The sequence below is a fragment of the Roseateles sp. genome, from assembly GCF_019237615.1.
Taxonomy (GTDB): Bacteria; Pseudomonadota; Gammaproteobacteria; order Burkholderiales; family Burkholderiaceae_C; genus Pelomonas.
This window is the reverse complement of the sequence record NZ_JAFAGT010000001.1, coordinates 1-54,997: the sequence shown is the minus strand read 5'-3', so window position 1 is coordinate 54,997 and position 54,997 is coordinate 1. Positions and strand designations below refer to the sequence as shown.

Annotated in this window: 54 protein-coding genes (1 of these 54 cut by a window edge); 20 read left to right on the top strand and 34 right to left on the bottom strand. The window is 69.6% G+C overall.

Annotated features, from left to right (window positions below; all coding sequences use genetic code 11):
• A protein-coding gene (locus JOY88_RS00275) for an MBL fold metallo-hydrolase (protein WP_293499288.1) crosses the window boundary here: on the top strand, positions 1–665 show its 3' portion. The gene continues 298 nt to the left of window position 1, outside the view; only the last 665 of its 963 coding nucleotides appear in the window; its start codon lies beyond the left edge, outside the window; the stop codon is at positions 663–665.
• Here the strand turns inward: JOY88_RS00275 and JOY88_RS00270 are convergent.
• Positions 653–1,789 (bottom strand): MFS transporter, encoded by a 1,137-nt coding sequence (locus JOY88_RS00270; protein ID WP_293499286.1) that lies wholly within the window; start codon positions 1,787–1,789, stop codon positions 653–655. The two genes, JOY88_RS00275 and JOY88_RS00270, sit on opposite strands and share 13 nt — an antisense overlap.
• Positions 1,790–1,795: 6 nt before the next feature.
• Positions 1,796–2,269 (bottom strand): nucleoside deaminase, encoded by a 474-nt coding sequence (locus JOY88_RS00265; protein WP_293499284.1) that lies wholly within the window; start codon positions 2,267–2,269, stop codon positions 1,796–1,798.
• Between the two features lie 125 nt (positions 2,270–2,394).
• Here JOY88_RS00265 and JOY88_RS00260 point away from each other — a divergent pair, with 125 nt between their 5' ends.
• Positions 2,395–3,252 (top strand): LysR family transcriptional regulator, encoded by an 858-nt coding sequence (locus JOY88_RS00260; protein ID WP_293499282.1) that lies wholly within the window; start codon positions 2,395–2,397, stop codon positions 3,250–3,252.
• Positions 3,253–3,256: 4 nt separating this feature from the next.
• Here JOY88_RS00260 and ntrC read toward each other — a convergent pair whose 3' ends face one another.
• From ntrC to maiA, 14 genes are all read right to left on the bottom strand, one after another.
• Entirely contained in the window at positions 3,257–4,717 is a 1,461-nt protein-coding gene (gene ntrC, locus JOY88_RS00255) for a nitrogen regulation protein NR(I) (RefSeq protein ID WP_293499280.1), read from the bottom strand.
• A gap of 34 nt (positions 4,718–4,751) precedes the next feature.
• Entirely contained in the window at positions 4,752–5,849 is a 1,098-nt protein-coding gene (gene glnL / locus JOY88_RS00250; protein ID WP_293499278.1) for a nitrogen regulation protein NR(II), read from the bottom strand.
• Positions 5,850–5,875: 26 nt separating this feature from the next.
• Entirely contained in the window at positions 5,876–6,367 is a 492-nt protein-coding gene (locus JOY88_RS00245) for a coiled-coil domain-containing protein (protein ID WP_293499275.1), read from the bottom strand.
• 132 nt (positions 6,368–6,499) lie between these two features.
• The gene (gene glnA, locus JOY88_RS00240; RefSeq protein WP_293499273.1) at positions 6,500–7,915 is read right to left on the bottom strand and encodes a type I glutamate--ammonia ligase; all 1,416 of its coding nucleotides are present in this window, start codon (positions 7,913–7,915) and stop codon (positions 6,500–6,502) included.
• 160 nt (positions 7,916–8,075) lie between these two features.
• Positions 8,076–8,867 (bottom strand): competence/damage-inducible protein A, encoded by a 792-nt coding sequence (locus JOY88_RS00235; protein WP_293499271.1) that lies wholly within the window; start codon positions 8,865–8,867, stop codon positions 8,076–8,078.
• 4 nt (positions 8,868–8,871) lie between these two features.
• Positions 8,872–9,702, bottom strand: coding sequence for an EI24 domain-containing protein (locus tag JOY88_RS00230; protein ID WP_293499269.1), 831 nt, complete (start codon positions 9,700–9,702; stop codon positions 8,872–8,874).
• Positions 9,702–10,676: a sterol desaturase family protein gene (locus JOY88_RS00225; protein ID WP_293499530.1), complete on the bottom strand. Its 975-nt coding sequence runs from the start codon at positions 10,674–10,676 to the stop codon at positions 9,702–9,704. Before JOY88_RS00225 ends, JOY88_RS00230 begins: the two co-directional genes overlap by 1 nt.
• Entirely contained in the window at positions 10,676–11,452 is a 777-nt protein-coding gene (locus tag JOY88_RS00220) for a polysaccharide deacetylase family protein (RefSeq protein ID WP_293499267.1), read from the bottom strand. The genes JOY88_RS00225 and JOY88_RS00220 overlap by 1 nt, the downstream gene beginning before the upstream one ends.
• A 96-nt stretch (positions 11,453–11,548) precedes the next feature.
• Positions 11,549–12,535: a YncE family protein gene (locus JOY88_RS00215; protein WP_293499265.1), complete on the bottom strand. Its 987-nt coding sequence runs from the start codon at positions 12,533–12,535 to the stop codon at positions 11,549–11,551.
• 101 nt (positions 12,536–12,636) lie between these two features.
• Positions 12,637–13,374 (bottom strand): acetoacetyl-CoA reductase, encoded by a 738-nt coding sequence (gene phbB / locus JOY88_RS00210; RefSeq protein WP_293499263.1) that lies wholly within the window; start codon positions 13,372–13,374, stop codon positions 12,637–12,639.
• Between the two features lie 34 nt (positions 13,375–13,408).
• Positions 13,409–14,593 carry an acetyl-CoA C-acetyltransferase gene (locus tag JOY88_RS00205; protein WP_293499261.1) on the bottom strand — a complete coding sequence of 395 codons (1,185 nt, stop codon included), beginning with the start codon at positions 14,591–14,593 and terminating at the stop codon, positions 13,409–13,411.
• 14 nt (positions 14,594–14,607) lie between these two features.
• Complete coding sequence (gene phaC, locus JOY88_RS00200) at positions 14,608–16,281, bottom strand: class I poly(R)-hydroxyalkanoic acid synthase (protein ID WP_524539168.1); 1,674 nt, start codon at positions 16,279–16,281, stop codon at positions 14,608–14,610.
• A 306-nt stretch (positions 16,282–16,587) separates the two neighbouring features.
• Complete coding sequence (pgeF, locus tag JOY88_RS00190) at positions 16,588–17,340, bottom strand: peptidoglycan editing factor PgeF (RefSeq protein WP_293499258.1); 753 nt, start codon at positions 17,338–17,340, stop codon at positions 16,588–16,590.
• A complete protein-coding gene (gene maiA / locus JOY88_RS00185) occupies positions 17,330–17,965 on the bottom strand; it encodes a maleylacetoacetate isomerase (protein WP_293499256.1) in 636 nt (211 codons plus the stop codon). Before maiA ends, pgeF begins: the two co-directional genes overlap by 11 nt.
• Before the next feature lie 32 nt (positions 17,966–17,997).
• On the opposite strand from maiA, the gene JOY88_RS00180 reads away from it, so the two are divergent.
• Together JOY88_RS00180 and JOY88_RS00175 are read left to right on the top strand one after the other, a co-directional pair.
• Positions 17,998–18,552 (top strand): NUDIX hydrolase, encoded by a 555-nt coding sequence (locus JOY88_RS00180; RefSeq protein WP_293499254.1) that lies wholly within the window; start codon positions 17,998–18,000, stop codon positions 18,550–18,552.
• A 58-nt stretch (positions 18,553–18,610) separates the two neighbouring features.
• Positions 18,611–19,381, top strand: coding sequence for a substrate-binding periplasmic protein (locus JOY88_RS00175; RefSeq protein WP_293499252.1), 771 nt, complete (start codon positions 18,611–18,613; stop codon positions 19,379–19,381).
• A gap of 4 nt (positions 19,382–19,385) precedes the next feature.
• Here JOY88_RS00175 and JOY88_RS00170 read toward each other — a convergent pair whose 3' ends face one another.
• Complete coding sequence (locus JOY88_RS00170; protein ID WP_293499250.1) at positions 19,386–19,880, bottom strand: Rossmann-fold NAD(P)-binding domain-containing protein; 495 nt, start codon at positions 19,878–19,880, stop codon at positions 19,386–19,388.
• Between the two features lie 199 nt (positions 19,881–20,079).
• On the opposite strand from JOY88_RS00170, the gene JOY88_RS00165 reads away from it, so the two are divergent.
• Positions 20,080–20,862, top strand: coding sequence for a Crp/Fnr family transcriptional regulator (locus JOY88_RS00165; RefSeq protein ID WP_293499248.1), 783 nt, complete (start codon positions 20,080–20,082; stop codon positions 20,860–20,862).
• 40 nt (positions 20,863–20,902) lie between these two features.
• A complete protein-coding gene (locus JOY88_RS00160; protein ID WP_293499246.1) occupies positions 20,903–24,238 on the top strand; it encodes a putative bifunctional diguanylate cyclase/phosphodiesterase in 3,336 nt (1,111 codons plus the stop codon).
• Here the strand turns inward: JOY88_RS00160 and JOY88_RS00155 are convergent.
• The 5 genes from JOY88_RS00155 to guaD form a co-directional block, all read right to left on the bottom strand.
• Positions 24,224–26,323, bottom strand: a complete 2,100-nt coding sequence (locus JOY88_RS00155) for a PAS domain S-box protein (protein ID WP_293499244.1) — start codon at positions 26,321–26,323, stop codon at positions 24,224–24,226. The two genes, JOY88_RS00160 and JOY88_RS00155, sit on opposite strands and share 15 nt — an antisense overlap.
• A complete protein-coding gene (locus tag JOY88_RS00150) occupies positions 26,324–27,070 on the bottom strand; it encodes a winged helix-turn-helix domain-containing protein (RefSeq protein WP_293499242.1) in 747 nt (248 codons plus the stop codon).
• Positions 27,071–27,147: 77 nt separating this feature from the next.
• Positions 27,148–27,339, bottom strand: a complete 192-nt coding sequence (locus JOY88_RS00145) for a hypothetical protein (RefSeq protein ID WP_293499240.1) — start codon at positions 27,337–27,339, stop codon at positions 27,148–27,150.
• A gap of 11 nt (positions 27,340–27,350) precedes the next feature.
• Positions 27,351–29,294: a S9 family peptidase gene (locus JOY88_RS00140; RefSeq protein WP_293499238.1), complete on the bottom strand. Its 1,944-nt coding sequence runs from the start codon at positions 29,292–29,294 to the stop codon at positions 27,351–27,353.
• 96 nt (positions 29,295–29,390) lie between these two features.
• Positions 29,391–30,698, bottom strand: coding sequence for a guanine deaminase (gene guaD, locus JOY88_RS00135; RefSeq protein ID WP_293499236.1), 1,308 nt, complete (start codon positions 30,696–30,698; stop codon positions 29,391–29,393).
• 39 nt (positions 30,699–30,737) lie between these two features.
• On the opposite strand from guaD, the gene xdhA reads away from it, so the two are divergent.
• Genes xdhA through JOY88_RS00120 form a run of 3 tightly spaced genes read left to right on the top strand, consistent with a single transcriptional unit; the run spans position 30,738 to position 35,094 of the window.
• Entirely contained in the window at positions 30,738–32,207 is a 1,470-nt protein-coding gene (gene xdhA, locus JOY88_RS00130) for a xanthine dehydrogenase small subunit (protein WP_293499235.1), read from the top strand.
• The gene (xdhB, locus tag JOY88_RS00125; RefSeq protein ID WP_293499233.1) at positions 32,204–34,522 is read left to right on the top strand and encodes a xanthine dehydrogenase molybdopterin binding subunit; all 2,319 of its coding nucleotides are present in this window, start codon (positions 32,204–32,206) and stop codon (positions 34,520–34,522) included. Before xdhA ends, xdhB begins: the two co-directional genes overlap by 4 nt.
• Positions 34,519–35,094 (top strand): peptidoglycan recognition protein family protein, encoded by a 576-nt coding sequence (locus JOY88_RS00120; protein WP_293499231.1) that lies wholly within the window; start codon positions 34,519–34,521, stop codon positions 35,092–35,094. Before xdhB ends, JOY88_RS00120 begins: the two co-directional genes overlap by 4 nt.
• On the opposite strand, the gene JOY88_RS00115 is transcribed toward JOY88_RS00120, so the two are convergent.
• The 4 genes from JOY88_RS00115 to polA are packed head-to-tail and all read right to left on the bottom strand — an operon-like array spanning position 35,091 to position 39,523.
• Positions 35,091–35,708, bottom strand: coding sequence for a response regulator transcription factor (locus tag JOY88_RS00115; protein ID WP_293499229.1), 618 nt, complete (start codon positions 35,706–35,708; stop codon positions 35,091–35,093). The two genes, JOY88_RS00120 and JOY88_RS00115, sit on opposite strands and share 4 nt — an antisense overlap.
• 31 nt (positions 35,709–35,739) lie before the next feature.
• On the bottom strand, positions 35,740–36,360 hold the full coding sequence (locus JOY88_RS00110; protein WP_293499227.1) for an ATPase: 621 nt from the start codon (positions 36,358–36,360) through the stop codon (positions 35,740–35,742).
• 3 nt (positions 36,361–36,363) lie between these two features.
• Positions 36,364–36,711: a type II toxin-antitoxin system prevent-host-death family antitoxin gene (locus tag JOY88_RS00105; protein ID WP_293499225.1), complete on the bottom strand. Its 348-nt coding sequence runs from the start codon at positions 36,709–36,711 to the stop codon at positions 36,364–36,366.
• Positions 36,712–36,769: 58 nt separating this feature from the next.
• Complete coding sequence (gene polA, locus JOY88_RS00100) at positions 36,770–39,523, bottom strand: DNA polymerase I (protein WP_293499223.1); 2,754 nt, start codon at positions 39,521–39,523, stop codon at positions 36,770–36,772.
• Between the two features lie 41 nt (positions 39,524–39,564).
• Here polA and JOY88_RS00095 point away from each other — a divergent pair, with 41 nt between their 5' ends.
• From JOY88_RS00095 to JOY88_RS00085, 3 genes are read left to right on the top strand one after another with little or no spacing between them, the layout of a single operon-like run.
• Entirely contained in the window at positions 39,565–39,861 is a 297-nt protein-coding gene (locus JOY88_RS00095; protein ID WP_293499221.1) for a hypothetical protein, read from the top strand.
• A gap of 29 nt (positions 39,862–39,890) precedes the next feature.
• Positions 39,891–40,895, top strand: coding sequence for a homoserine kinase (locus tag JOY88_RS00090; protein ID WP_293499513.1), 1,005 nt, complete (start codon positions 39,891–39,893; stop codon positions 40,893–40,895).
• Positions 40,892–41,734 (top strand): BPSS1780 family membrane protein, encoded by an 843-nt coding sequence (locus JOY88_RS00085; protein WP_293499219.1) that lies wholly within the window; start codon positions 40,892–40,894, stop codon positions 41,732–41,734. The genes JOY88_RS00090 and JOY88_RS00085 overlap by 4 nt, the downstream gene beginning before the upstream one ends.
• Before the next feature lie 7 nt (positions 41,735–41,741).
• On the opposite strand, the gene JOY88_RS00080 is transcribed toward JOY88_RS00085, so the two are convergent.
• Positions 41,742–42,164, bottom strand: a complete 423-nt coding sequence (locus JOY88_RS00080; protein WP_293499218.1) for a PaaI family thioesterase — start codon at positions 42,162–42,164, stop codon at positions 41,742–41,744.
• Between the two features lie 63 nt (positions 42,165–42,227).
• On the opposite strand from JOY88_RS00080, the gene JOY88_RS00075 reads away from it, so the two are divergent.
• Positions 42,228–43,040: a class I SAM-dependent methyltransferase gene (locus JOY88_RS00075; protein ID WP_293499217.1), complete on the top strand. Its 813-nt coding sequence runs from the start codon at positions 42,228–42,230 to the stop codon at positions 43,038–43,040.
• A gap of 96 nt (positions 43,041–43,136) precedes the next feature.
• On the opposite strand, the gene JOY88_RS00070 is transcribed toward JOY88_RS00075, so the two are convergent.
• On the bottom strand, positions 43,137–45,512 hold the full coding sequence (locus JOY88_RS00070) for a UvrD-helicase domain-containing protein (protein WP_293499216.1): 2,376 nt from the start codon (positions 45,510–45,512) through the stop codon (positions 43,137–43,139).
• 184 nt (positions 45,513–45,696) lie between these two features.
• On the opposite strand from JOY88_RS00070, the gene JOY88_RS00065 reads away from it, so the two are divergent.
• Positions 45,697–46,437 carry a DUF481 domain-containing protein gene (locus JOY88_RS00065; protein WP_293499214.1) on the top strand — a complete coding sequence of 247 codons (741 nt, stop codon included), beginning with the start codon at positions 45,697–45,699 and terminating at the stop codon, positions 46,435–46,437.
• Between the two features lie 27 nt (positions 46,438–46,464).
• On the opposite strand, the gene JOY88_RS00060 is transcribed toward JOY88_RS00065, so the two are convergent.
• Positions 46,465–46,722: a hypothetical protein gene (locus JOY88_RS00060; protein ID WP_293499512.1), complete on the bottom strand. Its 258-nt coding sequence runs from the start codon at positions 46,720–46,722 to the stop codon at positions 46,465–46,467.
• A 96-nt stretch (positions 46,723–46,818) separates the two neighbouring features.
• On the opposite strand from JOY88_RS00060, the gene JOY88_RS00055 reads away from it, so the two are divergent.
• Genes JOY88_RS00055 through JOY88_RS00040 form a run of 4 tightly spaced genes read left to right on the top strand, consistent with a single transcriptional unit; the run spans position 46,819 to position 49,779 of the window.
• Complete coding sequence (locus JOY88_RS00055; protein WP_293499213.1) at positions 46,819–47,757, top strand: bifunctional helix-turn-helix transcriptional regulator/GNAT family N-acetyltransferase; 939 nt, start codon at positions 46,819–46,821, stop codon at positions 47,755–47,757.
• 22 nt (positions 47,758–47,779) lie between these two features.
• On the top strand, positions 47,780–48,181 hold the full coding sequence (locus JOY88_RS00050) for a YchJ family protein (protein WP_293499211.1): 402 nt from the start codon (positions 47,780–47,782) through the stop codon (positions 48,179–48,181).
• A complete protein-coding gene (locus JOY88_RS00045) occupies positions 48,178–48,876 on the top strand; it encodes a pseudouridine synthase (RefSeq protein WP_367269769.1) in 699 nt (232 codons plus the stop codon). The genes JOY88_RS00050 and JOY88_RS00045 overlap by 4 nt, the downstream gene beginning before the upstream one ends.
• A gap of 30 nt (positions 48,877–48,906) precedes the next feature.
• Complete coding sequence (locus tag JOY88_RS00040) at positions 48,907–49,779, top strand: ADP-polyphosphate phosphotransferase (RefSeq protein WP_524539167.1); 873 nt, start codon at positions 48,907–48,909, stop codon at positions 49,777–49,779.
• On the opposite strand, the gene JOY88_RS00035 is transcribed toward JOY88_RS00040, so the two are convergent.
• Together JOY88_RS00035 and JOY88_RS00030 are read right to left on the bottom strand one after the other, a co-directional pair.
• Positions 49,766–50,836 (bottom strand): WD40/YVTN/BNR-like repeat-containing protein, encoded by a 1,071-nt coding sequence (locus JOY88_RS00035; protein WP_293499209.1) that lies wholly within the window; start codon positions 50,834–50,836, stop codon positions 49,766–49,768. The genes JOY88_RS00040 and JOY88_RS00035 overlap by 14 nt on opposite strands.
• Before the next feature lie 4 nt (positions 50,837–50,840).
• Positions 50,841–51,110, bottom strand: a complete 270-nt coding sequence (locus JOY88_RS00030) for a MoaD/ThiS family protein (protein WP_293499207.1) — start codon at positions 51,108–51,110, stop codon at positions 50,841–50,843.
• An 86-nt stretch (positions 51,111–51,196) separates the two neighbouring features.
• Here JOY88_RS00030 and rarD point away from each other — a divergent pair, with 86 nt between their 5' ends.
• Positions 51,197–52,072: an EamA family transporter RarD gene (gene rarD, locus JOY88_RS00025; protein WP_293499205.1), complete on the top strand. Its 876-nt coding sequence runs from the start codon at positions 51,197–51,199 to the stop codon at positions 52,070–52,072.
• 18 nt (positions 52,073–52,090) lie between these two features.
• Positions 52,091–52,333, top strand: coding sequence for a glutaredoxin domain-containing protein (locus tag JOY88_RS00020; RefSeq protein ID WP_293499203.1), 243 nt, complete (start codon positions 52,091–52,093; stop codon positions 52,331–52,333).
• 32 nt (positions 52,334–52,365) lie between these two features.
• On the opposite strand, the gene ahpF is transcribed toward JOY88_RS00020, so the two are convergent.
• The 3 genes from ahpF to JOY88_RS00005 form a co-directional block, all read right to left on the bottom strand.
• Positions 52,366–53,919: an alkyl hydroperoxide reductase subunit F gene (gene ahpF / locus JOY88_RS00015; protein WP_293499201.1), complete on the bottom strand. Its 1,554-nt coding sequence runs from the start codon at positions 53,917–53,919 to the stop codon at positions 52,366–52,368.
• 142 nt (positions 53,920–54,061) lie between these two features.
• A complete protein-coding gene (gene ahpC, locus JOY88_RS00010; protein WP_293499199.1) occupies positions 54,062–54,625 on the bottom strand; it encodes an alkyl hydroperoxide reductase subunit C in 564 nt (187 codons plus the stop codon).
• Between the two features lie 137 nt (positions 54,626–54,762).
• Positions 54,763–54,997 (bottom strand): DegT/DnrJ/EryC1/StrS family aminotransferase (locus JOY88_RS00005; protein ID WP_293499197.1); only part of this gene is annotated, 235 nt, incomplete at its 5' end.

The window sequence follows — 54,997 nt, the reverse complement described above, 5'->3', positions numbered from 1 at the left end:
GCCACATGGTGGACCCCAAGGTACTGTGGCTGGGGGCGCTGGCCGTCTATGGCGAGGAGGAGATGCAGCGCAGCTACGGCAAGTTGGTGCCGGTGCCGGCCGAGCGCGCCGAGGCGACGCATGACGAGCAGATCGTCCATCTGGCCGGCCGGCCGCTGCGCTTCATCGACAGCCCCGGCCACGCCAAGCACCACCATGCGATCTGGGATGCGAGGAGCCGCAGCTGGTTCACTGGCGACACCTTCGGCCTGTCCTATCGTGTCTTCGACGTGGACGGACGCGCCTGGGTGCTGCCCACGTCGACGCCGGTGCAGTTCGAGCCCGACGCGCTGAAGGTCACCGTCGCGCGGCTGCTCGAGGCCGAGCCGGTGGCCATGCAGGTCACGCACTACGGCCGCATCGGCGGCTCGGTCGAGGAGGTGCGGCGCCTGGCCGCGCTGCTGCTGAGCCAGGTGGACGAGATGGTGGCGCTGGCCGAGTCACTGCGAGACGCGCCGGACCGCCACACCCACCTGAAGACCGGGCTGCTGGGCGGCTACCTCGGGCGGCTGCAAGCCCACGGTTACCAAGGCGGCGCGGCGCACGACTGGCTAGCGCTGGACGCCGAGCTGAACGCTCAGGGGCTGGAGGTGTGGCTGGACAAGGCGAGCGCTCAGCGGGCCTGAGCGAGCGGTAGCGCCGCGGCGTAGCTGCGCGGCGAGACCTGCCCGTACAGCCAAGCGACGACGGCGACGCAGCCAAGGTGCATCAGCCAGCCGGCCAGGAAGCCGCCGCCCTGCATCAGCGCCGACAGCGCGCCGGCTCGCGCCGGGTCGCCCAGGTGCTCCAGCGCGACGACCATGGACAGCGCGAAGCAGCCCCCCAGCCCCGCGCCCAGCAGCAGCGCCGACACAACGGGCGCCGCGCCGGGCCTCCAGGCCAGCGCGGCGAAGCCGGCCGCCTGCAGCGCCGACGTCAGCCATAGCCAGGGGCGGCGGTCTCCGTCCCGGCCGGCGAGCACCGGCAGCAGCAGCGCCGCGCAGGCCTGGGCCGCCGCCAGGCTGGCGAGCAGGCCGCCGCTGGCCGTGGCCGTCCAGCCCTGCTCGCGATAGAAGGGGGCGAGCCAGGCCACGACGCTGGAATAGCCGCCGTTCACGAGGCCGAAGCAGGCCATCAGCAGCCAGACACGTGGCCGCCCGAGCAGGCCGGCGGCGGCATCGGCGCTGCGCCGCGCGGCGCCATCGCGTGGCAGGTAGCGCGCAGCCAGCACGAGGGCGAGCGCGGCCGGCAGCGCCGTCCAGGCCAGGCCTTGTCGCCAATCCCCGGTGGCGCCGGCGACGACCGGCGCCAACTGTGCGCCGAGCGCACCGCCGCCCATCAGCATGGCCGAATACAGCCCCGTGACCATGCCGGCGCGGTGGGGAAACTGGCGCTTGATGACGCCGGGCAGCAGCGCCTGCACCAGCGCCGCGCCCAGGCCCAGCAGCACCGCCGTGCCCACCATCTGCCAGCCCCGTGCAGCGAACAGGCGCAGCGCGCCCCCCAGAACGAGCAGGGCCAGCGCGGCCACGGCCGTGCGCCGCGCGCCGAAGCGCGCCTGCAGCGACGGCCCGGCGAAGGCGAACAGGCCCATCAGCAGCATGGGCACCAGCGTCAGCAGCGCCAGGCCCTTCAGGCCCAGCCCGGTCTGCGCGCCGATGTCGACCGCCAGAGGACCTATGCCGGTCATGAAGGGCCGCAGGCTCAGCCCCGCCAGCACGACGACGGCCAGCAGCCGCGCCTGGGCGGCCCATGAAGACGTCCCGCTCACCGCGCGCTAACCAAGCTTCTTGGCGGCGTCGACCCACTCGGCGTAGAGCTCCGGCAGGCCTTGCTGCCGCACCGGCAGGTGGCAGATCGACATGGACTGCTGGGCCTGGGGCCTGGCGAGGTCCTCGTAGATGGCGGCCGTCGACAGGCCGAACGGCGCGGCGTCGTCATTGGAATGGGCGTAGGCGACCCTCACCACGCCGGACATCCGCATCGCGGCCATGCACATCGGGCAGGGGTGGCCACTGGCATAGACGGCGCAGCCGCTCAGGTCGGGCGAGCCGAGCCGGCGGCTGGCCGCGCGTATTGCCACCATTTCGGCATGCGCTGTCGGGTCATGGCTGGCATGGATCTCATTGACGCCGGCGGCGATCAACGCACCGCCGCGGACCACCACCGCACCAAAGGGGCGCCCGCCGGCGCCGATGTTCGCGCGGGCCAGTGCCATGGCTTCGCGCAGCCAATGGTTCTCGTCGTTCATGGGGCTTCTCTGTCAGCAAGGCGTGACCCACGGCCACGGTCGCCCAATACTAGGGAGCGCCCCGTGTATTTGGAAATTAAATATCGACATGAAGTCCATTCCAACAATGAATGGAAAATGGCGCGATGCTCGACCCCCGCCTGCTGCGCTCCTTCACCGCCATCGTGGATGCGCGCAGCTTCACGCTGGCGGCGCAGCGCCTGGCGATGACGCAGTCCACCATCAGCCAGCAACTGGCCCGGCTGGAGGACGCGGTCGGCACAGCACTGGTGGACCGCGCGGCGCGGCCGGTCGCGCCGACGGCGGCCGGCGAACGGCTGCTGGGCTATGCGCGGCGTCTGCTGACGCTGCAGCAGGAGGCCGAGGCGGCCCTCGGCGACCCGGCCGGCACGGCGTCCCTGCGCATCGGGCTGCCCGAGGACCTCGTCAGCGGCGAGATGGCGACGGTGTTCGGCGCCTTCGCGCAGCGTCATCGCGAGATCAGACTGGACGTCACCGCCGGGCTCAGCCGCGAGCTGACACGGCGCTATCGCGCCGGCGAATTCGACATCGCGATCGTCAAGGAGGCTCAGGCCAGCCCTGACTGCCGCGCCAGCTTCCCGGAGGCGATGGCCTGGTTCGAGAGTGCCGCCGCGCCGCATGCCTGGCCCCAGCCGCTGCCGCTGGTCACCTTCCCGCCGGGCGGCCTCTACCGCGACGCGATGTTCGAACGCATCGAGCAGGAGCAGCTGCGCTGGTACGTCGCCTTCGTCGGCAGCAGCCTGCACAACGTCGGCGTCGCCGTGGAGGCCGGGCTGGGCCTGTCGCTGCTGCCCAGGCATGCAGCGGCGGCCTATCGGCTGCGGCCCTACGCGCCGTTCGGCACGGCGCCTTCGATGGCCGTGTCGATCTACGCCTGGGAGGGCGCGGGGCCGATCGCTGAGCTGGTCGAGCGGATGCGCGCCGTGCTCGCAGCCCGATGCGGCCTCGGCGACCCCGCCTGAGTCCTCAGACGTCCAGGCCCAGCTCCTGGATCTTGCGTGTGATGGTGTTGCGGCCTATGCCCAGCTTCTGCGCGGCCTCGATGCGGCGCCCGCGCGTGACGTCCAGCGCAGTCAGGATGAGCCGGGCCTCCAAGCGCCTGGTGAGCACGTCCCACACGTCCGCCTCGCCGGCCAGAAGGCGGGCGCGGGCATCAGCGGCCATGTCGGCCAGCCAGCCCTCGCCGCTGCTGGTGCTGGTGCTGGCAGGCGCGCCGGCCGGCGATGCAACGGCGAGCTGGGTCGGCGACATGCCCGTCGTCGGTGCGGGGGCATGGCCCGGCTGCAGCTCGTCCGGCAAGTCCTTGGACTCGACGACCTGGCCGGGCGCCATGACGCTGAGCCAGTGGCAGATGTTCTCCAGCTGGCGCACGTTGCCGGGGAAATCGAAATGGGTCAGCTGGGCCAGCGCCGCGTCCGACAGGCGCTTGGGCTCCACGCCCAGTTCGGTGGCGCTGCGCTGCAGAAAATGGCGGGCCAGCGCGGGCACGTCCTCGCGGCGCTCGCGCAACGGCGGCAGGCGAAGGCGGATGACGTTGAGGCGGTGGAACAGGTCCTCGCGGAACACGCCCTGGCGCACGCGCTCCTCCAGGTTCTGGTGCGTCGCCGCAATGACGCGCACATTGCTGCGCAGCGGGCTGTGGCCACCGACGCGGTAGAACTGGCCATCGGACAGCACGCGCAGCAGCCGGGTCTGCAACTCGAACGGCATGTCGCCGATCTCGTCGAGGAACAGCGTGCCTCCGTCGGCCTGCTCGAAGCGGCCGCGCCGCGAGGCCTGGGCACCGGTGAAGGCGCCGCGCTCGTGGCCGAACAGCTCGCTCTCCAGCAGGTCCTTGGGGATGGCCGCCGTGTTGATGGCAACAAAGGGACCGTCGCCGCGTGGGCTGTGCTTGTGCAGCGCGCGGGCCACCAGCTCCTTGCCCGAGCCGCTCTCGCCCGTGATCATCACGGTGACGTTGCTCTGCGACAGCCGGCCAATGGCGCGGAACACGTCCTGCATGGCCGGCGCCTGGCCCAGCATCTCGGGCACCTGCGCGGCGGCCTCCTGCTCGCCGGCCTCGCGCTGGCTCTCCTCCTGCGCACGGCGGATCAGCTCCACGGCGCGCGGCAGGTCGAAGGGCTTGGGCAGGTACTCGAAGGCGCCGCCCTGGAAGGCCGAGACGGCGCTGTCGAGGTCCGAGTAGGCCGTCATGATGATGACGGGCAGCGCCGGCAGCCTGGCCTTGACCTTGGCCAGCAGCTCCAGACCGGAGCCGCCCGGCATGCGAATGTCGGAGACCAGCACCTGCGGGACATCGTCGTCGAGCGCGGCGAGCATGTCGCGCGCATTGCTGAAGCTGCGCACCGGCAGCCCCTCGCGGGCCAGGGCCTTCTCGAGCACGAAGCGGATCGAGTGGTCGTCGTCAACAACCCAGATGGATTTCATGAGATTCCTCGGCCCGTCCCGTCGGCTTGTGGCGTCAAGGCAGGGGCAGCGTGATACGGAAATTGGTCAGGCCAGGCTCGCTCTCGCAATCGATCATGCCCTGGTGCTGTTGCGCGATCGTCTGCGCGAGCGTGAGTCCGAGCCCCGAGCCGCCCTCACGCCCCGACACCAGCGGGAAGAAGATGCGGTCACGGATCTCGACGGGGACGCCGGGACCGTTGTCCTCGATATGCAATTCCAATGCCAGGCGCCAGCGCTGCTTGCCTATCGTGACCTGCCGCGCCACTCGCGTGCGCAGCACGATCTGGGCGTCGCCGGCGGCCATGCGCGCCGCAAGCGACTGGGCGGCGTTCTGCACGATGTTCAACACCATCTGGATCAGCTGCTCGCGGTCGCCGCGGAAGTCGGGCAGCGAGGTGTCGTAGTCGCGCTGGATCCGGAGTCCCCTGGGATGCTCGACGAGCACCAGCGCCCTCACCCGCTCGCAGATCTCGTGGATGTTGACGTCGCCGACGACCGGTGCCTTGCGGTGCGGCGCCAGCAGCCGGTCGACCAGGCTCTGCAGCCGGTCCACCTCATGGACGATGACCTGGGTGTACTCCGTCAGCTCGGGGTTGCCGTCCTGCAACTCCAGCGCCAGCAACTGGGCAGCGCCGCGGATGCCGCCCAAGGGGTTCTTGATCTCGTGGGCCAGGTTGCGGGTCAGCTCCTTGGTGGCCTGCACCTGGTCGAGGCTGCGCTCATCGCGGTCCTGGCGCGCCTGCTGGGCGATCTCGATGAGCTCCACCAGCACGCGCGGCGCGCCGTCCTCGGCGGCGTCCATCTGCGACACGATGACGTGCACCGGCAGCCCGTCCTCGTGGGCCCACGTGCCGCGGCGCAGCAGCGCATCGAAGCGGCTGCTGGAATAGTGGTTGGCTGCGACGCCGGCCAGCGTCTCCCTCAGCCGCTGGGCGTCATCGAACCAGTCGGGCAACTGGGCCTTCTGCACCGTGCGGCGCGACAGCCGCATGCCGTTCTCGAAGGCCGCGTTGGCGAACAGGCATTCGCCGTCGGCGCCGACGACGACCACCATGGTGGCCAGCAGGTCCAGGCCGGCGAACTCGGCCGGCAGCAAGGAGGCTTCAGTCATGGCGCGCAACGGCGCCGGGCCGATGCTCAGGGAAGTTTTGAGATCTCGCGCTTGAGCGCCTGCACATCGGCCTCATAGCGGGCGATGCTGTCCTTGAGCTCGGCCATGCGGTCCAGGTACTTCTGATAGTTGCGCTCGTCACCGCGGCGCTCGCCCTGGCCGTTGCCGAATTCCTTCTGCGCGTTCGCCAGCCGCTCCTCGGCCTGGCGCAGTTCGGCCTGCAGCACCTGGCGGCGCTGGTCGTCGCGCGCGCGCTGCTGGCCGGCGTCGACGCGGCTGTCACCACCGCGCACGCCTTCCGCGGCGGGCGCCGCGGCCATGCTGGGGCGCGGCTTGGGCGCCTGCAGCACCGTGATGGGCGTGCCCTCTATCGTGCGGCAGCCCTTCTCGTGCGCCTCCTTGGCGGACAGCGCATCGGTGTAGAGCACCGGCGGGCCGGGACAGCGGTAAACCGTGCCCTGGGCTTGAGCGCCCAGGCAGACCAGGACGAGCAACGGTGCCAACAGTCGATTCAACATGCGGAGATTGTGGCGCAGACCCGCGAACAAAGAAGGGGCCGCATGGGCGGCCCCTCCGCGGGGATTGAGAGCGGGCCGACGACGTGCAGCTCGCCCTGAGCAGGGCGGCAGCGTGCATGCCGCCCGCGCCCATCACAGCGCGTAGTACATGTCGAACTCGACCGGGTGGGTCGCCATGCGGAAGCGGGTCACCTCCTGCATCTTCAGCTCGATGTAGGCATCAATGTAAGCGTCGGTGAACACGCCGCCCTTGGTCAGGAAGGCACGGTCCTTGTCCAGGTACTCCAGCGCCTGGTCCAGGCTGTGGCAGACGGTCGGGATCTTCGCGTCTTCCTCGGGCGGCAGGTGGTACAGGTCCTTGGTGGCGGCTTCGCCCGGATGGATCTTGTTCTCCACGCCGTCCAGGCCGGCCATCAGCAGCGCGGCGAAGGCCAGGTAGGGGTTGGCGGAGGGGTCCGGGAAGCGCGCCTCGACGCGGCGACCCTTGGGATTGGCCACGTAGGGGATGCGGATCGAGGCCGAGCGGTTCTTGGCAGAGTAGGCCAGCTTGACCGGCGCCTCGAAGCCGGGCACCAGGCGCTTGTACGAGTTCGTGCCGGGGTTGGTGATGGCGTTCAGCGCACGGGCATGCTTGATGATGCCGCCGATGTAGTACAGCGCGAACTCGGAGAGGCCGGCATAGCCATCGCCTGCGAACAGGTTCTTGCCGTCCTTCCACACGGACTGGTGCACGTGCATGCCGCTGCCGTTGTCGCCGACCAGGGGCTTGGGCATGAAGGTGGCCGTCTTGCCGTAGGCATGGGCCACGTTGGCGATGATGTACTTCTGCAGCTGTGTCCAGTCGGCGCGCTCGACGAGCGAGCTGAACTTGGTGCCGATTTCCATCTGGCCGGCGTTCGCCACTTCATGGTGGTGGACTTCGACCGGGATGCCCATCTGCTCGAGGATCAGGCACATCTCCGAGCGCATGTCCTGGCCGCTGTCGACCGGCGGCACGGGGAAATAGCCGCCCTTGACGGTGGGGCGGTAGCCGCTGTTGCCGTGCTCGTACTCCTTGGAGGAGTTCCAGGCGCCCTCTTCCGACTCGATCTTGAAGAACGAGCCCGACATCTCATTGCCCCAGCGCACGCTGTCGAAGATGAAGAACTCGGGTTCCGGGCCGAAGTAGGCGGTGTCGCCCAGGCCGGACGCCTTCAGGTAGGCCTCGGCGCGCTTGGCCAGCGAGCGCGGGTCGCGCTCGTAGGCCTTGCCGTCGGCGGGATCGACGACGTCGCAAGACAGGATCAGCGTCGGCTCTTCGAAGAAGGGGTCGATGTTGGCCGTGCTGGGATCGGGCATGAGCAGCATGTCCGAGGCCTCGATGCCCTTCCAGCCGGCGATCGAGGAGCCGTCGAAGGCGTGGCCCGACGTGAACTTGTCTTCGTCAAAGTGGGAGACGGGCACGGACACATGGTGTTCCTTGCCACGGGTGTCGGTGAAGCGGAAGTCGACGAACTTGACTTCGTTCTCCTTCACCATGTTCATCACGTCGGCGACGGTCTTGGCCATCAAATACTCCTAGCGGGATCGAGAGGGTGGATGCCGCCGCCAGCACCTGCGCGCCGGCGGCTACAGGGGATTCAAAGCAGGTTGCATGCCAGATGCACCGACATGGGTTGTCGCCCGCAACGCCGGGCATTATGTGGCGACACCCGGGAGGGCGTGGGAACTATCGCACCAACTCGGTGCTGATCAATGCACCAGACAGGATCACGCCCTGTTTCAGGGCGTCGTAGGCCGCATCGAGCCGTTCCACGCTGCCTTTGACGCCGAGCTCTATGCAGCGGCCCCAGCGGGGATGGTCCACGCTGGGCAGGCTGAAGACCTTGATGCCGCCAAACTGGGCCTCGATGGCCTCCATCAACGGCGTCAGGCTGGCCTCCATCGCGCCCTGCACGATGAGGGAGCGCTCCAGCACACCCACCTGACGATGCAGCTGGGGATAGCGGTCCAGCACCCAGGCCATCATCGGATGGGCCATGACCGGGAAGCCGGGCACGAAGTGCATGGAGCCGACGAAGAAGCCGGGGATCCTGTTGTAGGGGTTGGGGATGAGGCCGGCACCCTCGGGGAAGACGCCCATCTGGAAGCGGCGCAACGTGTCCGGGTGGTCGGGGTCGGCCGTCGTGCCCTGCTCGGCCGCCGTCTGCTGCACGCGCTGCCAGATCAGTTCACGCGCCTCGGGGTGCAGGGCCAGCGGGCGACCCAGCGCCGCAGCGGCGGCCTGGCGGGTGTGGTCGTCGGGCGTGGCGCCGATGCCGCCGCAGCTCACCACCAGGTCGCCGCCAGCGAAGGCCTCGCGCAGCCGCGCCGTCAGCAGCTCGCGATCGTCGCCCAGGTACTGCGCCCAGGCGAGTTGCATGCCGCGCCGGGACAGCAGCTCGATGAACGTGGCCAGGTGCGCATCCTGGCGCTTGCCGGACAGGATTTCGTCGCCAATGATGAAGAGACCTACCTTCATGGCTTCAGACGTCCATGACAACGGCCGACTCGACCACCGGCTCGGCCGCCCGCCGGGCCTGCAGGGCGGCCAGCGCGTAATGCGTGAACCAGGCGGTGGAGAAGGCAAACACCAGCGTGTAGAGCCAGATCGCCAGCAGCACGACAAAGGGCGCGAAGACGATGGTCATCGCGCTGACGGCCCAGATCAGCGATGGCGCGGCGCCGAGGTAGCCGCAGATGACGCCCATGGTCAGCATGGGGATGCGGTGCTCCTTCAGCAGTGCACGGCGCTCGTCGGCCGAGGCATGCTCGGCCAGCACGTCGAAGCCGAAGACGCGGTAGGCCAGCCAGCCCCAGATCAGCGGTGGCAGCACCATGACCAGCGGCGGGATCAGCCACAGCGGCATGGACAGGACGATGAGCACCAGCGCGATCAGCATGGCGCCGACCGAGGCCGCGACGCTTTGCAGCAGCGTGCCGCCGCGCTTGCGCTCCAGCAGCGGGAAGCGCCGCTGCGCGACCAGGCCCACGATGGCCGGCGTCATGCACAGCGCCACCAGCAGCAGGCTCAGCAGGATGACGACGGGCAGCACACCGGCCAGCACGACGAGCGCCGACAGCGCGCTGCGGAAGGACTGCAGGCCCATCGCGTCCAGCCATTGCAGCAGGCTCTCGATGAGGCGCCAGCTCTCCAGCGTCGCTCGCACGCCGGCGATGGCGTCCTCCCAGAAGAAGAACATGAAGCCAAACACCCCCACGCCGGCGATCAGCAGCGGCAGCAGCGACAGCGCGATGACGCGCGGGTGCAGGCAGTAGGCGACGGCGCGCCAGAAGGAGTCGGCCAGACCTTGCATCAGGCGGGCTTTCGGAAGGAGGTGGCCAGCCGCGTCAGCCCCAGCCATTGCTGGCGCCAGAAGCCACGGCCGTAGTCGCGTCCGCCCTCCTCGGGCAGCTGGTCACGCACGCCGGTGGCGTCGAAGCGGTTCTCGAAATTGCTGGTGCGAAACAGCATGTCCCACAACGGCAGCAGCACGCCGAAGTTGTGCCCGCCCAGAGTGCCGCGACCCTCGGATTCATGGCCTATGCCAATGCTGTGGTGCAGGCGGTGGAAGCGCGGGCTGATCAGCAACCGCTCACCGAGGCGGCCGAAGCTGATGCGGGCGTTGGCATGCTGCAGGCTCTCGTGCAACTGCGTGACGACGACGATGGCGACAAACTGCCCCGGCTCGATGCCGATGAGGCGAGCCAGCAACGCGAAGGCGGTGGCGAGGATGATGTCGTCGAGCAGGTGGACGCGGTTGTCGCTCCACATCGTCATCTGGCGCTGGCTGTGATGCAGGCTGTGCAGGGCCCACCACCAGTTGAACTGGTGCTGGGCGCGGTGCAGCCAGTAGTTCACGAAGTCGAAGACGACGAGGTAGAGCAGGAAGCTCACCCAGGCGACGTCGGTCACGCCGGGCCACAAGGCGTCGAGCTGCCAGGTCGGCAGGCCCGCCAGGCGCAGCCGACCGGCGATGCCGTCCCACAGCGGCTCGATGCTGAAGAACATCACCAGCCGCACCAGCCCCAGGCGGTGGATCAGCGTGTAGATGACGTCGGTGCGCACGGCGGCGCGGTCGGTCACGGGCTCGACGGGCCAGCGGCGCTCCAGCAGGCCTATGCCCAGCAGGATGACGGCGATCTGCACCAGGCCCCACAGCAGCCAGCCGGTCGCGTCAAAGGCGTCTTCCAGCAAGTTGCCCAGGCCCAGGCCGAAGACCAGCGGCTGCACCAGGCTCTCGTACAAGGCCAGCTGCAGGCTGTCGAAGATGTTGGATATCCAGTCGATCACGGCTTGGCGAACAAGGGCGCGTAGCGGGGATGCTCGCGCAACGGAGCGAAGCATAGGCCGCGTTGCTCCAGCCCGGTCATCAGCGGCTCCAGCACCGCCGGCGCCCAGGGGTCTTGACGCTCCCAGATGCCGAGGTGGGCGAGCAGGATGTCGCCGGGCCGGATGTCGCGCAGCGCCTTCTCCAGCAACTGGGCGTTGGGGTGGCTCTGGCTGGGCAGCTCGTCGCCCAGGAAGCCCGCACGACTCCAGCCCACATGCGTGAAGCCGCAGGCCTTGGCCGCGTTCAGCAGCGCCGGCGAGGTGCGCCCGGCCGGCGCGCGAAAGATCGGCGAAAGCGGCTTGCCGGTCATGGCCGCGAAGCGCGCGCCGACCTTTCTGAGGCTGTCGCAGTACTGCTCGGCCGTCAGCTCGCGCACCACCGGCGGGTTGATGCCGGCCTGGGTGCGGAACCTGAAGCGCGTGACCTTGCCGTCGGCGTCGGGCAGGTCCTGCAGAAAGACATCGTGGTCCCAGGTGTGCGCGCCGAAATCATGCCCCTCGGCCGCACGCTCGCGCCACCACGGCGCCCAGGTTTCGTCCAGCGTCGTGCCACCGGTCTTCGTCGGCTCGCTGGCGAGGAAGAAGGTGACGCGCGCGTTGTGCCTCTTCAGCGTCTCGGCGACCAGCGGCGCCACGCCCATGTGACCCGTGTCGAAGGTGAGGTAGACCGGCTTGTCGCAAGCCGGCTGCGCCGTGGCCACCGTGGCAGCCAACAAAAGGATCAAGGCTCTCATGTCATGAACTTCACGGGCGAACGCCGGGGCGCCCCAGGCCGGCCCGTCCTGGCTGGGCACGCCCGCGTTCAGCTGGGCGGGACCGGACGAGGGGCTTCACAGCCGCGGCTGATGGTCCAGCGTCCAGATGCCGTGCGGCGACTTGCCCACCTTCACCTGGCGCACCACCTTGTGCGTGGTGGTGTCGACCTGCGTGAGCTTGCCGGCCCAGCGCGACGTGAACAGCAGCGTGCGGCCGTCAGTCAGCAGCTCCATGTCGTCGGGGCCGGCCGGGCCGGGGAACTGGTCCACGACGCTCAGCGTCGTCAGGTCGATCTTGCTGATGGTGTTGGCCGCGCGGTTGCTGACGAGCACGTGGCGCTTGTCGCCCCAGGCGCGGAATGAATGAGCCCCGTCGCCGGTCGGGATGCGCTTGACCAGCCTGGGCGCGGCGGCGCTGACGTCCCAGACCTCGACGAAACGGTCGCCCGTCAGGCCCACGAGCAGGAAGCGGTCGTCCGGCGTCAGGTAGATGTCGGCCGGCATCTTGCCGACGGGCTGCTTCCACTTGACCGCCTGCGTCGCCAGGTCGACGGCCAGCAGTTCGTCGCTGTCCTGCAGGCTGACGTAGAGCGTCGTGCTCTTGGTGTCGATGTTCAGGTGGCTGGGCGTCTTGGGCGCGGGGATGCGCTTGACGAGCTGCAGCGGCTCCTGGGCAGCGCTGCCCTGCCAGCGGTAGAGGTCGACGCGGTCCAGTCGGTTGGACGCCGTGACAAACCACTTCATGTCGGGCGAGAAACGCAGGTGGTAGGGGTCGGGGATGCCGCGCACCACGCGCTGCACCTCGGCCGTGCGCGGGTCGATGAAGGTCAGCGAGTCGCCCAGCGCGTTCGCGACGATGAGGGAGCGCTCGTCAGGCGACAGGTAGAGGTGGTGGGGTTCCTTGCCGGTCGGGATGCGCTTGACGACGCTGAAGCTGGCCGGATCGACGACCGCGATGTCGGCCGCCAGCGAATTGAGCACGAAGATCGGCGGCCGCGCCGGCTGGGCCTGTGCCCCCAGTGCCACCACCCATCCCAAGGCCAATGCCCAACTGCGCAACATTCCAGCACTCCAATGAAAAGGGCGGCTTCATGCCGCCCTGACCATCTGAGTTTACCCGGGGGGTCTGTCCAGACTCTGTCCCAGGTCAAGGCCCGCGCGGCCTAGCCCATGTGCAGGCCGCCGTTGCAGGAGAAGTCCGCACCGGTCGTGAAGCCGCTGTCATCGCCCGCCAGCCAGGCCACCACGGAGCCGATCTCCTCCGGCGTGCCCAGGCGCCTGACAGGGATGGTCGCGACGATCTTGTCCAGGATCTCCGGCTTGATGGCCTTGACCATGTCGGTGCCGATATAGCCCGGGCTCACCGTGTTGACGGTGACGCCCTTGGCGGCCAGCTCCTGCGCCAGCGCCATCGTGAAGCCGTGCATACCCGCCTTGGCAGCCGAGTAGTTGGTCTGGCCGGCCTGGCCCTTCTCGCCGTTGACGGACGAGATCTGGATGATGCGGCCCCAGCCCTTCTCCACCATGCCCGGCACGACCTGCTTGGTCACGTTGAACATGGAGTTCAGGTTGGTGTCGATGACGGCCTTCCAGTCCTCGGGCGTCATCTTCAGGAACATGCGGTCCTTGGTGATGCCGGCGTTGTTGACCAGCACGTCGATGGCCCCATGCTCGGTGATGGCCTTCTGGAAGGCCTCCACCGTGGAGCCCCAGTCGGCCACATTGCCGACCGAGGCGTGGAAGCTGAAGCCCAGGGCCTTCTGCTCATCCAGCCACTTCTGGTAGTCGCGGCTGGGGCCGCAACCGGCGATGACCTTGAAGCCCGCCTTGGCCAGCTTCTGGCAGATGGCGGTGCCGATACCGCCCATGCCACCGGTCACGTAGGCAATCTTTTGGCTCATTGGATGTCTCCTGTCGTGGTGTGTGATTGTCGTTTCAGCGCTCGACGGTCAGGGCGACGCCCATGCCGCCGCCTATGCACAGCGAGGCAATGCCCTTCCTGGCACCGCGCCTGGCCATCTCGTGCAGCAGCGTGACGAGCACGCGGCAGCCACTGGCACCAATGGGATGGCCCAGCGCGATGGCGCCGCCGTTGACGTTGACCTTGCTCAGGTCCCAGCCCATTTCGTTGTGCACGGCGCAGGCCTGGGCCGCGAAGGCCTCGTTGATCTCCAGCAGGTCCAGGTCGGCGGGCTTCCAGCCGGCGCGCTCCAGCGCGCGGCGCGCGGCGGGCACCGGGCCCATGCCCATGTAGGCCGGGTCCAGGCCGGCCGAGGCGTAGGAGGCGATGCGCGCCAGCGGCGTCAGGCCCAGGGCCGCCGCCTTGGCGGCAGTCATGACGACCACGCCGGCCGCACCGTCGTTGAGGCCCGAGGCATTGCCGGCCGTCACGCTGCCGGCCTTGTCGAAGGCCGGGCGCAGGCCGGCCAGGGCTTCGGCGTTGCTCTTGCGGTTGATGAACTCGTCGGCGGCGAAGACGACGGGGTCGCCCTTCTTCTGCGCGATGCTGAAGGGCACGATCTCGTCCTTGAAGCGGCCGGCGTCCTGCGCCGCGGCGGCCTTCTGCTGGCTGCCCAGCGCCAGCGCGTCCTGCTGCTCGCGCGTGACGCCGTACTTCTTGGCGACGTTCTCGGCCGTGATGCCCATGTGGTACTGGTTGTACACATCCCACAAGCCGTCGGTGATCATGGTGTCGACCATCTTCCAGTCACCCATGCGCTGGCCGTCGCGCGAGCCGTTGAGCACATGGGGGCTCATGCTCATGCTCTCCTGGCCGCCGGCGATGACGATGTCGCTGTCGCCGTCGCGGATGGCCTGGGCCGCCAGCATCACGGCCTTCAGGCCCGAACCGCAGACCTTGTTGATGGTCATGGCCGGCACCGCATGCGGCAGGCCTGCCTTGATGACGGCCTGGCGCGCCGGGTTCTGCCCGACGCCGGCCGTCAGCACCTGGCCGAGGATGACCTCGCCGACCTGGTCGCCGGCCAGGCCGGTGCGGCGCAGCAAGTCCTGGATGACGGCGGCGCCCAGCTCGCTGGCGGGCGTCTTGGCCAGTGTGCCGCCGAACTTGCCGATGGCGGTGCGGGCCGCGGCGACGATGACGATGTCTTGCTTGCTCATGGCTGTGCTTCCTTTCAGGCCTTGACCTTGACGTACCGGCCCGGTGCCGGCTCTATGGGTTTGTACTGGCGGTTGCCCGGCGCCTTGGGCGCGGCCTTGCGGGCGCCGGCATGCGCGGCCAGCCAGCTGGACCAGTCGGTCCACCAGCTGCCTGGGTGTTCGGTCGCGCCCTTGAGCCAGGCCTCGGGGTCGGCCGGCAGCGCGCTGCTCTTGGCGATCCAGTGGCTGCGCTTGCCCTTGGCCGGCGGGTTGATGACGCCGGCGATATGGCCCGAGGCGCCCATGACGAAGCGCCTCTTGCCCTTGAGGATCTGCGTGTTCCGGTAGGCGGCCTGCCAGGGCACGATGTGGTCCTCGCGGGAACCGTAGATGTAGACCGGCGCCTGGATGGCGCCCAGGTCCAGCTTCTCGCCGCAGACGGTCAGCCGGCCCGGCTGCTTCAACTCGTTCTGCAGATAGGCGTGGCGCAGGTACCAGCAGTACATCGGCCCAGGCAGGTTGGTCGAGTCGCCGTTCCAGTACAGCAGGTCGAAGGCCGGCGGCGCCTCTCCCTTCAGGTAGTTGCCGACGACGTAGTTCCAGACCAGGTCGTTGGGGCGCAGGAAGCTGAAGGTCGTGGCCAGCTCCTGGCCGTGCAGCAGCTGCGGGCCCTGCGGTGCGTCCGCGCCCAGCGTGGCCTCGCGCAGGCGCACACTGGCCTCGTCGACGAAGATGTCCAGGATGCCGTTGTCGGCGAAATCCAGCAGCGTCGTCAGCAGCGTGAGGCTGGCCGCCGCCTGCTCGCCGCGCGCGGCCAGCACGGCGAGCGCCGTCGCGAGGATGGTGCCCCCGACGCAGAATCCCAGGGCGTTGACCTGTTGCTCGCCCGAGATGGCCTGCACGACGCGGATGGCCTGGATGACGCCGTCCGCGATGTAGTCGTCCCAGCCCAGGTGCTTGACCGACTCGTCGGGGTTGCGCCAGCTGACGACGAAGACGCGGTGCCCCTCGGCGACGGCGTAGCGGATCAGCGAGTTGTCCGGCTGCAGGTCCAGGATGTAGAACTTGTTGATGCAGGGCGGCACCAGCAAGAAGGGCCGCGCGTGCACCTCCCTGGTCAGCGGCGCGTACTCGATGAGCTGGAACAGCGCGTTCTCGAACACGACGCTGCCCGGCGTCGTCGCGACATTGCGGCCCACCTCGAAGGCGCTCTCGTCCGTCTGCGACACATGCCCACGCTGCACGTCGCCCCACAGGTGCTGCAGGCCGCGGGCCAGCGTCTCTCCGTGACTGTCCAGGGCCAGCTTCTGCGCCTCGGGATTGAGCGCCAGGAAGTTGCTCGGCGACGCCGCGTCGACAAACTGCTGCACGGCGAAGCGGATGCGCGCCTTGGTCTTGTCGTCGCCCTCGACCGCTGCAGCCATGCGGCCCAGCGTACGGCCGTTGAGCAGGTAGAGCTGGGTCATGAAGCTGGCTGCCGGGCTGGCCCGCCATTCGGGCGCCGCGAAGCGGCGGTCGCCGACGGCCGGCGCCTCGCCCTGACCCAGCGACGCATTCCACAGGGCCGCAGCCTGCTTCAGGTAGTCGACCTGCAGCTCGGCCAGGGCCGCCGGCGAGATCTGTGGCAGATGTGCCATCTGCTGCATCAGTTCCGCGAAAGGCTGCGCCTGCATCCCGGACGGCGAGTCGTTCTTCTTGCGAGTGGCCATATGTTCCTCGGATCTCCCGCCTCAGCGGTATTGTCTCGGTCCGCTGCAATAAGCTTGCCACATTCCGCAGGTCCAGTTTTGTAACCGCAGGCGCTGACGCGCCCATGACACGACACCACCATGTACCTCGTTGCGATCGCCTGGGCCTATGTGGCGCTGATGATGGCCGCCGCCGAAGCCACCAGCCCGCAGGGCTCGTGGTTCGGGGCCTTCGTCACGCTGATGCTCTACGGCGTCCTTCCCTTGGGTTTGCTGCTCTACATCCTCGGCACGCCAGGCCGCAAACGGCGCCGTCGTGCGGCCGAACTAGCGGCCGAATCCCCGTCCCAGGGCGATGCAGGCGGCCATGCGGCCGCGGGGCCGGCCCAGTGCCTCGCCGCGGAACGAGAAGAAGCGTGAATCATCGGTGAGCGTGCACCAGGAACCGCCGCTGATTTGGGTGACATTCACCGAAGCCAGCCGCTCGCGGGCCAGCGCGCCCAGGTCGGCACGCCAGCGCGGCTCGGGGTTGGGGCGATAGAGGAATCCGGGCTGGTCGCACGCCAGCGCCTCGCGGCCGAAGGCCCGCACGACCTCGGGCCCCACCTCGAAGGCCTCGGGGCCTATGCAGGCGCCCAGCCAGGCCTTCACGTCGCGCGGCGCGCAGCCGGTGGCGGCGCAGAGTTCCGCCACCGTGTTCTCCAGCACCCCGGCTGCCAGGCCGCGCCAGCCCGCATGCGCACCGGCAACGCCGCCGGGCGCCGCGAACAGCACCGGCAGGCAGTCGGCGACGAGGATGGCCACAGCCAGCTCCGGGTCGGTGGACACGGCCGCGTCGGCCCGGGGCGCGTTGTCGTCATGCCAGTCGGCGCGCAGGCGAACGACATCGGCGCCATGGACTTGATCGAGGAAGACGGGTCGTGCTCCCAGCCGCTCGGCCAGCCCCGCGCGGTTCGCCCGCACCTGCTCGGGGTCGCCCGCCTTGCGGCCGAAGTTGGGGCCACGCGTCGTCATGAACGCCGTCACGCCCGGCCCCAGCTCGTCGGGCCCGGGTCGCAGCCAGTCGCGGTCAGGTGGCATCGGGACAGGCGCTGGGATGGGTGTTCGCGAACGCCGGCAGGGCCAGGCAGGCGGCGTTGACGCGCATCACCGTCGGGTAGGCCTCCAGCGGGCATTCGAAGCGCTGGGCGTTATAGACCTGGGGCACCAGCACGCAGTCCGCCAGGCCCGGCGCGTCGCCGAAGCTGAACTGCCCGGCCGTACGTGCCAGCCGCTGCTCGACGACGGCCAGGCCTGTCGCCACCCAGTGGCGGTACCAGCGGTCCACCGTCTCCTGCTCCTGGCCGAGGTCGTTCTTCAGGTAGCGCAGCACGCGCAGGTTGTTGACGGGGTGGATGTCGCAGCCGATGTCCTGGGCCAGCGCCCGCACCTGCGCCCGCGCGACCGCGTCGCGCGGCAGCAGCGGCGGCTCGGGGTGTGTCTCGTCCAGGTACTCGAGAATGGCCATGGACTGGCTCAGCCAGCGGCCGTCGTCCAGCACCAGCGCCGGCACGAGGTGCGACACCTGCTGGTTGGCGAAGGGCTCGGCGAACTGCTCGTTCTTCTGCAGGTGGATGGACGCGTAGTCGTAGTCCAGGCCCTTGAGCGCGAGGCCGATGCGCACCCGCCAGGAGGCCGAAGAGCGGAAGTAGTTGTAGAGCTTCATGGCCTGCAATTCTGCGCCTCTAAACTGGCCCCATGCCCTTCCCCGTCCGCCTCAAGTACTGCCCCAACTGCGGCACCGCCGTGGACTACCGCATCCCGGCGGACGACAACCGCGAGCGCGCCGTCTGCCCGGCCTGCGCAAGCGTCCACTACCAGAACCCTCTGAACGTGGTTGGCACGCTGCCGGTGTGGGAGGCGGACGGCCGCGTGCTGCTGTGCCGCCGCGCCATCGAGCCGCGCCACGGCCTGTGGACGCTGCCGGCGGGCTTCATGGAACTGGGCGAGACGCTGGCCGAGGGTGCACTGCGCGAGACGCGGGAAGAGGCCGGCGCCGACATCGAGATGGGGCCGCTGTACACGGTGCTGAACGTCGTGCGCGTGGGCCAGATCCACCTCTTCTATCGCGCCCGGCTGCGCTCGCCGGACTTCAACCCGGGGCCGGAGTCGCTCGAGGCCAGGCTCTTCGCCGAGGACGATATCCCCTGGGACGACATCGCATTCAAGACGACGCGCGAGACGCTGCGCTGCTTCTTCGAGGACCGGCGTGGCGGCCGCGGCTACGCGCTGCACGAGATCGACATTCCTTGATCGCGGTGCGCCGCGCACGCATCATCGACGGCATCTGTCCGCGACACGGAGGCTGGACATGACGACGCGACGCCGCTGGTGCCAGGCGGGGCTGGGCTGGATGGCCTGCCCGGGGCTGGCCTCGCCGGCCCGCGCCGTGCCGTTGCGCGCCGTTGGCTCGCAGTTCGCGCGCATCTTCGAGGGTGCCGAGGGCCAGGCACCGCGGGGGCTGGCGGTGGACTTGCTGGGCCAGCTCTTTGGTGACAGCGTCCGCTGCGAATGGCTGCCCTGGTCACGCGCCCAGCTGATGCTGGAGCAAGGCGATGCCGACATCCTCATCGGCCCCTACCGCACGCCGGAGCGCGAGGCCCGCATGCTGTTCAGCGTGCGGGCCTTCTATTCGGACGCCATGGTCTGGTACGCCCGCCGCGGCGAGGAGGCACGCTGGAAGGGCGAGTTTGCCGACCTGGCCCGGACACCCGTGGCCGCCATGCGCGGGTGGGCCTATGGCAGCCGTTTCGAGCGCATGAAGACCGTCATGAGCCAGCTGACCTGGGTGCACAACGTCGACGCCGGCCTGCAGATGCTGATGAAGCGGCGCGTCGAGCTGTTCGCGGCCAATGACCGCAACTGCCGGCCAGTGCTGCAACGCCTGCGGCTGGAAGGCGCCGTGGCGCGCTGCTCGCCGCCGCTGGACGTCCTGCACGGCCACATGGCCTTCGCGCGCAGTGCCGCAGGCGAGACCCTGTCGCAGCGCTACGACCAGGCCTTCGAGCATTGGCTGCGCACGCCGCCGGCCGCCGACCTCTACCGCCTCTGGGGCGTGGACCGGCCCGCCACGCCACCCTGAGCGATCAACCCAGGCTGACGAGCAGCGCCGCCTGCAGGATGCTGCGGCGCTTGACCTGCCGCGTCGCGTCGACCTCCAGCGCCTCCACGAGCGTGGCCGTCGGATGCCCCGGCGTGGCCAGGCCGGCGAAGACGGGGATGCCGGCGCCGCGGGCGATGCGCCGCACCAGCTCGGCCGGCAGGTGCTGGCATTCCACCGCGTCGTAGAGCCGGCCCAGCACGCGCGCCGTGGCGTCGACCTGCCGCGCGCTGCTCGCCTCGTCCAGGCCGGCCCGCACGAAGGACACATGGGCGCCCAGCGCCTGCGCCGCCTGGATGAACTCGAGCGCACCCGCGTCGCCGCAGTCTGGCGACAGCAGCGCCAGTTGCTTTCCCGCCATCAGCTGCGGGCTCGCCGCGTCCGCCCGCGCAAGAACCCGGGCCTGCCGCAACAGCGCGGCCGCCTCGACGGGATTGGACAGGTCGGCGCCGGCGGCACCCTCGCGGTCTGCGAAACACATGCCCGGCAGCGTAGCGAAGCGAAATGCGTGGGCCTTGATGAAAGTCAACCCGGTGGGATCTGCTTTGTTGTGGCTCATCCGACACCGTCGGTTCACGCAGTGTTACGCAACGCGACCGAGCGATGCCGCGCATTGCTCATGCATTGCCAGGCCCTGCCTAGCATGCCCTGCATCCAACGCGCCCATCCAGGAGAAACGCATGCAAGCCCCGACCTCGCAGCTCGTCGCACCGCACATCACCCGCGGCGCCCTCGCCCGCCCGGTCGCCATCGACAGCCGGGGCGATGCCTGCGCCGACGAGGGCCGGCGCATCGCCGACACGCTCAAGCTGATCGACACCGTGCTGGCGCCCAAGCGCCGCATCGTGCACGCGGGCGAGATGATCTACCGGGCCGGCGAGCGATTCAACCAGTTGCACATCCTGAACTCGGGCTTCTTCAAGCTGATCAGCATGTCCTGCGATGGCCGCGAGCAGGTCGTGGGCCTGAGGTTCCGTGGCGACTGGCTGGGCTTCAGTGCCATCTCGCAGGGCAGCTATGGCTGCGACGCCATCGCGCTGGACACCGCCGAGGTCTGGACGCTGCGCTACGACGCGCTGCTTCAGGCATGCGCCGAGCACCCGGCGCTGATGGTCGTCGTCCACGAGGCCATGAGCCGCGAGATGATGCGCGACCGCGATTCGCTGATGGCCATCTGCACGCTGCCGGCCGACGCGCGGGTCGCGACCTTCCTCCATTACTGGGCAGGAGCGCTGGCCGTGCGCGGACTCAGGGCTGACCAGTTCAGCTTGCGCCTGACCCGGGCCGAGATCGGCAACTACCTGGGCCTGACGCTGGAAACGGTGAGCCGCGTGCTGTCGCGGCTCGCGCGGGCGGAGCTGATCGCCTTCAACGAGAAGAGCCGCCGCGACATCTGCATTCCCGACTTCCCGGCGCTCGCCGCCTACGTGGAGGACCGCGACGCCCGGGCCGGACTGCACTGAGGGCGGTGCGATGCCGAGCACAGCGCCCCGGGAGGCGACGTTGAATCCAGCCGGGTGCAGCGACCTCGAACCCGACTGGGACAACGCGGGAGGCCCGCGGCCGCGGCGCCTGACCGCCCCGTTGGCGCTCGCCCTGGCCTACGCAGCCCTGGGTATGGCGTGGATTCTGCTGTCCGACCGGCTGCTGCAGTCGATCACGGCCGACCCGAGAACGCTGGCGGCCCTGAGCCGCGGCAAGGGCATGGCCTTCGTGCTGGTGACGAGCGGGCTGGTCTACCTGGTGGCCGTGCGCCGCGGCCCCGGCATGGGCGAGCCGGCCCGTCAGGACCGATCGGCCGGCCTGATGTGGGTGTTCGCGCTGCTGTGCGCGGCCGTCGTCATCGCCAGCCTCGTCAGCTACTCGGGCGCGGCCCAGAAAGCCTATGAGCAGCAGGTCGGCCAACTGCGCCGCGAGGCCCAGCTCAGGGCCGGCATCGTCGGCCGCTGGACTGAACGGAGCCTGCAGGAGGCCAGGCAGCTGGGCGCCGACCCGACGCTACGCGCCGGTCTGCAGCGCTGGCGCCATCACCCCGACGCCGAGGCGACCAACCAGTTGCGCCGGCAGCTGCAGATGCTGCCGGCCGCCGGCCGCTACACCGACGCGCTGCTGCTCGACCCACAGGCTCGGCTGCTGCTGGGCCAGGACGACGACGCCGCAGACCTCGCGCCGGCGCTGGCCGAGGACGCCCTCGCCGCGCTGCGCCGCGGCGAGGTCGGCCACAGCGACTTCCAGGCCCGCGCGGACGACCCGGCCAGCCTGCACTTCAACCTCTTCGTCCCGCTGCCGGGCCCCGATGGCCGGCCCGACGCCGTGCTGGTGCTGCGCGCCGCGCCGCGCCGCACGCTGCTGCCCCAGTTGCTGGCGGGCTCGGCCGCCGGCAACCCCGAGACGCTGCTGCTGCGCCCCACTGCGCAGGGGCTGCTGGCCCTGGGCCTGGGCGCCTCCGACATGCCGGTGGCGCGGCCGAACGGCGCCCCCACGCCGGCGTCGCTGGCGTCACTGGCCGCCAACCCCGGCCTGGCCGGCCAGGTGCTGGCCGGTCTCGCCAGCGACCGCGAGGCGACGGCGGCCGTGGCCATGGCGCTGCCCGAGTCCGGCTGGTACGTCGCAGTGCAGTTGCCGCGCAGCACGCTGCACGGCGAGGGCGCGGCGGCCGGCGCGGCGACGCTCTCCCTCGTCAACGTGCTGGCCGTGCTGGTCACCGGAGCCGTGGTCTATGCCGCGCTGCGCCGCCGCGAACTGCAGGCGGCCTCCCGCCGGGCGGCCGACCGGCGGGAGATGGAGCGCGCCTGGAAGATCGCCGAGGTGATCGCCAACAGCTCGACCGACGCCATCTTCGCCAGGGACTTGCAGGGCCGCTACCTGCTCGCCAACGGCGCAATGTGCCGCCTGCTGGGGCGCGGCCCGGAGCAGCTGCTTGGCTCGGACGCGCGCGACCTGTTCCCGCCCGAGCAGGTGCGCCGCTTCCTCGCCGACGACGACGCCGTGCTGCGTTCGGCGGCGCCGATCAGCTTCGAGACGCGCTGCAGCACGGAGCAGGGCGAGCGCGTCGACGCCTGCACGCGGGGCCGGCTGCTCGACGGCGACGGCCGCGTCATCGGCGTCTACGGCGTTTCCAGCGACGTCACCGCGCGGCGCGCGCTGCAGCAGCGCATGCGCCAGTGGAGCACCGCCTTCGAGGACATGCGCGACGGTGTCATCGTCACCGACGCCCAGGGACGCATCCAGTCCGTCAACCGCGCCTTTACCGAGATCACGGGCTACGCGGCAGAGGAGGCCATAGGCACCGGCATGAAGCTGCTGCAGTCCGGCCGCCACGACAAGGCCTTCTACGAGCGGATGTGGACGCTGATCAACCAGACCGGCAGCTGGCAGGGCGAGATCTGGAACCGGCGCAAGAACGGCGACATCTTTCCCGAGTGGCTGACCGTACGCGCGATGCGCGACGAGGATGGCCCGGTCACGCATTACGTCGGCGTGTTCACCGACGTCAGCCGCATCAAGGACAGCGAGGCCCTGGCCGACTGGCTGCTCCACCACGACCCGCTGACTCGACTGCCGAATCGCGTGCAACTGCAGCGCCAGCTCGAGCAGGTGCTGGCATGCGCGCGCCGCCGCGAGACGCAGCCGGCGCTGATGGTGATCGCGCTGGACGGCTTCAAGACCGTGAACGACAGCCTCGGCCACCCGGCCGGCGACGAACTGCTCGTCTGCGTGGCCGAGCGGCTACGGGCCGGGCTGCACCACAAGGATTTGCTGGGCCGGCTCGGCGGCGACGAGTTCCTCCTCATCCTCGACAACGGCGCCGACGCCGACGAGGTCGGCGTCCTGGCGCAGCAGCTGCTGGCCGCGGTGTCCGAGCCAGTGGCGCTGTCGTGTGGCCAGGACGCCTACCTGACAGCCAGCATCGGCATCTGCCCTTATCCCGAGGCAGGCAGCCCCAGCGGGGTGGAGTTGCTGCGCAATGCCGATGCGGCCATGCACCGCGCCAAGGAGCTGGGGCGCAACCGCCTGTGCTTCTACGCCGGGGACATGCATGCCACGGCCATGGCCAAGCTGGAGGTGGAGGCGGCGCTGAGCCGGGCCATCGAGCGCGACGAGCTGCGGCTGCACTACCAGCCCAAGGTGGCCAGCCGCAGCGGCCGGGTCGTCGGCGCCGAGGCCTTGCTGCGCTGGCAGCGCGGCGGCATCGGCATGGTCCCGCCGGGCCAGTTCATCCCGCTGGCCGAGCAGAGCAGCCTGATCCTGGACATCGGCGCCTGGGTCATCGACGCGGCCTGCCGGCAGATCCGTGCCTGGATGGACGCCGGCCAGCCCGTCGTGCGCATCGCCGTCAACGTGGCAGCGCGGCAGTTCGCCGCCGGCGACCTGGATGCCGTCGTCGCCGACGCGCTGCGCCGCCACGCAGTGGCGGCCCACCACCTTGAGCTGGAGCTGACCGAGGGCATGCTGATGAGCAACCCGCAGGCCGGCACGGCCGCGCTGCACCGCCTGCGCGACCTGGGCGTCAAGATCGCGCTGGACGATTTCGGCACCGGCTACTCCAGCCTGGCCTATCTGCAGCAGTTCCCCATCGACACGCTGAAGATCGACCAGTCCTTCGTGCGACGCATCGGCGACGAGCCCGACGGCGCGGCCCTGGTGGACGCCATCATCGGCCTGGCCCATCGCCTGCACCTGCGCGTGGTGGCCGAGGGCGTCGAGACCGCCACGCAGCACCAGCACCTGCTGCGCCAGCGCTGCGACGAGATGCAGGGCTACCACTTCGGCCGCCCGGCACCCGCCGAAGCACTGCAGGCGCTGCTGGTGGCGCAGCCGGCCTCAGCCGCCGCCTGACAGCGCGCGGGCGATGGCCCGGGCCAGCTCGGCGCGCGAGTAGGGCTTTTGCAGCAGCTCCCAGCCGGCGGGGGCACTCCGGTCGGCCTCCAGCAGCTCGGCCGAGAAGCCCGACATCAACAGCACGGCCAGGCCCGGCAGGCGCTGCTGCGCCAGGCCGGCCAGCTCGGTGCCACGCATGCCCGCGCCCAGCGCGATGTCGGTCAGCAACAGGTCGAACCCGGCGTCCTCCGTCAGCAGCAGCACGGCCTGCTCGCCGCTGGCGCAGGCCGTGACCTCGCAGCCCAGCGTGTCCAGGAACTGCCGCGCCACCGCCCGCACCTCGGCGTCGTCCTCCACCATCAGCACCTTCAGGCCCGGCAACAGCGCACCGCCCTCCCCCGCCGGCTCGTCGCGGTCCGGCTGCGGCTGCCAGGGCCGCGGCAAGTACAGGGAGATCGTCGTGCCGGCGCCCGGTTCCGACTCGATGGCCACCGCCCCGCGCGACTGCTTGGCGAAGCCGTAGACGGTGCTCAGCCCCAGGCCCGTGCCGCGCCCGGCCTGCTTGGTCGTGAAGAAGGGCTCGAACGCGCGCTCCCGGACCTCCTCGGGCATGCCGGAGCCGGTGTCGGCGATGGCAATGCACAGGAAGCGCTCGTCCTGCGCGCTGGGGTCGTCGACTTCGCGCCTGACCTGGGCAGGCAGCGGGCCGGCCGGCCCGGCGATGAAGCGCAGCGTGCCGCCTTCGGGCATGGCGTCGCGCGCATTGATGGCGATGTTGAGCAGTGCCGCCTCCAACTGGCCCGGGTCGGCCAGCACGGCCAGCACGGCCAGCGCGTCGGGCGCATCGGCCGCCAGCTCCACGCAGATCGCAATGCGCTGGTCCAGCGTGCGACGCAGCATGTCGGCCAGCGAGTGCAGCAGCACGCCCACGTCCACCGCGGTCGGCTGCAACACCTGGCGCCGCGAGAAAGCCAGCAGCTTGCCGGTCAGCTCCGCGCCGCGCCGCGCCGCCCGCGTCGCGGCGCCGACGAGCTGCTGGCCGAACTCGTGGCCGGCCAGCGCGGGCAGCTCCTCCAGCACCTGCAGGTTGCCCTGGATGACCGTCAGCAGGTTATTGAAGTCGTGGGCGATGCCGCCCGTCAGCTGGCCCACGCTCTCCAGCCGCTGCGCGTGGTTGAGCGCCTCCTCGCTCTGGGCCCGCTGCAGGCAGGTCGCCAGCAGGTTGGCCAGCGACTGCAGGAAGCGGGTGTCGTCGTCGCCGAAATGAGCGGCGGCGCGCGAGCGCACGCACAGCACACCGGTCACTCGCCCGCGGTCGGACAGCGGCACGGCCAGCAGACTGACCATGCCGGCGTCCAGGTCGGCCCGAGGCACCTCGAAGCGCTCCTCGCTCGCCAGGTCAGCCACGACCAGGGGCCGGCCATGCGCCAGCACATGGCCAGCCGCCGTGCCGGGGTCGTTGGGCAGACGGGAGCCCAGCGGCGGCGACGCGACATCGCCAAAGCGGCTGACGACGCGCAGCTGCTGCCGATCGGGCTCCAGCAGCAGCACGCTGGAGAACTCGGCCTCCAGCGCCTGGGCGGCGAGCTCGGGCACCCACATCAGCAGCTTCTGCGGGTCGCGCTCGTCGACGGCCATGCGCCCCAGCTGGGCCAGGTGCTCGCTGTGGCGTGCGCGCTGCAGGGCCTGCTTGACGCGCGGGTAGGTGCCGATGTCGCGGATGGCCGCCACCACATAGGGCAGGCCGTGGCTTTGCAGCGGGCTCAGCGCGATCTCCACCATCACCTCGCTGCCGTCGCGGCGCTTGGCCACCAGCTCCATCTGCGTGCCCATGGGGCGCGGGCGCGGCGCCAGGCCATAGGCCTTGCGGTAGGAGGCGTGGCGGGGGCGGATGCTGTCGGGCACCAGCGCGTCGACGGCGGTTCCGACGAGTTCACCGGACGCGTAGCCCAGCAGCGCCTCGGCCGCCGGGTTGGCCAGCACGATCTGCCCCTCGGCGTCCACCAGCAGCAGCCCGTCCGCGGCGGCCGAGAACAACGAACGGTAGACGCCCAGGTCGTCGACGGCCTTGGGCATCTCGGCAGGCTCGCGGGGGAAGTCCATCTAGGGTGCCGGATCCACCGACGGGATGAAGATGTAGCCGGCGCCGCGCACCGACTTGATGATCTGCGGGTTCTCCGCGTTGGCCTCCAGCTTCCTGCGCAGGCGGCCGACCTGCACGTCTATCGTGCGGTCGAACGGCGCCGCCTCGCGGCCACGCGTGCGCTCCAGCAGGAAGTCGCGCGACAGCACCCGTCCGGCATGCTGGGCAAGAGTCGACAGCAACTCGAACTCGCCCGTCGTGAGCCTCACCTCGGCGCCGGCGGGGTCGTCCAGGCGGCGGGCCGCCAGGTCCAGCCGCCAACCCAGGAAGCCCAGGCAGGCGCCCGCGGGCGGCACGGGCGCGGCGGGGACGGCCGGCGCCACTGCGACGGGCGGCGCGGGCTCGATGCGCCGCAGCACGGCCTTGATGCGTGCCACCAGCTCGCGCAGGTCGAAGGGCTTGGTGACGTAGTCGTCGGCGCCCACCTCCAGGCCCACGACCTTGTCGACCGCGTCGCCGCGGCCGGTGATGATGACCAGGCCGCAGCGCCAGTGCTCGCGCAGTTGGCGCGCGATGGCGAAGCCGTCCTCGCCGGGCAGGCCCAGGTCCAGCAGCACCAGCTCGGGCGGGTCGACGGGCATGAGCTCCATCAACGCACGACCCGAGTGCAACTGGGTGGTTCTGAAGCCATGGGTACCGAGGTAGTGGGCCAGTAGCTCGGTGATGGCGAACTCGTCGTCGACTACGGCAATGTGCTGGGGCGTCACGGCGTCGGCGCGTCGGTTTCGTTGGGGAACGGCGCCATTTTTGCACCGTTCCACGACCCCGGTGGCCGGGGAGCTTCCTAACGCCCGCCCAGCACCCGCGCCGGCAGCATGACGATGGCTCGCAGCAGGCCGAACGCGCCGTCCACCGCGATGCCCAGCAGCCTGAAGGGCAGCGTGACCAGCCAGACCAGCGGCCACAGGACCAGGGCCAGCAGCGCCAGCGGCCAGCAGATCACGAACAGGATGCACCAGAGCAGGAAGCCAAACATCGCGGAACTCCTTACTTGGCCGGCTGGCTCACGCCTGGCTTCAGGTACCTGTCCAGGAACTCGACCATGCGGCGGTTGCCCTCCAGCGTATTCTTTTTCTTCGAGAAGCCATGGCCCTCGTCGTCGAACACCAGGTACTCGACCGGCACATTGTTCTTCTTGACCGCGGCGACGATGTCGTCGCTCTCGGCCTTGATGACGCGCGGGTCGTTAGCGCCCTGGATGACCATCAGCGGCTTCCTGATCTCGCTGGCGTGGAAGAGCGGCGACGTGGCTATCAGGCGCTCGCGGTCCTTCACCGGGTCGCCGATCTCCTGGTACAGCGCCTGGCGGAAGCTCTCCCAGTACGGCGGGATGCTCTCCAGAGTGCGTATCCAGTTCGAGACGCCGAAGATGTCGATGCCCACCTTGAAGGCCTCGGGCCGGAAGGCCATGGCCGCCAGCACCATGTAGCCGCCGTAGCTGCCGCCCACGATGCCGATGCGCTCGGGGTCGATGACGCCGGTGGAGGCAAGGAAGGTCTTGGCCTCGATGCAGTCCCACAGCGGCTCGCGGCCATGCTTGCCGTCGTCGGCCGTGAAAAAGCTCTTGCCGTAGCCCGAACTGCCGCGATTGTTGATGCCCAGCACCGCATAGCCGTTGTTGACGAAGTACTGCATCAGCGCCGAGTAGCCGCGGCTCGTCTGCCCGCCCGGGCCGCCATGCACCCACACGATGGCCGGCACCTTGTTCGTCGGCGATGCGTCCTTCGGAACCATGTAGACCGACGGAATGACCATGCCGTCGAAGCTCTTGAAACGCACGATGGAGGCGTCCACCAGGTCATTCGGGTCGAGGTCCTTGGACAGGCTCTGCGTGAGCTGCTTCGGCGCGACGTTGGTGCCGACGTCGGCGACGAAAAGGTTGCTGGGCGAGCGGTCGCCGTTCACGTAGAAGGCCATGCGCTTGCCGCTGGCCGAGAAGCGCACGCCGCGCACCTCGCCGCCGGGCAGCTTGGGCAGGGCGACGGGCTTGCCATCTCGGTACAGGCGCAGCTCGATGCTGGCGTCTGCATTGATGCCGGTGACGCGGTAGTGGCCGTCCTTGGAGAAGGCGGTGTAGGCCACGTCCCAGTCGGCCTTCTCGACCTCACGCGTCTGGCCCTTGGCGATGTCGTAGGCGACGACGCGGGTGAACTCGCCGCCGTCGTTGCTCGTCATCAGCAGCTCGCGGCTGTCGGGCGTGAAGTCTTCCGGCCCGTACTGCGCCACGCCCTGGTGGGGCGTGATGTGCTTGATCTCGCCGCTCTTCAGGTCGGCCAGGTGCACGTCGGTGTCGGCCGTCGTGTTGACCTTGGCGAGCGACAACCAGCGGCCATCGCGGCTGACCTGCGCGACCTCCCAGCCGGCCTCGTTCCTGAAGGCCAGCGTGCGGGCGTAGGTCTTGGCGTCGTAGCGGTAGAGGTCGAAGAAGCGCGGATCGCGCTCGTTGGTGGCGACGTAGAAGCCCGTGTCGTCACCACTCCAGCTGACGAAGCGTGCCTTCAACTTGTGATCCGGCTTGTCTCCGGGCGTCAGGTCGCGCTCGCTACCGTCCAGCTCGCGCACGTAGAGATGGTTGAGCTCGTTGCCGGCCTGGTCCCGGGTGTAGAGGAAGCGGTCGTCGCCGGGAAAGAAGCCCACGGCGTAGTGGCTGTCCGTCTTGGAGTCGGTCAGCTGCACCGGCTTGCCACCGCCAACGGGCATGGCGTAGACGTTGAAGATGCCCGTCTCGTTGCTGTGGAAGAGGATGCGGCTCTCGTCCGCCGAGAAGCTGGCGCCGCCGATGCTCACGCTCGCCATGAACTGCTGGATGCTGTAGCGCTTGGCGGCCTTGGGCGCCTGGGCGGCAGCGGCCGGCTTGTCGGCGGCGGTGGCGGTGGCGGCTCCCGCCAGCAAGGCCAGCGAAGCGACGAGGGTCAACAGGGGTCGGCTCATGGAGTCTCCGTATGAATAGGCAGTCAGACTCTAGCCAGCACCTTCGCCCTCTCCCGCCAGGTTCTGACGAAACGCCGGATTCGCGGGACAGGCTGCTCAGGCCACGGGACGGCCCGCGACGTAGCAGGCGGCGAGGTTGCGCTCGTCGGCCAGCGTCATCCAGGCGAACACGCGCTCGTGCAGCTCACGGGCAACGGCGTCGCGCGCCTCGGCGACCGGCCCGCGGGCCCAGTCCCAGACGCAGATGTCGGCCATCTGGCCCACCGACAACCCGCCAATCTCGTCGCCCAGCCGCAAGGCCTCGGCCGCGCCGCGCGTGGCCGCGTGCAGGGCGGCCCAGGCCGTCAGCCGCTCGCCGCGCAAGGCCTGCACCTTGTAGGCGTCCCCCATGTTGCGCGGCAGGCTCAGCGAGGTGCCTCCGCCCACGTCGGAGGCCAGGCTGACTTTGAAGGGCGCGCCCGGCCAGTCGAACAGGCCACTGCCGAGGAAGAGATTGCTGGAGGGGCAATGCGCCACCTGGGCGCCGCGATCGGCGATGACGGTGCGGTCCTGTGGATCCAGCCAGATGCCATGAGCCAGGACCGAACGCTCATGAAGGAGGCCCGCGCCGTCATAGACATCCAGGTAGCTGCGCGCCTGCGGGAACAACTCCGCCACCCAGGCCACCTCGGCGCGGTTCTCGGCCACATGGGTCTGCATGTAGAGGCTGGCGTCCGCCCGGCACAGCGCGCCGGCCATCGCGAGCTGCGCCGGCGTGCTGGTGGGCGCAAAGCGCACGGTCACCGCATAGGCATTGCGGCCACGGCCATGGAAGCGGTTGATCATGTCGATGCAGTCCCGCTCGGCCTGCACGACGTCGTCGCGCAGGCCGTCCGGCGCATGGCGGTCCATCAGCACCTTGCCGGTGACCAGTCGCATGCCGCGCGCCGCGGCACCGTCGAACAAGGCCTCGACCGAGACCTTGTGCACTGTCGGGAAGACGACGGCCGCGGTGGTGCCACTGGCCAGCAGCGCGTCCAGGAAGATCTCGGCGCCCGCGCGGCTGCGCGCCGCGTCGGCGAAGGCCCGCTCGGCCGGGAAGGTGTAGCGCTCCAGCCAGTCCAGCAGTTCGCTGCCGTAGGAGGCGATGACCTCCAGCTGCGGGCAGTGGACATGGGTGTCGATGAAGCCCGGCAGCACCAGCCGGCCGGCATGGTCGCGGCGTGCCCAGGTCTCGTCCGGCTCGGCGGCCTGGCGACCGACGATGCGGCCGTCCTCGATCAGCAGCCAGTGGTCGCGGTCGAAACGCACCGCGGCCGACTCGGTGTCACCCCAGCGCGGCGCTGCCGTGAAGTCCAGCAGGTCGCCGCGCAGCGCCCATCGGCGCGGGCTGTCGGCGAATTTTTCCTGGTTAGTAAAACTCATATGGCAATTCTGGGGCAACGCTCGACAATCGGACGCAGCATGAATATCCGACCCATACGCTTTTTCCACCGTGGCGCAGTTGTCGAGGTGACCGACCTCGCCCCGACGACGACGGTGCTGCAGTACTTGCGCGAGCAGGCCCATTGCACCGGCACCAAGGAAGGCTGCGCCGAGGGCGACTGCGGCGCCTGCACCGTCATCCAGGGCGAGCTGTCCGCCGACGGGCGGCTGGAGCTGCGCAATGTCAATGCCTGCACGCAGTTCCTGCCGACGCTGGACGGCCGCGCGCTGCTGACGGTGGAAGACCTGGGCGCCCCCGGCCAGCTCAACCCGGCCCAGCAGGCGCTGGTGGACTGCCACGGCTCGCAGTGCGGCTTCTGCACGCCCGGCTTCGTCATGACCATGACGGCCTGCTACGAGGCCCACCAGGCGGCCGGCACCAAGCCCACGCGCCAGCAGCTGGCCGACGCGCTGTCCGGCAACCTGTGCCGCTGCACCGGCTACCGGCCCATCCTGGATGCCGGCGAGCGGATGTTCGAGGGCCCCGCCCGCTGCCTGGATCGCGCGCCCATCGCCGCCGCGCTGCAGGCGCTGGCCGCCGACTCGCCGCTGGACTACAGCCATGCCGGCGCCCGCTTCCACGCACCGCAGAGCCTCTCCGACCTGGCGCTGCTGTGCGAGACCTACCCGCAGGCCACGCTGCTGGCCGGCTCCACCGATGTGGGCCTCTGGGTCAACAAGCAGTTCCGCGACCTGGGCGACGTCATCTACACCGGCCGCGTCGCGGCGCTGCGCGAGATCCGCCGCGAAGACTCGGCGTTGTGGATAGGCGCCGCCGCGTCGCTGGAAGACGGCTGGGCCGCGCTGAGCGCCGCCGTGCCGCGGCTGCGCGAGCTGTGGCTGCGCTTCGCCTCGCCGCCGGTGCGGCATGCCGGAACGCTGGGCGGCAACATCGCCAACGGCTCGCCCATCGGCGACGGCGCGCCGGCCCTGATCGCGCTGGGCGCCGACATCATCCTGCGCCGCGGCGCACGGCAGCGCCGCATCAAGCTGCGGGATTTCTATCTCGACTACATGAAGAAGGACCTGCAGCCCGGCGAGTTCGTCGAGGCGCTGCATGTGCCGCTGCCCTCCGGCGACTGGCAGTTCAGCGCGCACAAGATCGCCAAGCGGCACGACAGCGACATCTCGGCCGTCTGCGCCGTGCTGGCCCTGCGCCTGGCCGATGGCGTCGTGCGCGAGGCCCGCTTCGCCTTCGGCGGCATGGCCGCCATCGTCAAGCGGGCCGGCGCCGCGGAGGCCGCCGTCGTCGGCCGGCCCTGGAGCGAAGCCGCTGCCCGGGCCGCCGCCGCCGCCCTGGCGCAGGACTTCAAGCCCCTGACCGACATGCGCGCCTCGGCGAGCTACCGGCTCAAGGTCGCGCAGAACCTGTTCACCAAGCTGTGGCTGGAGACCGGCGGCGCCGCGCCCGTCGGCATCTGGCCTTCGCAGCAGGAGGTGCCGGCATGAACAAGCCCGAAGCCCTGCCCGCGCTGCACCCCGCCGTCGGCACGTCCACGCCGCATGAGTCGGCCCACCTGCACGTCAGCGGCACAGCGCCCTATACCGACGACCTGCCGGAACCCGCCGGCACGCTGCATGCAGCGCTGGGCCTGTCGCCCATCGCCCACGGCAAGCTGGTCGGCGTCGACCTGGAGCGCATCCGCCGCATGCCAGGCGTCGTTGCTGTGCTGAGCGCGGCCGACATCCCCGCCGAGAACAACTGCGGCCCGCTGCTGCACGACGACCCCATCCTGGCCGATGGCGAGCTGCGCTATGTCGGCCAGCCGGTGTTCGCGGTCATCGCGACGAATCGCGAACTGGCACGCCGTGCCGCAGGCCTGGCCAGGCAGGTCATCCAGGCCGAGCCGCTGCCGCCGGTACTGACGGCGCTGGAGGCCCATGCCAAGGGGCAGTACGTGCTGCCGCCCATGCACCTGACGCGCGGCGAGCCGGCCCAGCACCTCGCCAGCGCCCCGCACCGCCTGCAAGGCACGTGGAGCCTGGGCGGCCAGGAGCAGTTCTACCTGGAGGGCCAGATCAGCCTGGCCGTGCCGCAGGAAGGCGGCGAAGGCCTGCTGGTGCACTGCTCCACCCAGCACCCCAGCGAGATGCAGCAGCTTGTCGCGCATTGCCTGGGCTGGCATGCGCACAGCGTCGTCGTGCAATGCCGGCGCATGGGCGGCGGCTTCGGTGGCAAGGAATCGCAGTCGGCGCTGTTCGCCTGCGTGGCGGCCATCGCCGCGCTGCGGCTGAAGAAGCCGGTCAAGCTGCGCGTGGACCGCGACGACGACTTCCTCGTCACCGGCCGGCGCCACGGCTTCGACTACCACTGGGACGTGGGCTTCGACGACGAAGGCCGCATCCTGGCCGCCGAGATCGACCTGATCTCCAACGCCGGCCACAGCGCCGACCTGTCCGCGCCGGTGATGGCCCGCGCGCTGTGCCACTTCGACAACGCCTACTGGCTGCCCCACGTGGCCATGCACGGGTTCTGCGCCAGGACCAACACGCAGAGCAACACCGCCTTCCGCGGCTTTGGCGGGCCGCAGGGTGCCATCGCCATCGAGATGATCCTGGACGGCATCGCGCGCCGGCTGGGGCTGGACGGCACCGAGGTGCGCCGCCGCAACTTCTACGCGGCCAGCCGGGACGTGACTCCCTACGGCCAGCAGGTCGAGGAGCTGCACGCGCAAGCGCTGACGGCCCAACTGCTGGCCAGCAGCCGGTACCAGGAGCGCCGCGCCGAGATCGCCGCCTTCAACGCGGCCAGTCCGGTGCTGAAGAAGGGCCTGGCGTTCACGCCGGTCAAGTTCGGCATCTCCTTCAACGTGGCCCACCTGAACCAGGCCGGCGCGCTGGTGCATGTCTACACCGACGGCTCGGTGCTCGTGAACCATGGCGGCACGGAGATGGGCCAGGGGCTGAACACCAAGGTCGCCCAGGTCGTCGCCCATGAGTTTGGCCTGGCGCTGTCCAGCGTGCGCTGCTCGGCCACGGACACCAGCAAGGTCGCCAACACCTCGGCGACGGCTGCATCCACCGGCAGCGACCTGAACGGCAAGGCGGCGCAGGATGCGGCGCGCAAGATCAGGCAGCGGCTCGCCAGTTTCGCGGCCGAGCGCTTCGGCTGCGCGGCGGAGCTGGTTGCCTTCGACGGCGGGCAGGTCAGCGGCGGCGGCCAGAGCATCGCCTTCGGCGACCTCGTTGCCGCGGCCTATCTGAAGCGCATCCAGCTCTGGAGCGACGGCTTCTACGCCACGCCCGGCCTGCACTGGGACAAGACCCGGCTGCAGGGCCATCCCTTCTACTACTACGCCTGGGGCGGCGCCGTGTGCGAGGCGCTGGTCGACACGCTGACCGGCGAAAGCCGCATCACGCACGCCGACATCCTGCACGACGTGGGCCAGAGCCTGAACCCGGCCATAGACATCGGCCAGATCGAGGGCGGCTTCATCCAGGGCATGGGCTGGCTGACGATGGAGGAGCTGGTGTGGCACCCCACCACCGGCCTGCTGACGACACATGCGCCCAGCACCTACAAGATCCCGACCGCCAACGACTGCCCGACCGAGTTCCGGACCGGGCTGTTCGGCATCGCCAACGCCAGCGAGACCATCCACCGCAGCAAGGCCGTCGGCGAGCCACCGCTGCTGCTGGGCTTCGCGGCGCTGCTCGCGATCAAGGACGCCTGCGCCGCCTGCGGCCCCGAGAATTGCGACCCGCCGCTTCGCGCCCCCGCCACGGCCGAAGCCGTGCTGACCGCCATCGACGCCATCCGATGAAACCTGCCTGCACCCTCGCCCTGCTGCTGGCCCTGGCCGGCTGCGCCAACGCCCCCCCGAAAGCCCCGCAGATCGTCAGCGTCGAAGCGTGGGGCGGCAGCCCGCCGGCGGCGCGCGACGCGCCGCAGAACATCCACCACATCACCATCCACCACCAGGGCGAGATCTGGAAGGAAGGCACGGACCCCGAGGCCTACCTGCGTCGGCTGCAACAGTGGTCACGCCTGACCAAGCACTGGGCGGACATCCCCTACCACTACGTCATCGGGACCGATGGCCGCATCTACGCGGCGCGCCCCTTGCTCCAGGCCGGCGACACCAACACCGAATACGACCCGCGAGGCCACGCCCTCATCATGCTGGTGGGCAATTTCGAGGAGCAGCAGCCCACGCAGGCCCAGCTGGACGCAGCCGTAGAGCTGACCGCCTGGCTGGCCCGCGAGCACCACCTGGGGCTGGACGCGATCGCCAGCCACAAGGACTTCAGCAAGCAGACGGTGTGCCCCGGGAAGAACCTCTACGCCTACCTCGAATCGGGCTGGTTCAAGGCCGAGGTGGCGAAGAAGCTCTAACCGCGCTTCTGCGTCGCGGCGACTGCCGCCTGCGTGCGCGACGACACGCCCAGCGCCTTCAGCACGGCGGCGACATGGTCCTTGACCGTTTCGACGCTGACGCCCAGCTCGCGGGCAATCAGCTTGTTGGACAGACCTTGCGTCAGCAGGTGCAGCACATGCTTCTGCCGCGGCGTCAGCGGCAGCTCGGCCCATTCTCCCGGCGCCGGGCCGGCCGGCGGCTGCGCGGCGCGCTGCTTCAGCGGCGGCACATAGGTACCGCCGGCCAGCACCAGGCGCAGGGCCTGCACCAGCGTATCGAGGTCGCTGCGCTCGGGCACGTAGCCCATCGCGCCCGCGCCCAGCGCCTGCAGCGCGTCCTCGGTGTCGTCGCCGCCGGAGATGACGACGACGGGCAGCAGCAGGTGCTCCCGGTGGATCTGCTGCAGCAGCTCGAAGCCGCCGTCCACTTGCAGGTCCAGCAGCACGAGGCGGGGAATGCCCTGGGCCAGCGCGGCGCGCGCGGCGGCGACGCTGTCCACGCCCTGCACCCGGGCACCGGCGAAATGCTGCTCGATCAGGCCCGTGAGCGCGGCGCGCACCATCGGAAAAGCATCGACCAGCAGGACCTGCATCGCCACCCTCTGTTTGTGGTGCCGATGATAGTCACCGCAGCGCGGCCGCCAGCAATGGTTTCGCCCAGGCCGGGATGCTGCGCAGCGGCGCATGCGCGACGACGCGGCCGGCCTGCATGTGCAGCAGCAGCACCGGCTGCGGCCGGCGACCGGCACGCGGATCGGCCTCGAAGCTGTTGTCGTAGATGCGCAGGCTGGCGAGGTGGGGCATCAGCCTGACGAGATTGCCGCGGCTGGCGTCGAAGCGCTCGCGCACCTTGGTCTCGGGGATGTCGTGCCCACCGGCGGCCACGCGCGCCGCGATGCGGCGCAGGTGCAACTCGGGCGTGGCCAGGCCGGCGAACCAGACATGGACCTCGGCACCTTCGCGGGCGCCCTCCAGCAGCAGCTTGGCGATGCTGGCGCCGCCCAACGTCGTCTCGAACGCATAGATCAGGCCTTCGGCCAGCGCCTTCTCGAGGCCGCGCCGGCCCAGCGTCCAGGCCAAGCCGTTGGCCTGCTCGGCAGACAGTCCTGGCTGTTGCTCGCGCAAGCGCGCGGCAGCGATGTCGGGGTTGAAGAACTCGGCGCCACCGGCCTGGATGGCCGCACCGCCGATGGAGCTCTTGCCGGCGCCGTTGACGCCGGCGAGGACGTAGAGCTTGGCGGGCAAGGCTCAGGCGGCCTTGCGGCGCGAAGGCTTGGCGGCCTTCACGGCGGCCTGGCCGAGGTCTTCAGGCGCCATCGCGAAGGCCTCGGCGAGGACATCGCCCTGGCCCTGCATGCGCGCCAGCATCGCGTCGAACTCGCCGCCCAGCGCGCCCAGATCGGGCTCGGCGGCACGCTGGAGCTCGCGGTAACGCTCGACCGACATCAGCACGAAGGCGGGCTGGTCATGCTTGGTGATCAGTACCGCGCCATGCGCGGCCACGGCGCGACCCACCTTCTGGATGCCGGCCACGAGCTGGGTGGCCGACACGCTGGGCAGCCGGTCGGTGATGGCGGGTTCGAGGACAGCGGACATGAGCAGCCTCCGACATGTGCAATACCCATATTTTGCCCATTTTGTGAAAAATGGGGAATCAGTGGGCTTCCTCCCAGTTCGCGCCCACGCCCACCTCGGCCAGCAGCGGCACCTTGAGCTGGGCCACGCCGGCCATCAGCCGTGGCACCTCGGCGCGCATCCAGTCCAGCTCCGCCTCCGGCACCTCGAAGACCAGTTCGTCGTGCACCTGCATGACGATCTTGGACTGCTTGCCGGCACGATCCAGCTCGGCCTGCACGGCCAGCATGGCGAGCTTGATGAGGTCGGCCGCCGTGCCCTGCATGGGCGCGTTGATGGCCTGGCGCTCGGCGCCGGCGCGGCGCGGACCGTTGCCGCCGCGGATCTCGGGCAGGTAGATGCGCCGGCCGAACAGCGTCGACACGTAGCCACGCTCGGCCGCGCCGGCCTTGGTCTCGTCCATGTAGCGCTTCACACCGGCGAAGCGGGTGAAGTAGCGCTCGATGTAGTCCTTGGCGGCCTTCTGCTCGATGCCCAGCGCCGAGGCCAGGCCGAAGGCGCCCATGCCGTAGATGAGGCCGAAGTTGATGGTCTTGGCATAGCGGCGCTGCTCGGACGACACCTCGTCCAGCGCGATGCCGAACACCTCGCTGGCCGTGGCACGGTGCACGTCCTGGCCCTCCTGAAAGGCCTTGAGCAGGCCCGGGTCCTCGCTGATGTGGGCCATGATGCGCAGCTCGATCTGCGAGTAGTCGGCGCTGACGATGACATGCCCCGGCGGTGCGACAAAGGCCTCGCGCACGCGCCGGCCCTCGGCCGTGCGTATGGGGATGTTCTGCAGGTTGGGCTCGTTGCTGGACAGGCGCCCCGTCACCGCCACGGCCTGCGCGTAGTTGGTGTGCACGCGGCCCGTGTGGGCGTTGATCTGCAGCGGCAGCTTGTCGGTGTAGGTGCTCTTCAGCTTGGCCAGGCCGCGGTACTCGAGGATCTTGGCCGGCAGCGGGAAGTCCGCGGCAAGCTCGGTCAGCACCTCCTCGTCGGTGGAGGGCGCGCCGGTGGCCGTCTTCTTCACGACGGGCAGGCCCAGCTTGTTGAACAGGATCTCGCCGATCTGCTTGGGGCTGCCGATGTTGAAGGGCTGGCCCGCGATGTCGTAGCACTGCTGCTCCAGCAGCACCAGGCGCTGGGCGATCTCGTGGCTCTGGGCCTGCAGCCGTGCAGCATCGATGAGCACGCCCTGGCGCTCGATGCGGGCCAGCAGCTCGGCCGTGGGCATCTCGATGTCGCGATAGATGCGCGTCAGGCCTTCGTCGGACTCGATCTGCGGCCACAGCACATGGTGCAGGTGCAGGCACATCTCGGAGTCCTCGCCCGAATAGGTCGTCGCCCTGGCCACGTCCACCTGGGCGAACGGGATCTGATGCGCGCCCTTGCCGCACAAGTCCTCGTAGCTCAGGCCCCGGCGGCCCAGGTGGCGCTCGGCCAGAGCCTCGAGGTTGTGGGTCTTGTGGGCCTCCAGCACATAGCTTTGCAGCAGCGTGTCGTGCTGCACGCCCGCCAGGCTGACGCCATGGTTGGCAAGCACATGGCGGTCGTACTTCAGGTTCTGGCCGATCTTCTTCGCGGACGCATCCTCCAGCCAGGGCTTGAGCCGTGCCAGCACCTCGTCGAAGGGCAGCTGCTCCGGCGCATCCGGGCCGCTGTGGTGCAGCGGGACGTAGGCCGCCTCGCCGGGCTTGTCGGCGAAGGAAATGCCGACGATGTGGGCTGCCATCGGGTCCAGCGAATCGGTCTCGGTGTCCAGCGCACACAGGGGCGCGGCGTGCAGGCGGGCGATCCAGGCGTCGAGCTGCTCGAACGTGAGGATGGTGTCGTACTTGCGCGCGATGTCGACGGCCGGCGCGGCCGGCACCTCGTCGAACAGGCCGGGGCTGGCCGCCTTGGGCTTGGCCGGTGCCGGCGCCTCGCCGGTCAACTCCTTGAGCCAGGTCTTGAAGCCGTTGCGGGCGTAGAACTCCGCCAGGGCCGGCTGGTCCCGCTCGCGCAGCGCCAGTGGCTCCAGCGTCGGCCAGCCGGCGATGTGCTCGCCAAGGTCGCAGTCCAGCTTCACGGTGACGAGCTTGCGGCCCATGGGCAGCCAGTCCAGCGCCGCGCGCAGGTTCTCGCCAGCCTTGCCCTTCATCTCAGCTGCCGCGGCGATGACGCCGTCCAGCGAGCCATGCTCGGCAATCCACTTGGCCGCCGTCTTTGGGCCGACGCCGGACACGCCCGGCACGTTGTCCACCGTGTCGCCCATCAGCGTCAGGTAGTCGATGATGCGATCCGGCGCCACGCCGAACTTGGCCTGCACGCCGGCCTCGTCCAGGCGCTCGTTGCTCATCGTGTTGATGAGCTCCACGTCGGCGTTGACGAGCTGCGCCAGATCCTTGTCGCCCGTGGACACGATGACGCGATGACCCTGCGCCACGGCGACGCGGCTCAGCGTGCCGATGGCATCGTCCGCCTCGATGCCGGGCACCATCAGCACCGGCCAGCCCAGCAGCTTGACGACCTCGTGGATGGGCTCGATCTGGGCGCGCAGCTCCGGCGGCATGGGGGCGCGCTGGGCCTTGTACTCGGGATACCAGTCGTCGCGGAAGGTCTTGCCGGGCGCGTCGAAGACGCAGACGGCGTGCTCGGCGCCGATGTCGTTGCGCAGGCGCTGGAGCATGGCCACCATGCCGTGCACCGCCCCGGTGGGCTGGCCCTCGGGGCCGCGCAGGTCGGGCATGGCGTGGAAGGCGCGGTAGAGGTAGCTGGAGCCGTCGACCAGCAGCAGGATGGGTTTACTCATGGCGACGGATTCTCGGACAGGTCCAACCTAGAATCGGCAGCATGTCGCGCCTCGTCGTCCCCCTGCTGCTCGCCGCCCTCGCGGGCAGCGCCGCTCACGCCAACCCGCCGCCCGAGCCCAAGGTCGAGCGCACCGTGGCCGAGGACGACCAGGTCCGCATCGAGGAGCTCAAGGTGCGCGGCGAGGCCAAGAAGGTCACGGTCAAGAACAAAGTGACCAAGGCACCGGACTACGAAATCGTCGTCAACGACGCGGGCCGCGAATCGGCCGGCGGCACGGGCACCGGCATGCCCAAGAGCGGCTCGGGCACGCGGGTCTGGCGAGTCCTCAACTTCTGATCGTGCGCGGCCTGCTGGCCGCCCCCTCCATGGCCGTTTTCACCGAAGTCAGCCCCGCGCAGGCCCAGGCCCTGCTGGACCACCTCAAACTGGGGCAGCTCGCCTCGCTGCGCGGCATCGGCGCGGGCATAGAGAACACCAACTACTTTGTCGACTGCACGCTGGCCGATGGCCACCTGCACCGCTACGTGCTGACGCTGTTCGAGCGCCTGACCGCCGGGCAGCTGCCGTTCTACCTGCGGCTGATGCAGCACCTGGCCCAGCGCGGCGTGCCGGTGCCCGAGCCGCATGCCGACGCCAGCGGCGAGATCCTGTTCGAGGTTGCGGGCAAGCCCGCGGCCATCGTCGACCGCCTGCACGGCGGCCACCAGCTCGCGCCGGACGCCTTCCATTGCCAGCAGGTCGGCGCGACACTGGCCCGCATGCATCTGGCCGGCCAGGACTTCGCCCTCCACCAACCCAACCTGCGCGGCCTGGCCTGGTGGCGCGAGGTCGCGCCGCAGGTGCTGCCCTTCCTGGAAGCGGCCGAGGCAGAGCTGCTGCAGAGCGAGCTGGCCTACCAGGAACAGCTGGCCGCGTCGCCCCGCTACGCCGATTTGCCTTCGGGCCCCATCCACGCCGACCTGTTCCGCGACAACGTCATGTTCGAGCCCGGCGAGGGCCCGGGTCGGGAGCGCCTGACCGGCTTCTTCGACTTCTACTTCGCCGGCTGCGACACCTGGCTGTTCGACCTTGCCGTCTGCCTGAACGACTGGTGCATAGACCTGACCGACGGCCGCCTCATCGAGGAGCGCGCCAGCGTCTTCGTCGCCGCCTACGAGAGCGTACGGCCGCTGTCCGGCACCGAGCATCGGCTGCTGCCAGCCCTGCTGCGCGCAGCGGCGCTGCGCTTCTGGCTGTCGCGCCTGTACGACCTGCACCTGCCGCGGGAGGCCAGCTTGCTCAAGGCCCATGACCCCCGTCATTTCGAACGGGTGCTGCGCGCGCGCATCGCCGAGCCCTGGCATGCCATGCCGGACGGGAGCGACGCATGAGCACGACCATGCAACTGCACCTGCAGAGCGTGCCGGCGCGCAACGGCCGGCTGTGGATACGCCACGGCTTCAAGGTCTTCCAGCGCCAGCCTGTGGCGCTGGCCGGCCTGTTCGGCCTGTTCCTGTTCGCCGGCTTCGTGGCCATGTTGATCCCCGGCATCGGCCTGTTGCTGACCATGGCTTCGCTGCCGCTGCTGTCGCTGGGCTTCATGCTGGCCACGCACCTGGTGCTGCAGAAGAAGATGCCGACGGCCGGCGTCTTCGTCGCGCCGCTGAAACTGACCGCCGAGCGCCGGCGCAGCCAGCTGCTGCTGTGCCTGGGCTATGCCGGCGCCATGCTGGTCATCGGCCTGCTGTCCGACTGGATAGACGGCGGCAGCACGCGCGACCTGCAAAAGCTCATCGCCGAGAACGCCGACAACGAGGCCATAGCCAACGCGGCCACCGACCCGCGGCTGTTCTGGGGCCTGGCCACGCGCATGGGCCTGATGGGGCTGCTGTCGGTGCCCTACTGGCATGCGCCGGCGCTGGTGCACTGGGGCGGCCAGGGCGTGGCCCAGGCACTGTTCTCCAGCACGCTGGCGCTATGGCGCAACAAGGCGGCATTCGCCGTCAACATGCTGCTTTGGGGCGCCCTGCTGATGGGCGTGGCCAGCGCCGTCAGCCTGGTGTTCGCGCTGATCGGCCTGTCCCAGGTCGCGCCTATCGTGCTGATGGCCCTCGGCCTGATGCTGTCGACGGTGTTCTACGTGTCGCTCTACTTCAGCTTCGTCGACTGCTTCATGTTCGGCGCGCCGCAGGACGTACTCGACGAGCCCAAGTCGACCTCTCCGTCCTGAGCGCGGCTCAACGCGGTCGCGGGATCGAGTAGGTGCCGGTCGCATGGGCGACCGGTTCGTCCTCGCCCTCGGAGTAGATGTAGACCTCGCCTACGGCGAGCGACTTGCCCAGCTTCAGCAGCCGGCACCGCGCGACGACGCGCCGGTCCGCGCGCGGCTTGCGCAGGAAGTTGATCGACAGGTGGGTCGTGACCGCCAGCGGCACGATGCCGATCTGCGCCAGGATGGCGACGTACAGCGCCACGTCGGCCAGCGTCATCATGACCGGACCGGACACCGTGCCGCCCGGCCGCAGTTCGGCCTCGCCCACCGGGTGGGCGACGACGACGCTGCCGTCCCCGTCCAGTTCCTCCAGCGTGCAGCGCGTCTGAGGGAACTCGGCCCTCAGGAAGTTGGCCAGCTCGGCTTGGGTGGGGCGGGGGTCGGTCATGGCGATTTGCAAGGATTTGCGAGAAAAGCGGCGGCGAGCCTAGCACCGCCGCAGAATCGGCCCATGGAAGCAGCCGACCGGGGGTTCACGGGCTCCATCCCCCAGCTCTACGAGCGCTACATGGTGCCGCTGATCTTCAAACCCTATGCGGTCGACCTGGCCGCGCGAGCCGCCGCGCTGCGGCCAGCCGCGGTGCTGGAGATCGCCGCCGGCACCGGCATGCTGACGCGTCGCCTGGCGGCCGAGCTGCCGGCCGGGACGCGCATCGTCGCCAGCGACCTCAACCCCGCCATGCTGGACGTGGCCACCACGCTGGGCACCGCCCGGCCGGTGGAATGGCAGCTGGCCGACGCCATGGCCCTGCCCTTCGCCGACGCAAGCTTCGACCTGGTGGCCTGCCAGTTCGGTGCCATGTTCTTCCCCGTCCGGCCGCAGGCCTACGCCGAGATCCACCGCGTGCTGAAGCCGGGTGGCTTCTTTGTCTTCAACGTCTGGGATCACATCGACAGCAACGAGCTGGCCGCGACGGTGACGGATGCGCTGGCCCAGGCCTTCCCGGACGACCCGCCGCGCTTCCTGGCCCGCACGCCGCACGGCTATCACGACGTGGCGCAGTTGCGCGCCGACCTGGCTCAGGGCGGCTTCGAGCATGAGGCCGACATCATCACGCTTGCGCTGCGCGCGTGCGCCGAGTCGCCGTCCGGCCCGGCGCTGGGCTACTGCCAGGGCACGCCGCTGCGCGGCGAGATCGAGGCCCGCGCGCCCGGCCGCCTGCCGGAGCTGACGGCCCACATCGCCCAGGCCATGGGCGAGCGCTTCGGCGTCGGCCCTATCGACACGCTGATGCAGGCGCACGTCATCATCGTGGGACGCTGACGCCGGGCACCGGAAACGGCCCGAACGGCCTGCGCATGCTTGCCGTGCGGCACCAGCACCGCTATCCGGTGCACGGCGAGCGTCGGTGCTGGTTGCTCAATCAATCGGCTGCAGCTTGGCCACCGAAAGCGCCAGCCACTTGGTGCCATGGCGGCCGAAATTCACTTGCGCACGCGCATCGGTGCCCGAGCCCTCGAGCGTCAGCAGCACACCCTCGCCGAACTTGGTGTGGAACACACCCTTGCCGACGCGCAGGCCGCCATGCTCCTCGGAGACCTTCTGCCGCATGCTGGCCGGCACGGGCGGCTCTACCCAGGCCGCGCGCTGGCCAGAGTCCACGCGGCCCGCGCCCACCATGCCCTTCAGGCCGGTGCCGCGCTCCCAGGCCTGCTGGTACTCGCGCGCATAGCCCGAGCCGAAGCCCTGGTTGCGCGGCGTCAGCCACTTCAGCGCCTCCTCGGGCAGTTCGTCGAAGAAGCGGCTCTTGACGTGGTAACGCGTCTGCCCGTGCAGCATGCGCGTCTGGCAGAAGCTCAAAGAGAGCTTCTTGCGCGCCCGCGTGATGGCCACGTACATCAGGCGGCGCTCCTCCTCCAGCCCGTCGTGGTCGGACATCGCGTTCTCGTGCGGGAACAGGCCCTCTTCCAGGCCGGTGATGAAGACCGCGTCGAACTCCAGGCCCTTGGCCGAGTGCACCGTCATCAGCTGCACGGCGTCCTGGCCCGCCTGTGCCTGGTTGTCTCCGGCCTCCAGCGACGCGTGGGTCAGGAAGGCCACCAGCGGCGACATGATCTCGCCCGTCTCGGCATCGGGCACCGCACCGGGCGTACCCGTGGATTGAACACTCGGGGCCACCTCGTCCACCGGCAGGCCCACGGCGTTCTTGCCGAAGCCCTCCTGCATGACGAAGGCCTCGGCCGCGTTGACCAGTTCGTCCAGGTTCTCCAGCCGCTCGGCGCCGTCCTTGTCGGTGCGGTAGAAGTCCAGCAGGCCCGAGGTCTCCAGCACCTGCTCGATGATCTCGCGCAGCGTCATGCCCTGCGTCAGGTTGCGCGTGGAGTCGATGAGGCTGGTGAACGCGGCGAGGTTGGCACCGCCCTTGCCGGCGATGGCGCCCACGCTCTGGTAGAGGCTGCGGCCCGAGGCCTTGGCGGCGTCCTGCAGGCTCTCCAGCGTCTTGGCGCCAATGCCGCGGGTCGGGAAGTTGACGACTCGCAGGAAGCTGGTGTCGTCGTTGGGGTTCTCCAAGAGGCGCAGATAGGCCAGCGCATGCTTGACCTCCGCGCGCTCGAAGAAGCGCAGGCCGCCGTAGACGCGGTAGGGGATGCCCGAGTTGAACAGCGCCGACTCGATGACGCGCGACTGCGCATTGCTGCGGTAGAGGACTGCGATCTCCTGCCGGTCCAGCCCACCCCGATGGAGCTGCTGGATCTCCTCGATCAGCCACTGCGCCTCGGCGAAGTCGCTGGGCGCCTCCTGCACGCGGATGGGCTCGCCCAGCCCTGCGTCGGTGCGCAGCGTCTTGCCCAGGCGCTGGCTGTTGCGGCTGATCAGCTCGTTGGCCGCGTCCAGGATATGACCGAAGCTGCGGTAGTTCTGCTCCAGCTTGATGACCTTGCGCACGCGGTACTCGCGCTCGAAGTCGGCCATGTTGCCGACCCGCGCACCGCGGAAGGCGTAGATGCTCTGGTCGTCGTCGCCCACGGCCAGCAGGCTCTGGCCGTTGCCCGCGCCCGGCGGCGCGAACATCTTCAGCCAGGCGTACTGCAGCTTGTTGGTGTCCTGGAACTCGTCCACCAGGATGTGGCGGAAGCGCTGCTGGTAATGCTCGCGCACGGCCGGGTTGTCACGCAGCAGCTCGTAGGAGCGCAGCATCAGCTCGGCGAAGTCCACCACGCCCTCGCGCTGGCACTGGTCCTCGTAGTTGGCATAGATCTCGACGAGCTTCTTCGTCTGCTCGTCGCGCTGTTCCACGTCGCCCGGGCGCAGGCCGTCTTCCTTGCAGCCGGCGATGAACCAGCCGACCTGCTTGGGCACGAAACGCTCCTCGTCGAGCTTCATCGCCTTGATGACGCGCTTGACGGCCGAGGTCGTGTCGCTGGCGTCCAGGATCTGGAAGGCCTGCGGCAGGTGCGCCAGCTTCCAGTGCGCGCGCAGGAAGCGGTTGCACAGCCCGTGGAAGGTGCCTATCCACATGCCGCGCACGTTGAAGGGCAACATCGTGGAGAGCCGGGTCAGCATCTCCTTGGCAGCCTTGTTCGTGAACGTGACGGCCATGATGCCGCCGGGGCCGACCTGGCCCGTCTGCAACAGCCAGGCGATGCGGGTCGTCAGCACGCGGGTCTTGCCCGAGCCGGCGCCAGCCAGGATCAGCGCGGGTTCTGGCGCCGCCGTGACGGCGGCGAGTTGCTCGGAATTGAGGTGCTGGAGAAGGGGACTGTGCAGTGCAGCAGCGTCTGGCGCGAGGGTCATTGCCGCATTTTAAAGAGCCGCTCCTGACCCCCGATCTCGTTACCACCCGCCGGGCTTTACTTGGTGGAAACCCTAGATTTCGTGGCAGCATGGTTGCGTGACGGCCGCGTTAAAGGCGTGCGTCACAGTCATTCATCCCCAACGCTGGCCGTTGGGGTTTTTTCTTGCATTCAGGAGTAACTTCATGTTTCGAACCCCTCTCGCCATAGCCGCCGCGATCGCTCTCGCCGCCCCGCTGGCGGTCCAAGCCCAGGACAAGCTGGACGGTCAGTGGCATGGCGACGCGAGCCTGGGCGGTGCCCTGTCCAGCGGCAACAACGACAGCATGACGCTGTCGGTCAACGCCAACACCAGCCGCGCCACCACCCAGGACAAGATCAGCCTCTACGGCGTCGGCAACTACGGCCGCACCAAGGTGGATGGCGTGAAGACCACCTCCGCCGACCTGCTCCGCCTGGGCGGCCGCTATGACTTCAACCTGAGCCAGGACTGGTTCGCGTTCGGCGCCGCCGAAGGCGAGACCGACAAGGCCGGCGCCGGCGTGCGCGACCGCTACAACGTCAACGGCGGCATGGGCTACCACGTGCTGCGTGACGAGCGCAACACCTTCGACCTGTTCGGCGGCGTTGGCTACACCGACACCCGCTTCATCAACGACACGTCGGACAAGGGCGCACAAGCCCTGCTCGGCGAGGAGTCCAAGCACAAGCTCACCGACACGACCACCTTCAACCAGCGGCTGGCCTACTACCCCAAGAGCGGCGATCTCGGCACGCGCGTGAATTTCGACGCGGGCCTGGCCACGCAGATCAGCGGCGGCTGGACGCTCAACACCGGCCTGTCGAGCCGCTACAACAGCGAAGTCCCGGACGGCCTGAAGAAGACCGAGAACCTGCTGACCGTCGGCTTCGGCTACAAGTTCTGACGCGCCGCGGCGGAAATGGCGGCGGTGCTACCTGCGCCGCACCTTGCCGGCACGCCCGGCCTTGGACCATTCATAGGCCTCGCCGTCGGGCGTCCTGCCGCCTTCCACCGCCGCCACGCCAGGCTGGCCGACATGGTCCTCCAGCTCGGTGGAGATGCTGACGTGACGATGCCCCTGTCTGCGCCTGTCCTCGGCGCAGGCCAGGGCCTGCGTCAGTTCCGCACTGCCGAAGCATTGGCAGACCGGCTCGGCCGCCTCGCCCTGGCCTTCCAGCCAATACACCACGATGCCCAAAAGGCGTCTCCGTTGCGATGAAGTCTGCAGCGTAGCCGCATCGCCAGATAATTGCCAAAAGCAACCATCCTGGCGATGATCGAGGTCATGAGCACCGCTGCCCAGGCCCTCGACGTCCGCGCCTTCAACCGCTTCTACACGCGCCGCATCGGCGTGCTCGCGCCCAGGCTGTCGGGCAGCGACTTCAGCCTGCCCGAGGCGCGCGTGCTCTGGGAGCTGGCCCATCACGCACCGCTGAGCGCCACGACGCTGAGCAGGAGCCTTCAGCTCGACGCCGGCTATCTGAGCCGCCTGTTGCGTGGCCTCAAGGCCCGCGGCCTGCTGGTCGGCCAGGCCCATCCCAGCGACGGTCGCCAGACCCTGCTCAAGCTCAGCGCCGCCGGCAAGCGCGCCTTCGCGCCGCTGGACCGCGACAGCCAGGCCGAGACCGAGGCGCTGCTCGACACGCTGTCCGCGCCGCAGCGCCAGGCCCTGGTCGGCGCGATGACGCGCATCCAGGCCATGCTGGAACCCGAGGCGCAGCCGCCCGCCGAGCTGCGCCCGCAGCAGCCCGGCGACCTGGGCTGGATCATCGAGCGCCACGGCGCCATCTATGCCGCCGAGTACGGCCTGAACCCCGGCTTCGAGGCCTTTGTGGCGCGCGTCTGCGCCGACTTCGTCGACCGCCTCAAGCCCGGGCGCGAGGCCTGCTGGATCGCAGCGCGCGGGCCGGAGCGGCTGGGCAGCGTCATGCTCGTGCAGGCCCGCGACGAGACCACCGGCCGCGTGCGTCCCGGCATCGCGCAGTTGCGCCTGCTGCTGCTGGAGCCACATGCCCGCGGCCTGGGCGTCGGCAAGCGGCTGGTGCGCCAGTGCAGCGAGTTCGCCCGCGCCGCCGGCTACCGGCGCATCGTGCTGTGGACGCAAAGCGCCCTGACCGCAGCACGCGCCATCTACGCGGCCGAGGGCTACCGCCTCGTCGGCAGCGAGCCCCTCGACAGCTTCGGCCGGGCGGTCATCAGCGAGCACTGGGAGCTGGCCTTGTAGCGCGGACGCTAGAGTGCCGGGCATGGACAGCCCCATGCCCTGCCCCTGCGGCCACCCCGGCCCCTACTCCCGCTGCTGCGGCGCCCTGCACCAGGCCTTCGAGGCCGGCCAGGGCCTGACGGCGCCCACGCCGGAGGCGCTGATGCGCTCGCGCTACGCCGCCTTCGTGCGGGACCTGCGCCCTTACCTGCTTGCCAGCTGGCATGCCAGCACCCGCCCCGCCGAACTGGAGCCGCCCGAGCCCGGCCTCAAATGGCTCGGCCTGGACGTCAAGCGCGCCGCCATGCAGGATGCGGACCATGGCGGCGTCGAGTTCGTCGCGCGCAGCAAGCTGGGCGGGCGTGCGCACCGGCTGCACGAGGTCAGTCGCTTCGTGCGCGAGCACGGCGAATGGTTCTATGTCGACGGCGACCTGAGCACTTGACCCTCACCCTGCTTTACGCCGACGAGCACCTCGTCGCCATCGACAAGCCGCCGGGCCTGCTCGTGCACCGCACCCAGCTCGCGGCCCACGAGGACGAGGCCGCGCTGCAGCGGCTGCGCGACCAGCTCGGCCGGCCGGTCTGGCCCGTGCACCGGCTGGACCGCGGCACGTCGGGCGTGCTGCTGTTCGCACTGTCGCCCGAGGTGGCCTCGCGGCTGGGCGCGATGTTCGAGCAGGGCCAGATGCACAAGCGCTACCTCGCACTGGTGCGCGGCTGGCCGCCCGACGAGCAGGGCCTGGTCGACCACCCCCTGGCCCGCGACCCCGAGCGCCCCTCGGCCGGCCAGACGCTGCTGGACGCGCAGACGCGATGGCGCGTGCTCGAGCGCCGCGAATGGCTGCTCGCCACCGATCCGCGCTTCGCGACGACCCGCGTCGCGCTGCTGGAGGCCGAGCCGCTGCAGGGTCGCCGCCACCAGATCCGCCGCCACCTGAAGCACATCGCCCACCCCATCCTCGGCGATGCGACGCATGGCAAGGGTCCGCTGAACCGTGCCGTGGCGGCTTTCCTCGGCACGCAGCGCCTGTGGCTGCATGCCCACCGGCTGGCGTTCGAACACCCGCTGCTGGGCACGGCACTGGCGCTGGAGGCGCCCCCCGCCATCGAGTGGCGGCTGGGCCTCCAGGCCGGCTAGGCTCCGCCTGGTCAGCGTCGGGAGAGCCCCATGATGAAGATCGACACCCAACCCTACCGGGTCGAGCCGGGCCAGCAGGTCAGGCTCAAGCGTTGGCCCACGGTCGTCGCGCCGCTGTACAGCGACAAGGCCGACTACGAGGCCCAGCTCGCCGGCCACATCCAGCGCCTCAGCGAGTTGCAGAACCTGCTGTACGCGCACAACCGCTATGCGCTGCTGCTGATCTTCCAGGCCATGGATGCGGCGGGCAAGGACGGCGTCATCAAGCATGTGATGTCGGGCGTGAACCCGCAGGGCTGCCAGGTGTTCAGCTTCAAGCACCCGAGCGCGCAGGAGCTGGACCACGACTTCCTGTGGCGCACGACGCAATGCCTGCCCGAGCGCGGCCGCATCGGCATCTTCAACCGCCCCTACTACGAGGAGGTGCTGATCGTGCGCGTGCACCCCGAGATCCTGGCGGCCCAGTCGCTGCCCAGGGAGGCCACGCGCGCACCGAGGATATGGTCCGAGCGCTTCGAGTCCATCAACGGCATCGAGCGCCACCTGCACCGCAACGGCACGCGGGTGGTGAAGTTCTTCCTGCACCTGTCCAGGGAGGAGCAGCGCCAGCGCTTCCTCGCGCGGCTGGACGACCCTGCCAAGAACTGGAAGTTCACGGCCGACGACCTCAGCGAGCGCGAGCACTGGCCCGACTACATGAAGGCCTATGGCGAGATGCTGGGCGCCACCAGCAGTACGCACGCGCCCTGGCACGTGGTGCCGGCGGACGACAAGCGCAACGCGCGGCTCATCGTGTCGCAGGTCATCCTCGAGACCCTGGGCGCGCTGAAGCTGCGCTACCCTGAGCCGGGTTGCAGCGCGGCCGAGCTGGCGGCAATACGCAGGAAGCTCAGCCGAACTTGACGGCGTAGATGGGCGGCAGGTGGGCCGAAACGGTCTGCCAGCTGTCGCCCGCGTCGCCGCTGGCCCACAGGCCGCCGGTCGTCGAGCCCATCATCAGCTGCTCGCCGCTCTCGTCCACCGCCAGGCCGTGGCGGAAGACGAGGTCGTAGCAATGCTGCTGCGGCAGGCCGGCCCGCAGCACGTCAAAGGTCTCGCCGCCGTCGCGGGTGCGCGTCACGCACAAAGCGCCGTCGACGGGGATGCGGCGCTCGTCCTTGACGGCAGGCACGAACCAGGCCGTGCGTGGATCGGCCGGATGGGCGGCGACGGCGAAGCCGAAGCTGGAGGGCTGGGCCGTCAGCGCAGTCCAGCTCGCGCCGTTGTCCTCCGAACGGAAGATGCCGCAGTGGTGCTGGCACCAGAGCACGTCCGGCACGTCGCGGCAGCGGGCAATGAGGTGGGGATCCTGGGAGTTCTCGTCCCCCGCCAGCTCGGGCGGCATGAAGTCGGCGCGCATGCCCTTGGCGCGCAGGCCCCAGGTCCGGCCGCCGTCGGTGGTGCGCCATGCACCGCCGCAGGAGACGCCGATGAGCAGCTCCTGCGGCTGGCCGGGGTGGGGGCAGATGGAATGCAGGGCCGGCGCGGGGTTGCCGCCGCCCATCCACTGCACGCGCCGCGGGTCCAGCCACAGCGTCTCGTCCAGCCGCCAGGATTCACCGCCGTCACGGCTGACGAACAGGCCGCCCGGCACGCTGCCGCACCAGATGGCGTCGCCCGCGCGCTCCAGCGCGAACACCTGCTCCAGCTTCCACGCCGGTCCCTCGGCCTCGGGCGGCTGGGGCGGGAAGCTGGGCGCTGCCACCTCGCGCCAGCTGCGGCCGGCATCGTCGCTGACATGCAGCTTGGCGCCGAAATGGCCGAGGTTGAGGCCGGCCAACATGTGGCCCGAGTCGTCGGGCGGCAGCAGCATGGTGACGGGGTCGGCCACGAAGCTGAGGTTCTCGATCTGCCAGCCGCCCGCGCGGCGGCGCAGCTCGAACAGTCCTTTGCGGGTCGCGGCCCAGGCGCGGTCATTCATGGTTTCAACCTCCGGACAAAGCTTGCAGCACATGGATGCGGCTGTCGGACCGCAAGGGGTCGCTCAGGCCACGCGGGTCGCGCGCACGCCGGCCGTCGATGAAGACGGCCACGTTGACGCGCAGATGGCCCTGCTCGTCGAGGATGTAGCCGCGCAGGCGCGGCTGGGCTGCAAACGCCGCATCCAGTGCCTCGCGAAGCGTGGACGCCTCGCATTGGCAGGACGACGCGTCGACAAAGCGGCGCAGCTGGGGGGTGAATTCGACAAGGGCCATGAAAGGACGACGAACGAGCCCGGGAGCATTCGACGCGGACGTCCCTACGTCAGCACCCGGACAAACCCTCAATGAGAATGCCGGCCATGAACTCCGGCATCCTCTTCGCCCTCGGCGCCTACCTCAGCTGGGGGCTGTTCCCACTGTACTTCCGCCAGATCGCCACCATCCCGGCGCTGCAGATCGTGGCCCATCGCACGTTGTGGTCCCTGGCTTTTGTCGCCATCGTGCTGCTGGCGACGGGTCATCTGAAATGGCTGCGCGGGGTGAGCGCGGCGACCTGGCGGCGCTTCGCGCTGTCCGCCGCGCTGATCGCCGTCAACTGGCTGACCTATGTCTGGGCCGTGGGCCACGGCCACGTGCTGGATGCCAGCCTGGGCTATTTCATCAACCCGCTGGTCAATGTGGCGCTGGGCTTTGCCGTGCTGCACGAGCGACCACGGCCCATGCAGTGGCTGGCCGTCGGGCTGGCGGCTTTCGGCGTCGTCTGGCTGACCGTGTCGGCCGGCAGCCTGCCCTGGGTGGCGCTGGTGCTGGCGGTCAGCTTCGGCCTCTACGGCCTGATGCGCAAGACCGCGGCGCTGGGCGCCATCGAGGGGCTGACGCTGGAGACCCTCATCCTCGCGCCGCTGGCAGCGGCCGGCCTGCTCTGGTGGTCGCAGGACGGCAGCATGGCCGGGCAGACGGCCGTGGACTGGGCCTGGCTGATCGGCACGGGCCCGGTCACGGCCGGCAGCCTGCTGCTGTTCGCGGCCGGCGCGCGGCGCATCCCGCTGGCGACGCTGGGCATCGTGCAATACGCGTCGCCCACGCTGCAGTTCCTGCTTGGCGTGTTCCTGTTCAGGGAGCCCATGGACGCCAACCGCCTCGTCGCCTTCGGCTTCATCTGGGGCGCGCTGGCCGTCTACAGTGCCGAAGGCCTGTGGCAGACCCGTCGCGCGCTGACCGTCAGGCCGCTCTGACCCTTCTAAACTCGCACCATGCAGCTCAACATCGTCGTCTATTCCAAGTCCGCCTGCCCCCAGTGCGATACCGTCAAGAGCCTGCTCAAGGCCAAGGGCCTGGGATTCGAGGAAATCAAGATCGACGACGAGGCCCAGCGCCTGGCCTTCTACGAGAAGTGCGGCCCGTCGGTGCGCCAGATGCCCCAGGTCTTCATCAACGAACAGCGCGTGGGCGGCGTGGCCGGCCTGCAGGCGGCGTTTGCGCAGATGAAGCTGTGACCCCAGCCGGCGCCTGAGCGCCGGCCGCCGCTTCAGTTCCGCATCAGGTAGTCGAACGCGCCCAGGGCCGCCTTGGCGCCGTCGCCGGCTGCGATGACGATCTGCTTGAAGGGCACGGTCGTCACGTCGCCGGCAGCGAACACGCCGGGCACCGAGGTAGCGCCCTTGGCGTCCACGATGATCTCGCCGTGCCGGCTCAACTCCACCGTGCCACGCAGCCACTCGGTGTTGGGCACCAGGCCGATCTGCACGAAGCAGCCTTCCACGTCGACGCGCCTGGCCTCGCCTGACACGCGGTCGGTGTAGTTCAGGCCGTCGAGCTTGCCGGCGGTGCCGGTGAACTCGGTGGTCTGCGCATTGGTGATGATGGTGACGTTGGACAGGCTCTTGAGCTTGGTCACCAGCACCGCGTCGGCGCGCAGTTCCGCGCCGAACTCGAGCAGCGTCACATGCCTGACGATGCCGGCCAGGTCGATGGCCGCCTCGACGCCGGAGTTGCCGCCGCCGATGACGGCGACCGGCTTGCCCTTGAACAGCGGGCCGTCGCAATGCGGGCAGTAGGCCACGCCCTTGTTCTTGTACTCGGCCTCGCCGGGCACGCCCACGTTGCGCCAGCGCGCACCGGTGGACAGGATGACGGTCTTGCCCTTGAGCTTGGCGCCGTTGGCCAGCTCCACCTCGACGAGGCCGCCGGGCTGGGCGGCAGGCGTCAGCTTCTCGGCCCGCTGCAGGTTGTGGATGTCGACCTGGTAGTCCTTGACATGGCCCTCCAGCGCGGCGGCGAACTTGGGTCCATCGGTTATCGAGACGGAGATGTAGTTCTCGATGCCCAGCGTGTCGTTGACCTGGCCGCCGAATCGCTCGGCCGCGACGCCGGTGCGGATGCCCTTGCGTGCCGCGTACACGGCCGCAGCGGCGCCGGCAGGGCCGCCGCCGATGATGAGCATGTCGTAGGGTTCCTCGGCATCCAGCTTCTTCGCGTCGCGCGCCGCGGCGCCGGTGTCGAGCTTGGCGACGATCTCTTCGAGCGACATGCGGCCCGAGGCGAAGGGCTGGCCGTTCAGCCACACGGCCGGCACGGCCATGATCTCGCGCGACTCGACCTCGCCCTGGAACAGGCCGCCATCGATGACGGTGGTGCGGATGCGCGGATTGACGATGGACATCAGCGACAGCGCCTGCACCACGTCCGGGCAGTTGTGGCAGGTCAGGCTCATGTAGATCTCGAAGTCGAAATCGCCGTCGAGCGCCTTCACGGCGTCGATCTGGGCGGACTCGACCTTGGGCGGATGGCCGCCGGTCCACAACAGCGCCAGCACCAGCGACGTGAACTCGTGGCCCAGCGGGATGGCGGCGAAGCGCAGCGATTGCTCGGTGCCGGTGCGGCGCAGCAGGAAGGACGGCGTGCGGGTGTCGACGCCATCGGTGCGCAGCGAGATCTTGTCGCACATGCCGGCGATCTCTTCCAGCAGTTCGCGCATCTCGTCGCTGGACGTGGAGTTGTCCAGCGAGGCAATGATTTCGAAGGGGAGCTTGACGTGGTCCAGGTAGCCCTGGAGCTGGGTCTTCAGTGCGGCGTCCAACATGGCGGGGTCCTTTCAATGAGGCGTGGCGAGGCGGGCCACTGCTGAAAGAGTCCCCGGCGTCGGAGGCCCTTTCAGCAGAACCTGCGGGGTTCTGCGGAGGGAAGGAGCCCTCCCGGGCTCCTTGCAAACAGCACGCTGTGGCTTAGATCTTGCCGACCAGGTCCAGCGACGGGGCGATGGTCTTGGCGCCTTCGTTCCACTTGGCCGGGCAGACCTGGCCGGGGTTCTTGGCGGTGTACTGGGCGGCCTTCAGCTTGCGCAGCGTTTCCTTGACGTCGCGGGCGATCTCGTTGGAGTGCACCTCGGCCGTCTTGATGACGCCTTCGGGGTTGATCACGAAGGTGCCGCGCAGCGCCAGGCCTTCCTCGGGGATGTGCACGCCGAAGGCGTTGGTCAGCGTATGGGTCGGGTCGCCCACCAGCGGGAACTTGGCCTTGCCGACGGCCGGCGAGGTCTCGTGCCAGACCTTGTGCGAGAAGTGCGTGTCGGTCGTGACGATGTAGACCTCGGTCTCCAGCTTCTGGAACTCGGCGTAGTGGTCGGCGGCGTCCTCGACTTCGGTCGGGCAGTTGAACGTGAAGGCGGCCGGCATGAAGATCAGCACGGACCACTTGCCCTTCAGGGATTCGTCGGTGACGGTGATGAACTTGCCGTTGTGGAAGGCTTCGGTCTTGAAGGGCTGGACTTGGGTGTTGATCAGGGACATTGCGAAAAAGCTCCAGTGGGGGCCGGGGTTGAAGGGATAGGAAGAACTATATAGAAATCTAGTTTTCAGTTGAAAACATTAATCAAATCGGCGATATTGAGCCAGCCTATCGGCTGGGATGGCATGGGGCCCGCGGCTCAGCCCAGGGCGGCGGCCAAGGCGCTGACGACCCGGTCCTGCTGGTCCTCGGTGAGGTCGGCGCTCATGGGCAGGCTCATCACCCGCTGCGCCGCCGCGATGCTGTGCGGGCAGGCGTCGGCCGCCGCATAGCGCGCATAGGCCGGCTGGTGGTGCAGCGGCCTCGGGTAGTGCACGGCCGTCGGGATGCCGGCCTGCTTCAGCCGCGCCTGCACCGCCTCGCGGTCGTCGACG

Excerpts from the sequence above, each read along its gene's own strand:
- JOY88_RS00115 (WP_293499229.1), bottom strand. The coding sequence starts at position 35,708 with ATGCAGGTCCTGCTGGTCGATGCTTTTCCGATGGTGCGCGCCGCGCTC.
- polA (WP_293499223.1), bottom strand. The coding sequence starts at position 39,523 with ATGAGTAAACCCATCCTGCTGCTGGTCGACGGCTCCAGCTACCTCTAC.
- JOY88_RS00165 (WP_293499248.1), top strand. The coding sequence starts at position 20,080 with ATGCAAGCCCCGACCTCGCAGCTCGTCGCACCGCACATCACCCGCGGC.
- JOY88_RS00245 (WP_293499275.1), bottom strand. The coding sequence starts at position 6,367 with ATGTTGAATCGACTGTTGGCACCGTTGCTCGTCCTGGTCTGCCTGGGC.
- JOY88_RS00170 (WP_293499250.1), bottom strand. The coding sequence starts at position 19,880 with ATGTGTTTCGCAGACCGCGAGGGTGCCGCCGGCGCCGACCTGTCCAAT.
- xdhB (WP_293499233.1), top strand. The coding sequence starts at position 32,204 with ATGAACAAGCCCGAAGCCCTGCCCGCGCTGCACCCCGCCGTCGGCACG.
- glnL (WP_293499278.1), bottom strand. The coding sequence starts at position 5,849 with ATGACTGAAGCCTCCTTGCTGCCGGCCGAGTTCGCCGGCCTGGACCTG.
- JOY88_RS00265 (WP_293499284.1), bottom strand. The coding sequence starts at position 2,269 with ATGAACGACGAGAACCATTGGCTGCGCGAAGCCATGGCACTGGCCCGC.
- JOY88_RS00180 (WP_293499254.1), top strand. The coding sequence starts at position 17,998 with ATGCCCTTCCCCGTCCGCCTCAAGTACTGCCCCAACTGCGGCACCGCC.
- JOY88_RS00090 (WP_293499513.1), top strand. The coding sequence starts at position 39,891 with ATGGCCGTTTTCACCGAAGTCAGCCCCGCGCAGGCCCAGGCCCTGCTG.
- JOY88_RS00105 (WP_293499225.1), bottom strand. The coding sequence starts at position 36,711 with ATGTCCGCTGTCCTCGAACCCGCCATCACCGACCGGCTGCCCAGCGTG.
- JOY88_RS00155 (WP_293499244.1), bottom strand. The coding sequence starts at position 26,323 with ATGGACTTCCCCCGCGAGCCTGCCGAGATGCCCAAGGCCGTCGACGAC.
- ahpF (WP_293499201.1), bottom strand. The coding sequence starts at position 53,919 with ATGTTGGACGCCGCACTGAAGACCCAGCTCCAGGGCTACCTGGACCAC.
- xdhA (WP_293499235.1), top strand. The coding sequence starts at position 30,738 with ATGAATATCCGACCCATACGCTTTTTCCACCGTGGCGCAGTTGTCGAG.
- JOY88_RS00030 (WP_293499207.1), bottom strand. The coding sequence starts at position 51,110 with ATGGCCCTTGTCGAATTCACCCCCCAGCTGCGCCGCTTTGTCGACGCG.
- JOY88_RS00035 (WP_293499209.1), bottom strand. The coding sequence starts at position 50,836 with ATGAATGACCGCGCCTGGGCCGCGACCCGCAAAGGACTGTTCGAGCTG.
- phaC (WP_524539168.1), bottom strand. The coding sequence starts at position 16,281 with ATGGCCACTCGCAAGAAGAACGACTCGCCGTCCGGGATGCAGGCGCAG.
- JOY88_RS00230 (WP_293499269.1), bottom strand. The coding sequence starts at position 9,702 with ATGCAAGGTCTGGCCGACTCCTTCTGGCGCGCCGTCGCCTACTGCCTG.
- JOY88_RS00235 (WP_293499271.1), bottom strand. The coding sequence starts at position 8,867 with ATGAAGGTAGGTCTCTTCATCATTGGCGACGAAATCCTGTCCGGCAAG.
- JOY88_RS00140 (WP_293499238.1), bottom strand. The coding sequence starts at position 29,294 with ATGAGCCGACCCCTGTTGACCCTCGTCGCTTCGCTGGCCTTGCTGGCG.
- JOY88_RS00080 (WP_293499218.1), bottom strand. The coding sequence starts at position 42,164 with ATGACCGACCCCCGCCCCACCCAAGCCGAGCTGGCCAACTTCCTGAGG.
- phbB (WP_293499263.1), bottom strand. The coding sequence starts at position 13,374 with ATGAGCCAAAAGATTGCCTACGTGACCGGTGGCATGGGCGGTATCGGC.
- JOY88_RS00065 (WP_293499214.1), top strand. The coding sequence starts at position 45,697 with ATGTTTCGAACCCCTCTCGCCATAGCCGCCGCGATCGCTCTCGCCGCC.
- JOY88_RS00085 (WP_293499219.1), top strand. The coding sequence starts at position 40,892 with ATGAGCACGACCATGCAACTGCACCTGCAGAGCGTGCCGGCGCGCAAC.
- JOY88_RS00020 (WP_293499203.1), top strand. The coding sequence starts at position 52,091 with ATGCAGCTCAACATCGTCGTCTATTCCAAGTCCGCCTGCCCCCAGTGC.
- JOY88_RS00175 (WP_293499252.1), top strand. The coding sequence starts at position 18,611 with ATGACGACGCGACGCCGCTGGTGCCAGGCGGGGCTGGGCTGGATGGCC.
- JOY88_RS00040 (WP_524539167.1), top strand. The coding sequence starts at position 48,907 with ATGATGAAGATCGACACCCAACCCTACCGGGTCGAGCCGGGCCAGCAG.
- rarD (WP_293499205.1), top strand. The coding sequence starts at position 51,197 with ATGAACTCCGGCATCCTCTTCGCCCTCGGCGCCTACCTCAGCTGGGGG.
- ntrC (WP_293499280.1), bottom strand. The coding sequence starts at position 4,717 with ATGAAATCCATCTGGGTTGTTGACGACGACCACTCGATCCGCTTCGTG.
- JOY88_RS00215 (WP_293499265.1), bottom strand. The coding sequence starts at position 12,535 with ATGTTGCGCAGTTGGGCATTGGCCTTGGGATGGGTGGTGGCACTGGGG.
- JOY88_RS00055 (WP_293499213.1), top strand. The coding sequence starts at position 46,819 with ATGAGCACCGCTGCCCAGGCCCTCGACGTCCGCGCCTTCAACCGCTTC.
- maiA (WP_293499256.1), bottom strand. The coding sequence starts at position 17,965 with ATGAAGCTCTACAACTACTTCCGCTCTTCGGCCTCCTGGCGGGTGCGC.
- ahpC (WP_293499199.1), bottom strand. The coding sequence starts at position 54,625 with ATGTCCCTGATCAACACCCAAGTCCAGCCCTTCAAGACCGAAGCCTTC.
- guaD (WP_293499236.1), bottom strand. The coding sequence starts at position 30,698 with ATGAGTTTTACTAACCAGGAAAAATTCGCCGACAGCCCGCGCCGATGG.
- JOY88_RS00205 (WP_293499261.1), bottom strand. The coding sequence starts at position 14,593 with ATGAGCAAGCAAGACATCGTCATCGTCGCCGCGGCCCGCACCGCCATC.
- JOY88_RS00075 (WP_293499217.1), top strand. The coding sequence starts at position 42,228 with ATGGAAGCAGCCGACCGGGGGTTCACGGGCTCCATCCCCCAGCTCTAC.
- JOY88_RS00260 (WP_293499282.1), top strand. The coding sequence starts at position 2,395 with ATGCTCGACCCCCGCCTGCTGCGCTCCTTCACCGCCATCGTGGATGCG.
- JOY88_RS00220 (WP_293499267.1), bottom strand. The coding sequence starts at position 11,452 with ATGAGAGCCTTGATCCTTTTGTTGGCTGCCACGGTGGCCACGGCGCAG.
- JOY88_RS00145 (WP_293499240.1), bottom strand. The coding sequence starts at position 27,339 with ATGTTTGGCTTCCTGCTCTGGTGCATCCTGTTCGTGATCTGCTGGCCG.
- JOY88_RS00070 (WP_293499216.1), bottom strand. The coding sequence starts at position 45,512 with ATGACCCTCGCGCCAGACGCTGCTGCACTGCACAGTCCCCTTCTCCAG.
- JOY88_RS00095 (WP_293499221.1), top strand. The coding sequence starts at position 39,565 with ATGTCGCGCCTCGTCGTCCCCCTGCTGCTCGCCGCCCTCGCGGGCAGC.
- glnA (WP_293499273.1), bottom strand. The coding sequence starts at position 7,915 with ATGGCCAAGACCGTCGCCGACGTGATGAACATGGTGAAGGAGAACGAA.
- JOY88_RS00120 (WP_293499231.1), top strand. The coding sequence starts at position 34,519 with ATGAAACCTGCCTGCACCCTCGCCCTGCTGCTGGCCCTGGCCGGCTGC.
- JOY88_RS00050 (WP_293499211.1), top strand. The coding sequence starts at position 47,780 with ATGGACAGCCCCATGCCCTGCCCCTGCGGCCACCCCGGCCCCTACTCC.
- pgeF (WP_293499258.1), bottom strand. The coding sequence starts at position 17,340 with ATGCCACCTGACCGCGACTGGCTGCGACCCGGGCCCGACGAGCTGGGG.